Consider the following 56,021-nt stretch of genomic DNA (forward strand, 5'->3'; position numbering starts at 1 on the left):
GGCCGCCGGCGTGGTCGACCACCCGCTGCTGGTGCGCGTCGAGCGTCGGGACCTCGGTGACGACGTGCGGGCGCACGAGGCGGTACGTCGTGGAGGAGGTCATGTCGTTACTCAATCATCCGGCTCCGACAGTTCCGTGAACCTCTGCCATTCACCGGGACCGCGCCGGGTGGTTGAGTTTCCCGCATGACCGACGGACCGCTCTCCGACCTGCTCGTCCTCGACCTGACCCGCGCCCTGGCCGGCCCGCAGGCCGCCATGATGCTCGGCGACATGGGGGCCCGGGTCATCAAGATCGAGTCCCCCGCCGGTGACGACACCCGCGGCTGGGGCCCGCCGTTCATCGGCGACGAGGACGAGCGCGAGTCGACGTACTTCCTCTCCGCCAACCGCAACAAGGAGTCGCTGGTCCTCGACCTCAAGACCGAGGAGGACCGCGACGTGCTGGCCCGGCTCGTCGCGCGGGCGGACGTGCTGATGGAGAACTTCCGGGTCGGTGTGCTGGACCGGCTCGGCTTCCCGGTCTCCCGGCTGCACGAGCTCAACCCGGGCCTGGTGGTGCTGTCGATCACCGGCTTCGGCCACGACGGTCCGGAGGCGACCCGGTCGGGCTACGACCAGATCGCCCAGGGCGAGGGCGGCCTGATGTCGATCACCGGCACCGAGAAGCCCACCAAGGTCGGCGTGCCGATCGCGGACCTGCTGGCCGGCATGAACGGCGCGTTCGGCGTGCTCGCCGCGCTGCACGAGCGCGCCACGACGGGACGCGGCCGGGTGGTCCGGACCTCGCTGCTCGCCGGGATGGTCGGCGTCCACGCCTTCCAGGGCACCCGGTGGACGGTCGCCGGCGAGGTCCCCGGCCTGGCCGGCGACCACCACCCGGCGATCGCGCCGTACGGCCTGTTCGAGACCGGTACGGCGCCCATCCAGATCGCCTGTGGCTCCGAGGGGCTGTGGCGGGCCCTGTGCACCGCCCTCGACCTCGACGTCACCGACGCGCGCTTCGTCAGCAACCCGCTGCGCGTCCAGCACCGCGACGAGCTGATCGCCCTGCTCGAGGCGCACTTCGCCACCGACCCGGCCGAGCACTGGCTGGCCCTGCTCGCCGAGGCGGGCGTCCCGTCGGGCAAGGTGCGGACCCTCGACGACGTCTACGCCTGGGAGCAGACGCGCTCCCAGGGGCTGCTGCTGTCGGTGGAGCACGCCACCCAGGGCTCGCTCAACCTGCCGGGCTCGCCGATCCGCTTCGACGACAACCCGTTCTCCGGCGGGCGCTCGGCCCACCTGGCTCCCCCGACGCTGGGCCAGCACGACGAGTCGATCCGGGAGTGGCTGGACAGCTGAGGGCCGTTGGTCCCTCGGCCGGGGCGGGCCCGCTGCCTATCGTGGGCGGCGGAGGAACCGACATGACCAGTCAGAACGAAGCCGTCATCGTGCTCTCCCGGGCACTCGACCAGACCGGTGACGCCCTGGCCCGCGTACACCCGGACCAGCTGTCGCGGCCCACCCCCTGCAACGACTGGGACGTAGGGCGGCTGATCGCACACATCGTGGTCGCCCCGACCCGCTTCCTGGCCGGGATGCGCGGCGAGGAGCCCGACTGGGCGTCCGAGCCGCCGGCCATCGGGAGCGAGTGGGCCCAGGTCTTCCGCAACGCCGCCGACGACCTGATCCACGCCTGGCACCAGCAGGGCGACAAGGCGGACCCACGCCTGGTCGACTGGCAGACCGCCGAGCTCGCGGTGCACACCTGGGACCTGGCCCGCGCCACCAACCAGTCCGCGCAGCTCGACCCCGAGGTGGCCGAGCGCGCGCTGGCCTTCATGTCCGCCGGCCTGACCGCCGAGAACCGGGGCAACGCCTTCGGGTCCGAGGTGGACGTCGAGGACGATGCCCCGGTCTACCACCGCCTGGCCGCGTTCGCCGGGCGGCAGCTCGACGAGGCGTGGGTCGACGGTGGCGCCTGAGGCCTCAGCCCAGGTACTTCTTCCAGGGGCCCTTGATCGCGAAGACGTGGCCGGGCTCCTGGACGTTCGCGAACAGGATCCGCCCGTCGGGTGAGAAGCAGGGACCGGTCATCTCGCTGTAGACGTCCTGGCCGGTGGAGCTCTGCTCCTGGACGATCAGGTTCCGCGCGATCGCCTGGGCGCCGTGCTGGCGGCTCCAGCTGAGCACGTGGTTGGCGGTGTTGCCGTCCTCGGTGAGCACCAGCGAGCCGTACGGCGACACGTGGCAGCCGTCGGGCCCGTCGAAGGCGAGGTCGAGGCTGTGGCCGAGGCCGGTCATCGGGTCGACGGTCTCGCTGTGCAGCAGCGCGTTGTAGGGGAAGTACGCCACCAGGGTCAGGGTCTGGTCGGCGTAGTCGTAGAACCACAGCTGCCCGTCGTGCGGCGTCGCGTCCGAGGGGATGTCGGCGGCGAAGGCGAAGCTGGCGACGAAGTACATGCCCTTGTCGTTGCCCCACGCGCCCTCGAGCTTCTTGGAGTGGGTGACCTGCCCCGCGTCGAACTGCTTGCGCAGCGAGGTGTCGGTGGCGTGGCGGTCGGGGACCGTCACCCAGCTGGTCCTGAAGGGGCGGCCGATCTGGGCGGCGGTCACGTAGGCCAGGTCGGGCAGCACGCCACCGTCGGGCGCCGTGACGGCGAGGGCCTCGAGCCGGCCGGCGTCCTTGTCCAGGGACTTCGCGATGTGCGACCGGAGCTTGTAGCCGCGCGGCGCGGTCCAGCGGTAGAGCAGGCCGGTCGGCTTGCTGGCGTCCTCGGTCAGGTAGACCCGACGACGGCTGGGCTCGATCACGACGGCCTCGTGCGGGGCGCGGCCCCAGGCCTCGATGGGGAGCGGCGACTGCTTGCCCGGGCCGGCAGGGAAGACCTCGAAGACGTAGCCGTGGTCCTTCTGGTAGCCGTTCGTGCCGGCCTTGTCCTCGGTCTCCTCGCAGGTCAGCCAGGTGCCCCACGGGGTGGGGCCACCGGCGCAGTTGCCGACGGTGCCGGAGAGGCCGACCCACTCCTTGACGCGCTTGCCGGAGCGGTCGACGTCGATCACGGTGCAGCCGCCTCCGTCGGCGGCACCCGGGTCGTAGACGGTGCCCTCGACGGCAGGCACGGCCGGGGTCTCGCCCTCACCGGGGGTGACCTCGTGGTTCTGGATCAGGCGGTAGCCGGTGCTGGTGGCGACGACGAGGGTCCCGTCCGGGCGGATCGGGGTCTTGCCGATGACCTTGCCGGAGCCGTCCTCGAGGTCGGTCTCACCCGAGACGGAGACCACCTCGTAGGAGAAGCCGGGGGGCAGCGCCAGCAGGTCGCCGTCGGAGGACTCCAGCGCCGGGAACAGCGGCCGGTCGTGGTTGTCGGAGCCGGGCCGGCTGCCGGCGGCCTGGGCTGCCGGGGACTGGAGGAGGGCCGCACCGGCGAGGAGTCCGGCGCCCGAGGCCGCGCCGGTGTTGAGGAGCTGTCGTCTGTTGATCGTCATGGGAGCAACCTCGGCGGCCCGTGTGAACACTCGCCGAACTGTCGGGAAAGACAGACGGGACGTCACGCGAAGCGCCGCCACCGGCCACGACCCGCGTGACGTCCCGCGAGGTGGGTGTCAGCCCAGGTCGACGATCGCGGCGACCGGGCCGCCGCCGTCGGGGCCCTGGTGGGCCGCGGAGACCGACACGAAGACCGCCGGGTCACCGGTGACGGCCGCGGTGACGCCACCCACGCAGGCCTTGATCTGGCGGTGCCAGTGCACGTCGGAGTCGTCGAGCATCGCGTTGCGACGACCGCGGACCTCGCCGTCCTGGGACGTCTCGCACTTGAGGAAGACGTTGACCAGCCGGCCGTCGAGGTCGGCGGTGCGGGGCCGCTCGGGCAGGTCGAGCCCGGCGTCCTTGATCGCCGCCCAGATGCCGTCCTGGTCCAGCGCGTCCTTCATCACCGAGTGGCCGATGCGGTAGCGGCCGCCGACGCCGGTCGCGTTTCCGACCACGACCACCTGGGCCTGGTCGAGCTCGACGCCGGAGGAGCAGGAGGCGACGCTCGAGTAGAGCGACCGGTCGTGCATGACGTCCTCGTCGGAGGGCATCTCGATCTCCCCGAGCGCGACGGCGATGCCGAGCGCCGTGCAGCCGTTGGAGAGGTCCATCGACTCGTGGGTGTGCTCGGTCCACACCGTCTTGCCGCGGCTCTTGGCGTCGCGGATCGTGTGGATCGTCAGCAGCGGGGTCTTGGTCTGCACGTAGTGCACGTCGGCCGTGTCGGTGATCCCGGCGCGCTCCATCGCGACCTTCACCGCGTCGGCGACCTTGGAGACCATCGTGGTGCGGCCGATGTCCTCGGGCAGCAGCTGCTCGCTCATCGCGAAGCCCACGGTCAGCCGGGGCTCGTCGGAGGGCTCGGCGTCGGTGGTCGCGAAGATCGTCGCGTGGGGGCTGATCACGCCGTCCGTGCCGCCCGACCACACGATCGGGACCTGCTTGACCTGCTCGGCCGGGGCACCCTTCTCGACGAGGACCTCGCGGAACGCACGGTCGGCGATGATGCGGGTGTAGTCGTTCACCCCACCGTTGCCCTCGGTCTTGCCGATGATCGCGATGACCCGGCTCGCCTCCATCACGCCGTCGTCGATGAGCCTGGCGAGCTCGCTGGCGTCGGCGACCGAGTGGATCGGGACCTTGCGTACTTCGATGGCACTGGGCATCTGTCAGTTCTCTCCTTGGTCGGGTACGACGACGGTCCCGCCGTCGCCGGTGATCGCGTCGACGATGTGGTCGAGCCTGGTGATGACGGCGCGCGTGCCGCCCGCCTCCACGAACCGGCAGGCCGCGTCGACCTTCGGGCCCATGGAGCCGCTGGCGAAGTGGCCCTCGCGGGCGTAGCCCCGCAGGTCACTGACGGTGACCCGGCCGAGCGGCTCGGCTTCGGGGGTGCCGAAGTGGAGCACGGCGTTCGCCACGTCGGTGGCGATCACCAGGACGTCGGCCTCGACGGTGCGCGCGAGCACCGCCGCACCGAGGTCCTTGTCGATGACCGCCTCGACGCCGTGCAGGGTGCCGTCCTCGTCGCGGACCACCGGGATCCCGCCCCCGCCGTTGGCGACGACCACGAAGCCGGCCCCGACCAGCGCGTGCACGGCCGGGGCGTCGACGATCTCCAGCGGCTCCGGCGAGGCGACGACCCGGCGCCAGCCCTTCTCGCCGCGGTCCTCCCACGTCTCGCCGTGCTCGATCAGCACCTGCGCCTCCTCGGCCGGGAGGAACCGGCCGATCGGCTTGGTGGGACGGGTGAAGCCGGGGTCGTCGGCGGCGACGAGCGCCCGGGTGACCAGGGTCGCCGTACGCCGGTCGACGCCGCGCTGCTCGAGCGCCGCGTCGAGGGCGTTCATGAGCACGAAGCCGAGGGTGGCCTGCGTCTGGGCGCCGCACCAGTCCAGCGGGACCGGCGGCACCACGGACGCGGCGACCTCGTTCTTGACGAGCAGGTTGCCGACCTGGGGACCGTTGCCGTGGGTGATGACGACGTCGACGTCGTGCTGCAGCAGGTCGGCCACCGCGGACATGGCGACGTGCGCGGCGTCGATCTGGTCCTCCGGGCGCGCACGGCCGTCGGGGTTGGTCATGGCGTTGCCACCGAGCGCGAGCAGGACCCTCATGCGTCGAACCTAGTGACCCGGCGGCCGCAGGGCACCGTCCCGCGTGACCAACTCCGGGCGGTCGTGATGGCACATGTTGCCAACCGGCCGTGCCTCCGCCGCGACGGTCAGGCGGGCTGCAGCTCCTTGCCGATCGCCTCGGCCCAGTGCTCGATGTCGTCCCAGTCGCGGAAATCCCCGGACGGGAGCATCTTCTTGCCGGCGGGCAGCTTGGTCACCAGCCCCTCGGGACCCTTCAGCGCGTCGGGGTCGAGCTTGCCGAAGAAGGTCCGGTGCCCGCGGGCGTGGACCGCCTCGGTCAGTCCGGCGACGTCCTTCGGCGTCGACGCCTCGCGCACGTCACGCCCCTTGGCGTCCTCGGTCTCGGTGCCGACCGGTCCGCTGCTGAACAGCCAGACCGGGTGGGTGTCGAGCTCGTCGTGGTGGTGCTTGACGAACTTCCGCGCCTCCTTGCGCCAGTGCCCGGCGTACGCCGCGCTGCCGACGACGAACGCGTCGTACCCCGCCGGCTCGGCCTCGGCCACCGGCCGCACGTCGACCTCCAGGCCCGTCCTGCCGAGGGTCTCCCCGATGCGCTCGGCGATGCCCGCCGTGGCGCCGTACTTGGTGGCGTACGCCACGAGTACCCGCATGTCCCTCACCTCCGCCTCCCAGCGTCGGGGACGCCGGGCCGGTCCTCCAGAGGAGGAGGTCCCGGGGCCGGCGTCGGTCAGCGGCCGCCGGCGACCCGCAACGTGGTGCCCGTGACGTACGACGCCTCGGGGCCCATCAACCAGCCGATGGCGTCCGCGACCTCGGCGGGCTCCCCCGGCCGGCCCAGCGGCACCCCGGACGACACCCGCTCGAGGCGCCCGGCGTCCCCCGCGTCCTCGTGGATCCGGGTGCGCACCAGCCCGGGCGCCACGCCCACCACCCGGATGCCTTGGCCGGCCACCTCCTGGGCGAGCCCCACGGTGAGCGCGTCGACGCCGGCCTTGGCCGCGGCGTACTGGACGTACTCCCCCGGCGCCCCGAGCGTCGCCGCACCCGAGCTGACGTTGACGATCACCCCGCCGCGGCCGCCGTACGACGTGCCGAGCGCGCGGACCGCCGCTCGCGCGACCAGGAGCGCGCCCGTCAGGTTGAGCTCGACGGTCCGCTGGACGACCTCGACGGGGGTCTCGGCGAGGCGGCCGATGTGCAGGGTGGCGCCGGCGCTGTTGACGACCCCGGTCAGCCGGCCGTGCTCGGCCGCCCGCGCGAAGAGGTGGTCGACCCCGGCGGGGTCCGCCACGTCGGACCGCACGACCAGGCAACGCGCGCCGGCGTCCTCCACGGCCAGTCGGCACTCCTCGGCCGCCGCGTCGTCGCGGGCGTAGCCCAGCACCAGGTCGTGTCCGTCGGCGGCCAGCCGGAGCGCGGTCGCGGCGCCGATGCCGCGGGTGCCTCCGGTGACCAGCGTCAGTGGTCGCTCCATGGCGGTCAGTCAACCAGCCGCCGTGCGAGGGTGGAGACGACCACGCGCCCTATCGAGGAGGACCCAGTGCTTCGAGACAGCCCGCCGTTCCGCGCCGACCACGTCGGCAGCCTGCTCCGCCCGCGCCACCTGCTGCAGGCCCGCGAGGACCGGGCGGCCGGGAAGATCGACGACGCCGGGCTGCGCGGCATCGAGGACCGGGCGATCGAGGACGTGATCGCGCTCCAGCGGGAGGCCGGGCTACGGTCGGCCACCGACGGGGAGTTCCGCCGCGGCTCGTGGCACATGGACTTCATCTACCGCCTCGACGGGGTCAGCAAGGCCCAGGACAACCTGGCGGTGCACTTCAAGAATGCCTCGGGCGAGCTCGACTTCACCCCGGCCGCGCTCAAGGTCGACGGCAAGCTCGGCCTCTCCGAGACGATCTTCGGCGACGACTTCACCTTCCTCCGCGACCACGTCGCCGACGGCGTCACGCCCAAGCTGACCATGCCGTCGCCGAGCATGGTCCACTACCGCGGCGGCGCCGCGGCGATCGATCCGGACGTCTACACCGACGTCGAGGACTTCTGGGCCGACCTCACCGCCGCCTACCGCGAGCAGGTGCGGCGCGTCCACGACCTCGGCTGCCGCTACCTCCAGCTCGACGACACCTCGCTGGCCTACCTCAACGACCCCGAGCAGCGTCGCGCGATGGCGGACCGGGGCGAGGACTCCGAGCACCTGCACGAGGCCTACATCCGCCACCTCAACGAGGCGCTCGCGGGTCGGCCCGACGGGCTCACCGTGACCACCCACATGTGTCGCGGCAACTTCCGCGACTCGTGGGTCGCCGAGGGCGGCTACGACTTCGTGGCCGAGGCGCTGTTCAACCAGCTCGAGGTCGACGGGTTCTTCCTGGAGTACGACGACGAGCGCTCCGGCACCTTCGAGCCGCTGCGCCACGTGCCCGCGGACAAGCTCGTCGTCCTCGGCATCGTGACGACCAAGCACGGCGAGCTGGAGTCCAAGGACGCCCTCAAGGCCAGGCTCGACGACGCCTCGAAGTACGTCGACCTCGACCAGGTGTGCATCTCGCCGCAGTGCGGCTTCTCCTCGACGTTCGAGGGGAACTCGCTCAGCGTGGACCAGGAGAAGGCCAAGCTGGCGCTGCTCGTCGAGCTCGCGGACGAGGTCTGGGGCTGACGCAGGGACACCCTTCCGGGTTGATCGAACGTTCGATCAACCCGGACGACATGTCCGCGAGGCCATCGCGCCGCCCCGGACGGCTCACCCACCCGGGGTGGTGTCCGGCTGTCGCGTACCCGGCGGCGGGTGGTCCTCGTCGAACCGCGGGTCCGCGAGGAGGTACTGCGTGACCTTGCCCGGCTCCTTGTGCGGCGGCCGCGGCGGCTCCGGCACCATCCGGCCCTCGGCGGCGTCCCAGAACGAGTCGACGGCGTGCATCACCTTGCGCGCCACCAGACCGGGGAAGCCGGTGTGCGGAGCGTAGGGGTGCGGCCGGCTCGGTGCCGCGGTCTCCGAACCGTGCAGCCGGTCGGCGAGCCGCTCGAGCGCGGCCGCGTCGAACCGCGCGGCCAGTGCCTCGGCCAGCGCGAACTCGCGACGCCGCTGGGCCTCCAAGCCCGTCCCCACGTCGGCCCAGACCGAGCTCCACGACCGCGCGGCGTCGAAGACCGAGCCGTACTCCCTCGCCTTGACGTGCGCCAGCGCGAGCTCGAGCTGCTTGGCGGCGTGCAGGTACTCGTGGGCGACCTGGTCGCCGTCGGGCACCACCTTGCGCACCGCGGGCAGCAGCACCGCGTCGACGGCGTTCAGGTGCTTGCTCGCCACCGCCAGGAAGGTGTCGATGTGCTCGTAGCCCTTGCGCGGCTGGCCGGGCGTGTAGAGCATCGCGCTCGCCCGGTCGAACCGGGCGGCGAGGCTCTCGTGCGTGAAGAGGACGGAGCTGCGAAGGGCGTCGAGCGCATCCATGTGTCTCACCTCGAGGGGGCTCCACCCGCGGACGCGGGCGGCGGCCTCCTTCCATTGAACGCCGCCGCTCAGGGCCCCACAAGGGCGCGCGGCGCCCGCCCGAGCAGCACCCGCATCGGGACCGTGCCCACCGGCAGGCCGTGCCGGTCGTAGTAGGCGAACATCGCCAGCAGCCAGTCCCGCACCCGGGGCTCGAGCCCCTTCCCCTCGCCGGCAGCCCAGGCGAGCGGACGGACCTCCGTCACGGTCGACCCGAGCGCACGGGCCAGGTCGCCGACGGTGCTGCGGAACGACGCGAGCTCGTAGCTCGCTCCCTCGTGCCCGTCCTCCAGCAGCACCCGCGCGGCCACCTCCCCGACGTCGTCGAGGTCCGCGAAGCCGAACGGCGCGTCGGCCCGGTAAGGCAGCCGGAGCGTCTGTCCGGGGGCGAAGTTCTGCACGTAGGCGCCGGGCTGCAGGATCGACCACGTCAGGCCGGACCGGCGTACGACGTCCTCGGCCTGGGCCTTGCCGACGTGGTGCGGCATCGCGGGCGCGTACGGCGACGCCACCGAGTGCAGCACCACCCGCGACACCCCGGCCCGGAGCGCGGCGCCGGTCGCCTGCTCGACGTACGCCGCCTCGTCGGGGTGCATGTTCGGCGCGATGACGTACGCCGCGTGGCAGCCGGCGAGGGCACCGGCCAGGTCGATCCACGCGGCCCGGCCCAGCGGCACCGCCTCGGCGCCCCGGGCGGACAACGCCGCTGCCACGGCGCGGCCGGTCTTCCCGGTCCCACCGATGACGGCGACGCGCGTGTTCATCGCGTCCCAGACTCCCAGAACGAGCACCGTTCCAGCCAGAGGTCAGTCACGGGTCCTCGCCACCGTCACGAGCACCACCGCACCGGACCCGGGCGGGGCCTCGTCGGCCGTCGTGGGCTCCCACGCCTCGATGGTGACCGTGCTCGCCTCGTCACGGGCGAGGGCACCGACCAGCGCGGCGCCACCGTGCCGCGCGTAGCCGTTGGCGTGCAGGCGCCAGCTCGCGTCGTACTCGCGCTGGTACCACCCCGCCACCTCCTCGGGCGTCCGGTCGGTCGCGTAGGTCAGGCGGATCGCGGAGGCCCCGGCGATCCCGGCGGCGTCGGAGCCGCCTCCGGGGACCTCCTCGCGGGAGAGCTCGGTGCCGCCCTCAGGCACCGTGACGATCGGGAGCCCGGCCAGCTCGGCCAGCACCTCGCGGTCCTTCGCCTCCTCGCGGCACCCGAGCAGAGCCAGGAGCAGCAGGGCGACGATCACGGGTCGCAGCATCGCGGACACCTCCCTGCGGGCTCGTCGTGGTCAGACCCGGTCCACCTCGGCGACCGGAGCCCCGCCGGAGAGCGTGGCGTAGCCCGGACCGCGGTCGAAGAACGCCTCGGCCGGCGCGGGCCGCGAGGCACGCTCGGACGCGGTCGCCGGGGCGTCGTACCCCAGCGAGTCGGCGTCGAGCGAGCCGGTCAGCACCACACCGTAGTCGGCGAGCGCCGCCTCCGGGGAGACCTTGCGCCAGACGACGTCACGGACCACGAGCTCCGGGTCGCGCTCGAGCGGGTTGCCCCACCCGCCGCCACCGGTGGTGCGGATCCGGACCAGCTCACCCGCCTTGATCGGCTCGGCGTCGGCGAGGGCGTCGACCTCGCGCTCGTCCGGCCCGCCGGGGTCGACGGTGACCTGGAACGGCTTGCCGGCCAGGCCGCCCCGGACGCCCCAGCAGGCCAGGATCGACCGGTCCGCGATCGACATGAAGTGGGCGTCCTTGAGCATCCGGATCTGCTTCTCGTAGCCCAGGCCGCCGCGGAACTGTCCGGCGCCGCCGGAGTCCATCGCGAGGCCGAGCGACTCGACGCGGAACGGGAACCGGGCCTCGGTGAACTCGGTCGGCAGGTTCCGCGAGTCCGGGACGACGTGGATCGTGTCCTCGCCGTCGGCGTAGTAGCGGCCCCCGGAGCCGCCGCCGAGCACCTCGCGCATGAGGTACGGCCGACCCTCGAGGTCCTCGCCGTAGACGCCGGTGTAGCGGATCGTCTCCTGGTCGGCGGGCATCCGGCCGTCGACCGCCTTGGCGACGACGCCGGCGAGCACGCCGAGCAGCCGCAGGATCACGAACGTGCGCGCGTTGGTCGGGGCGGGGAAGACCGGGGTGAGCAGCGTGCCCGGCGGCGGGAACCGCATCTCGATGAGCGGCACGATGCCCTCGTTGACGTCGAGCTCGGCCATCCGCTCGGGGGTGTCGGCGAGGTTGCGCAGGATCGGCGCCAGCCACTTCTTCAGGAAGACGCCGTCGCTGTAGTCGCCGCAGTGGTTGATCGGGCCCTTGGCCTGCGGCGAGGTGCCAGCGAAGTCGAGGACCAGCCGCTCGCCGCCCTCGTCGTCGGCGGAGGTGCGGGTCAGGGTGATCCGCTGCGTGTGGAGCTGCGGCTCGTCCACGCCGTCGTGCTCGGCGTAGTCCTCCCACGTCCAGGTGCCGACCGGGATCTTGGAGAGGATCTCGCGGCGGTACGTCGTCGTGGTGCGGTCGATGATCGCGTCGAAGCACGACTCGACCGTCTCGACGCCGTAGCGGTCGAAGAGCTCCCCGAGCCGGCGGGCGCCCATCAGGCAGGCCGAGCACTCGGCGTCGAGGTCGGCGGCCAGCGACTCCGGCATCCGGGAGTTGCGGGTCATGATCGACAGCGCGGCCCGGTTCGGGACGCCCGCGTCCCACAGCCGGATCGGCGGGACCATCAGGCCCTCCTCGAAGACGCTGGTGGCGTTGGAGGGCATCGAGCCCGGCACAGCGCCGCCGATGTCGTCGTGGTGGCCGAAGGCCTGCACGAACGCCACCACGCGGCGCTCGCCCTCCGGTCCGCTGAACACGGGCACCGTGACGCACAGGTCGGGCAGGTGCCCGATACCGCCCTCGGATCGGTAGACGTCGTTGTGGAAGAAGACGTCACCCTCGCGCATCTCCTCGATCGGGAAGTCCCGGGCGATCGGGTGCACGAGCGCGGAGTAGGACCGGCCGGTGAGCTTGCGCAGCAGCCGGTCGTGGATGCCGGCGCGGAAGTCGTGCGCGTCGCGGATCATCGGGCTGCGGCTGGTGCGCGCGATGGCGGTCTCGACCTCCATCTCGACGCTGGCCAGGGAGCCCTGGACGATCTCCACGAGCACCGGGTCCGCACTGGCGCCGGCGTCGGCGGTCAGGCTGCCGAACGGGAACTGCGTGGGGGCCCGCCGGCTCGCGGAGCCGCTGCGGACGCCGGTGGTGATGTCTGCCGGGATCACTTCTCCCCCTCGCGGGTCACGATGATGTTGAGGTACGCGTCGATGCGGGCGGTGAACCCGGGGTGCAGCGGCACGGTCGAGCCGAACTCCTCGATGATCGCGGGACCGGTCACCACGGTGCCGGGCGCGAGGTCGGGGCGCCACAGCACCGGGGTGTCGACGTACCCGCCGGCCGGGTCGAAGCAGACCTGGCGCCGCCCCTTCTCGGCGGGAGCCGAACCGTCTCCTCCGTTGGTCGAGCCTGTCGAGACCCGCTGGATCTCCGGGCGCTGGATCGGGCCGATGCCCGAGACCCGCAGGTTGACCCACTCGACCTGCTGCGAGGGGTCGCCGGCGAAGTCGTAGCCGTAGAGCGCGGTGTGCCCGGCGTGGAACCGCCGCGCGACCTCCTCCAGCGCGGCCGCGTCGACCGGCCCGTCGGGCACCCCCACGCGCACCTCGAAGGCCTGGCCGAAGTAGCGCAGGTCGGCGGTCCGCGCGAACGAGTGCTGCGCGGCCGGGAAGCCCTCCTTGGTCAGCGCCTCGGCCGCCTGCGCGGTCAGCGTGTCGAGGACCCCGCCGACGGTGGCCGGGTCGAGCGCGTCGGCCAGCGAGACGTGGGTCTGCACGTAGTCGTTCTTGACGTCCACGGTGAGCAGGCCGAAGGCCGACACGTTGCCGGGGTTCGGCGGGACCAGCACCGCGGGCAGGCCGAGCACGTCGACGAGCCGGCACAGCAGCAGCGACCCGGAGCCGCCGAAGGTGGTGAGCGTGAAGTCCCGGACGTCGAGGCCGCGCTTGACCGTGACCTGGCGCAGCGCGTTCGCCTGGTTCCAGGCGGAGATCTCCAGGATGCCGGTGGCGCAGGCCTCCGGGCTCAGGCCGAGCTTGGAGGCGAGCCGCTCGATGCCGTCGCGCGCCGCCTCCACGTCGAGCGGGATCTCCCCGCCGAGCAGGTGCGGCGGGATCCGGCCGAGGAAGACGTGGGCGTCGGTGATCGTGACCTCGGTGCCGCCCTTGGCGTAGCACAGCGGGCCCGGGTCGGCGCCCGCCGACTGCGGTCCGACCTTGAGCGTGCCCTCGGGCGAGAGCCACGCGATCGAGCCGCCGCCCGCGCCGACGGTCACGACGTCGATCATCGGGATCTTGGAGGGGAACGCCCCGACGCTGCCCTCGGTGGTCAGGGTCGGCTCGCCGTCGATGACCACCGAGACGTCGGTCGACGTGCCCCCGCCGTCACTGGTGAGGACCTTGTCGAAGCCGGCGACCTTCGCGATCAGCGCGGCACCGAGGGCGCCGGCGGCCGGGCCGGAGAGCACGGTCGTGATCGGCTGGTGCACCACCTCGTCGGCCGAGAGCACGCCGCCGTTGGACTTCATCACGTAGAAGGGAACCCCCGGTCTGTCGGAGGTCGAGCCTGTCGAGACCCCGGCGTACGCCGCCAGCCGCGACTTGATGTTGTTGACGTACGCCGAGAGCCGCGGCTTGACCGCGGCGTCGACCAGCGTGGTCATCGCGCGTTCGTACTCGCGGTACTCGCGCAGCACCTCGCTGGACAGCGACACGACCGCGTCGGGGTGCTCCTCGGCGAGCACCGCGCGCATCCGCTCCTCGTGCTCGGGGTTGGCGTAGGCGTGCAGGAAGCACACGCCGAGAGTGTTGATGCCCTGGTCGCGGAACCAGCGCGCGGCGGTGCGGGCGCCGTCCTCGTCGAAGGGACGCACCTCGGCACCGGTGAAGTCGAGCCGGCCACCGACCCCCTTGACCAGGTGCCGGGGCACGATCCGGTCGGGCTTCACCCAGAAGTAGGAGTTGCCGTAGCCGTCCGGCACCGACTGGCGAGCGATCTCGAGCATCGCCTCGTAGCCCCCGGTGGTGAGGAACCCGAGGCGGTCCACCTTGCCCTCGAGGAGCTGGTTGGTGGCCACGGTGGTGCCGTGGCTGACGGCGCTGATCGCGTCCCCGTGGCCGGCGGGGAGGCCCATGAGACCGAGCACCTTGTCGATGCCGGCCATGAACCCGTCGGCCGGGTTGCTCGGCGTCGAGGGGGTCTTGGTGGTGACGAGCTCGCCGGAGTCCTCGTCGAAGGCGACGACGTCGGTGAACGTGCCACCGGTGTCGATACCGATCCGGATCCGTCGCGGGGTGGGGGGAGCCATGCCCCGATTCAAGCGGTACGACGGGCCCGCGGACCACGGCACAATCTGCCGACGGACCGACGGTTCGTCGGCAACCTCTGCCAGCCCGTCCGGGTGCGGCTCAGGCCTCGGGGGTCCGCTGCTTCGACACGCTCGCTGCGCTCGCTACTCAGGACGAGCGTTGTAGGCGCCCGCCTCCACCTGGCCCGACAGCCGCTGGATGGCGGTCATGATCTCGTCGGTGACCTCGCGCCGGGCCCGGCCGAGGGGTACGCCGTCGTACCTCCCGGCCACCTGGATCGGCTCGCCGAACCGGACCGTGACCGGCACGACCCGGGGTAGCGAGGACCCGACGGGCTGGAGCTTCTCGGTGCCGCTGAGCCCGACCGGGACGACCGGGACACCGGCGGTGAGGGCGAGGTGGGCGACGCCGGTGCGACCGCGGTAGAGACGGCCGTCGCGCGAGCGGGTGCCCTCGGGGTAGATGCCGAACGCCTCGCCCCGGCCCAGCACCTCCAGCGCGGTGTCGAGGCTGGCGATGGCGGCCTTGCTGTCGTCGCGGTCGACGGGCAGCATGCCGAGGCCCTCGAACCACAACCGCGACAGCGTCCCCTTCACCCCGCTGCCGGTGAAGTAGTCGGACTTGGCGAGGAAGACCACCTTGCGGGGCACCACGCAGGGGATGACGACGGAGTCGGCGAAGCTCAGGTGGTTGCTCGCCAGGATCACCCCGCCGGTCGGAGGCACGTTCTCCAGCCCGATGACGGTGGGCCGCCACACGGTCCTGGCCACCGGCGGGATCACCCGATGCAGCACGCCGTAGATCACGGGGACCATTGTTGCCCACCCCGGGGCCGGACACCGCGAAGGGCCCTTGTGAGTATGAGTCGCAAGGGCCCTTCTGGTGACCGGTTCAGGTGGCGCTCCCGGTCGGTGGTCCTTCCGCTCCTGCCCCGATGACCTCGTCACCCGGTCGTCGCGACGTCTCACCCGTCGAGAGGGCTCTCGCTTCCGGACCATCGCGCTCTTCCCGTGGGAAGTGGCGCACTTCCATGGTGTTCCCGACGCCACAGGCCAGACAGGGACCAACGTCCCGGATCGGGTGAGGTCGATCGCCCCGGGCCCCTGACGAGATCAGGGGACGGGTGCCACGGCCCTGCCTCGGGACCTTTCGCGGTGTCCGCCGCAAACCACCGGTGCGACACTCGGGAGATGACCGAGGACCTGGACATCCAGCACCGCATCCACGCGCTGATCGACGAGGAGCACCGGCTCCGCGAGGCGCTCGCCCGCGGCGAGATCACGCCGGGCGAGGAGCACGAACGGCTGCGCCACGTCGAGGTCGAGCTCGACCAGTGCTGGGACCTGCTGCGGCAGCGCCGCGCCAAGCGGGAGTACGGCCGCGACCCCCACGAGGCGGAGGTGCGCCCCGAGCGCACGGTCGAGGGCTACATCGAGTGACCCCCTGACGGCCCGGTCAGGTGACCGCGATGGCCTCCACCTCGACGAGCTGGTCCTCGTAGCCGAGGAGGGGGACCGCGAGCAGGGTGCTCGGCGGTTCGTGGTCGCCGAACGCCGTGCGCACGATGTCCCACACCGCCAGCAGGTCCTCGCGGCGGCCGGTGGCGACGTAGACGGTGGTCTTGGCGACGTCCTCGAGCAGTGCGTCCGCGGCGGCCAGCGCGGTGACGAGGTTGCGCATGACGTGCTCGGCCTGCCCGAGGTAGTCGCCGACCGGGCCGATCCGCCCCTGCTCGTCGAGCGGGCAGGCGCCGGCGGTGAAGACCAGGCTGCCGCCGGAGACCCGTGCGGCGTAGGCGTACGGCGCGCGGTCGGACAGGGCTGGGCTGTGCACGAGCTCGAGGGGCATGCCCCCGACCGTAGACGCCGCGCGGTCCCGACGGCGCCGGATTTCCCCGCGGGCAGCACGCCGGGCGCCTACCCCAGCGGGCCGACGGCCTCCTCGAATGCCGCCGCCACCTCGAGCAGCCGTCGCTCGGCGCCGTGCGGCGCCACGACCTGGATCCCGACGGGCAGCCCGTCGCGGGTCCTGCCGGCCGGGACGGAGACGGCCGGGCAGCCGGTCACGGTGATGAAGTACGCCGAGCGCATCCAGTCCAGGTAGGTCGCCATCGGCCGGCCGTTGATCGCGGTGGGGAACTCCTGGTCTGCCGGGAACGGCGGCACCTGCGAGACCGGCAGCACCAGCACGTCGTACGACGTGAAGAACTGCCGCATCCGCTCCGACAACGCGGTGCGCTGGGTGTAGGCGCGGGCCACGTCGGCGCCCGTGAGCGACTCCCCCGCGCGGATGTTCTCGGCCAGGGACGGCTTGAACGCGTCGGGGTGCTCGGCCAGCATCCGGCCGAGCTTGGCCTGGAAGTGCCACGCGCGCAGGGTGCGGAACGTGTCGTCGGCCTCGGCCAGGTCAGGGTGGGCCCCCGACACCGACGCACCGGCACCGGAGAGGACCGCCGCCGAGCCGGAGACCACCGCGGCGACCTCGTCGTCCACCTCGAAGGCACCGCCCAGGTCGACCGAGAGCGCGACCCGCAGGCCGGACAGCGAGCCGGACAGCGGCGGCGCGAACACCGAGCCCGGGTCGCCGAGCGCCTGCGGTGCGCGCGGGTCGGGCCCTGCCAGCACCGACAGCAGCAGCGCGAGGTCGCCGACGTTGCGGGCCATCGGGCCACCGACCGACGTGGTCTCCCACTGGTTGTAGAGCGGCCACTCCGGCACCCGGCCCAGCGACGGCCGCAGCCCCACGACGCCGCAGAACGAGGCCGGGTTGCGCAGCGAGCCGCCCATGTCGGAGCCGTCGGCGAGCGGGACCATCCCGGAGGCCAGCGCGCACGCCGCTCCCCCGCTCGAGCCGCCCGCCGAGCGCGACGGGTCGACCGGGTTGAGCGTGGTCCCGAAGACGGTGTTGAAGGTGTGCGACCCGGCCGCGAACTCCGGCACGTTGGTCTTCCCGACCACCACGACACCGGCAGCACGCACCCGTTCGACGATCAGCTCGTCGGCGTCGGGGACGTGCGAGGCGAACAGCGGCGAGCCGTACGTCGTGCGCCACCCGGCCACCGCGTGGGTGTCCTTGAACGCGAACGGCAGCCCGTGCAGCGGGCCCACCTCGGCCCCGGACGCCAACGCGTCGTCGGCGGCCCGGGCGCCGGCCCGGGCCCGCTCCTCGTCGAGCGAGACGATCGCGTTGAGCTCCGGGTTGCGCTCGGCGATCCGGGCCAGGTGCAGGTCCAGCAGCTCGCGGGCCGAGATGCCGCGAGCGCGTACGGCCGCGGCCTGCTCGCGGGCCGTCGACTCGACGGAGAGGTCGGCCATCAGGGGCGCCGGCGGCCGAAGAGCCCGCCGACGATGACGCCGGCCAGCACCAGGCCGGCGCCGACCGCGATCCCCTTGAGGAAGTCGTCCTGGGAGGTGAGCGCTGCCGGCCTGGGCGGCGCGACGAAGACCCCCGGCGCGGCCTCGGCCGACGGCAGCGCGGCCGCGGGCCCGCCGGGGGCGGCCGCGGCCACCGCGGGCGCCGCACCGGTCAGGACGGCCTCGACGTTGCCGAAGAACTCACCGGCCATCCGCCGCGACACCGAGGCGAGCATCCGCTGGCCGACACCGCCGACCATGCCGCCCACGATCGCGTCCGCGTCGTAGGTCACGGTCGTGGTGCCGTCGCCGCCGTCGCGGAAGCCGACGCTCACGTCGGCGCCGATCGTGCCCGGCGCGCCGGCGCCCTGCAGCTTCATCACCAGCGAGGTGTGCGGGTCGAGGTCGGAGAGCTCGCAGGACCCGGCGTAGGTGCCCTTGATCGCCGCGACCCCGGCGGTGACGGTCATCGCGTAGGCGTTGTCGCCGGTCGCCTCGAGGCGCTCGCAGCCGGGGATGGTGCGCACCAGCACCGAGGGGTCGAGCAGCGCCGACCAGACCCGGTCGACGGGGGCGTTGAGGGTGGCGTCTCCGGTGAACTTCATGGGGTGTCCTTACGGGTCTGTCGGAGCTCGAACAGCTCGGAGGGCGAGATCGGCATCGCGGCGATCGGGAGGCCCTCGGCGTCCTCGATGGCGGAGGCGAACACGGCGGCCGACGGGATCACGCCCGCCTCCCCCGCGCCCTTGATGCCCAGCGGGTTCAGCGGCGAGGGGGTCTCGAGGTGGTCGATGTCGATCGACTCCGGCACCTCGGTGACGTAGGGCATCAGGAAGTCCATGAAGGAGGCGTTGAGCAGCTGCCCCGACTCGTCGTACGCCATCCGCTCGTAGAGCGCGCCGCCCACGCCCTGCGCGACGCCGCCGTGGATCTGGCCCTCGACGATCATCGGGTTGATCAGGTGGCCGCAGTCGTGGACGACGGCGTACTTCAGGATCTTGATCTCCGCGGTGAGCGGGTCGGTCTCGACGATCACGGCGTGCATGCCGGAGGCGAACGTCGCGCGCTCGGGCGAGTAGAAGTCCTTGCCCTCCAGGCCGGGCTCCTCGTCCTCGGGGACCGGGGGCTTGCCCGGGTCGCCGACCGAGAACTGGGTCGCGGCCTTGGACGCCTCGTCGAAGGCGTAGCGCAGCGGGTTGGACAGCACCGACACGGTGCCGAGGTCGATCGCGGTGCCGGGCGAGCCCTTCACGGACACGACCCCGTCGACGATCTGCAGGTCCGACGGGTCGGCCTCCAGCGCGTCCGCAGCGATCTTGAGGACCTTCTCCTTGGCCCGCTTCGCCGCCAGGTGGATCGCCGAGCCGCTCATCACGGCCGCGCGGGAGGCGAACGTGCCCACGGCGTACGGCATCCGGCGGGTGTCGCCCGTGACGACCTCGACGTCCTCGAACCTCACCCCGAGCTCGTCGGCGACGAGCTGGGCGAACACCGTGGCGTGCCCCTGCCCCTGGGTGGTCAGGCCGGTCGCGACCTTCACCTTGCCCGAGGTCTCGATGTGCACGTGGGCGCCCTCGTAGGGGCCGACACCGGTGCCCTCGACGTAGCAGGCCAGGCCGATCCCGACCGTGCGGCCCTGGGCAGCCATCGCCTGCTTGAACGCCGGGAAGTCGTCCCAGCCGACCAGCTCCTTGAGCTTCTCCAGCGAGGCCGGGTAGTCGCCGGAGTCGTACTCCAGCTCGCGGCCGTCCTGGAAGATGAGCCCCTGGTCGTAGGGGAACTCGTCGGGCTGGATGAAGTTCACGGCCCGCACCTCGGTGCGGTCCTTGCCGAGGTACGCCGCGATCGCGTCCATCGTCCGCTCCATCGTGTAGCAGCCCTGGGGCCGCCCGGCGCCGCGGTAGGGCGTCACCATCACGGTGTTGGTGTAGAGCGACTCGAAGACGACCCGGTAGCTCTGCGGCTTGTAGGGGCCGAGCAGCTGGGTCGAGGTGATGATCGGGACGATCAGGCCGTACGGCGTGTAGGCGCCGTGGTCGTGCCAGAACTCCACGTCGAGGCCGTGCAGCCGGCCGTCGTCGTCGAACCCGACGGTGACGTGGTGCACCTGGCCGCGCTCGTGGGCCGAGGAGATGAAGTGCTCGCGGCGGTCCTCGATGAACTTCACCGTGCGGCCGAGGGCGCGGGCCGCCATCGGCACCAGCAGCTCCTCGGGCCACGGGTGGTTGATCTTCACGCCGAAGCCGCCGCCGACGTCGGGCGTGATCACGTCGACCTGGCCGAGGTCGAGGCCGAGCTTCACCGCGACGGCCGCGCGGACGCCGGTGGAGGTCTGCGTCGACGTCCACACCTGCATCCGGTTGGTGTCGGCGTCCCAGCGGGCGACGGTGCCGCGGCCCTCCATCGGCATGCAGGCGCTGCGCTCGATGGTCAGGTCGAGCTCGAGGCGGTGCGGGGCCCTCGCGATGGCGGCCGGCGCGTCGCCGACGTTCTGCTCCAGGCGCGCGCCGACGTTGCCGGGCACGTCGTCGTGCACGAGGTGCGTCGCGGCGCGGGCGTTGTCGATGCCGACCACCGGCGGCAGGAAGTCGTAGGAGACCTTGATCCGGCCGACGGCGTCCTCGGCGACGTAGCGGTCGTCGGCCACGACGAAGGCGATCGCCTCGCCGACGTGGTTCACCTCGTCGCGCGCCAGGGCGTACTGGGTGCGGCCGTGGGTGAGCGCCGGGTGCGGGATCAGCAGCGGCAGCGGCTCGCCCATCGGCCCGGTGAGGTCGTCGTAGGTCCAGACCGCGTGCACGCCCTCGAGGTCGAGCACCTCGTCGACGTCGATGTCGACGATGCGGGCGTGGGCGTGCGGCGAGCGCAGCACGGCGGCGTGCAGCACGTCCTTGCCCACGGCGACGTCGTCGACGTACCGTCCTTGGCCCCGCAGGAACCGCTGGTCCTCCACCCGCTGGACGGGGGTGCCCATCAGCTTCGTGGTCATGCTTCGCCCCCGGTGGTCGAGCTTGTCGAGACCAGCTCGGCCGCGCGCTCCACGGCCTTGACGATGTTCTGGTAGCCGGTGCAGCGGCACAGGTTGCCGGCGATCATGTCGCGGCACTCCTCGTGGGTGGGCGTGGGGTTCTCGCGCAGCCCCGCGGTGATCGTGGTGAGGAAGCCGGGCGTGCAGAAACCGCACTGCAGGCCGTGGCACTCCGCGAACGCCTGCTGCACCGGTCCGAGCGAGCCGTCCTCCTCGGTCAGCCCCTCCACGGTGGTGATCTCGGCGTCCACCGCCGAGACCGCGAACATCAGGCACGACCGCATCGGCCGGCCGTCGACGAGCACGGTGCAGGCGCCGCAGACGCCGTGCTCGCAGCCGACGTGGGTGCCGGTCAGCCCCAGGTCGTGGCGCAGCGCGTCCGACAGCAGCCGGCGGGCGGGCACCCGGGCGTCGTGGGCGACGCCGTTCACACTCAGGCGTACGTCGTGCAGCTCTTCGGTCATCAGTCGTCCTCGGTGGTCGAGCTGTCCTCGGTGGTCGAGCTGTCCTCGGTGGTCGAGCTTGTCGAGACCATGTCGTGGGCCGCCCGCACGACCCGTTCGGTCAGCACGCGGACCAGCTGGGCGCGGTACGCCGCGGTCGCGTGGATGTCGTCGGCGGGCTCGAGCTGCTCGAGCGCCGCCGCCCCCGTCTCGGAGATCGGCACGCCGGTCAGGTCGACGACCGTGGGGACGTCGTTCACCGACAGGTAGCCGGCCCGGACGGTGTCACCGTCGACCAGGGCGGCGACGCCGCACAGGGCGTAGTCGCCGTGCCTGCGGGCGATCTCCTCGAACGCCACGCCGGCGCCGGCCGGCAGCGCCGGGAAGTGCGCCGAGACCGCCACCTCGTCGTGGGCCAGCGACGACTCCAGCGGCCCGACGTACAGGTCGTCGGCGTGGATCGTGCGGGTGCCACGCACGGAGGCGACCTCGACCGAGCCGCCGAGCAGCGTCAGGACCACCGGCATCTCGGCCGCGGCGTCGGCGTGCACGATCGAGCCGACCGTGGTGCCGCGGTTGCGGATGGTGGCGTGGGCGACGTTCGCCAGCGCCATCGCCAGCAGCGGCTGGACCCGGCGGGCCTCCGCCGAGGCCAGCACGTCGGCGTGCCGGGCGAGCGCCCCGAGGCGCACGCCCGACGCGTCGGCGTCGATGTCGGCCAGGCCCGGGATCCCGTTGATGTCGACGAGCAGTGACGGCGCCGCCAGCCGCATCGACAGCAACGGGACCAGGCTCTGGCCACCTGCCAGCACCTTGGCGTCCGGTTCGCCGGCCAGTGCCGCCAGCGCTTCGGGCAGCGATCCGGGCCGGAGGTACGCGAACGGTGCGGGCTTCACAGCGCGTGCGTGACCTCGTCGGCACCCCGATGCTGCGGACCCGCGTGGTGACCGCGGTTCACGAGGTGGAAGTACACGATGACGAGGATCGTGCCGAGGGCGATGCCGCTCAGCTCGAAGTTGTCGGAGAACGTGAGGGTCACGCCGCCGATGCCCGCGATGAGGCCGGCCGCGAGGCCCACCATGTTGACGGGGTTGCCGAAGTCCACCCGGTTCTCCACCCAGATCTTGGCGCCGACCAGGCCGATCATGCCGTAGAGCACGACCGTGATGCCGCCCAGGACCCCGCCCGGGGTCGCGCTCACGATCGCCCCGAACTTGGGGCACAGGCCCAGCAGGATAGCGACGGCCGCGGCGACGTAGTAGGCGGCCGTGGAGTAGACCTTGGTGGCACCCATGACACCGATGTTCTCGGCGTACGTCGTGGTCGGCGAGCCGCCGAAGGCGCTCGCGAGCGCGGTGGCGAAGCCGTCGGCGCCGATGGCCCGACCCATGTAGGGGTCGAGGTCCTCGCCGGTCATCTCGGCCACGGCCTTGACGTGGCCGGTGTTCTCCGCGATCAGCGCGATCACACCGGGCAGCACCAGCAGGATGAAGGTGAGCGAGAGGCTCGGCCCGTGGACGACGGAGACGCCGTCGGCCAGCTTGCCGCTCGGGAAGCCGATCCAGTCGGCTGCCTTCACCAGGGACCAGCTCACCCGGTCGTGGTCGACCTCCTTGGTGATGTCGGCACCGGTGATGGAGTGGATCTGGCCGAAGACACCGTCGAAGATCCACGACACCAGGTAGCCGAAGATCAGCGCGAGGAACACCGCGATCCGCGACCAGAAGCCCGGGAACAGCACGGCGGCGCAGACCATGAAGGTCGCCGTCAGCAGGGCCACCCACTGGTCCTGGGGCCAGTAGATCCCGGCCACCACGGGCGCGAGGTTGAAGCCGATCAGCATCACGACCGCGCCGGTGACGGCCGGCGGCAGGATCTTGTGGATCAGCCCGGCGCCGGAGAAGTGGACGAGCACGCCGACGAGGAGCAGCACGATTCCGGCCACCATGATCGCGCCGGTGACGTCGGAGGAGTCACCGCCCTGGCTGCGAATGGCCGCGACGCTGGCCACGAAGGAGGCGCTGGTGCCGAGGTAGCTGGGGACCCGGTTCTGGCAGATCAGCAGGAACAGGATCGTGCAGATGCCGGAGAACATGATCGCGAGGTTGGGGTCGAGCCCCATGACCAGCGGGAAGACGAAGGTGGCACCGAACATGGCAACCACGTGCTGGGCGCCAAGACCGGCGGTCTTGCCCCACGGGAGACGTTGGCGCGGACCAACGGCCTCACCAGGTGCGGGATGGACGACATCCCACTTGAACATCGACATGGACGGACCCTTTCGCTCTGTGACCGGCCCCGAGTAACGACAAACTAGTGATCCACATGACACACCCACGACGGCGACAAATGCCGAAGGAACACCGAATCGGCTGGCACCTGTTGTGGGCGCGGCGACATCGTCGTGGCGCCGTTACCGGGGCGTGATCAGCCCGCGATCTCCAGGACGCGCAGGGCGACGGCGACGTCGAGCCGCAGGTGTGGGTCGGTCGACAGCGGACCGAGGAGACGCTCGAGCTTCGAGACCCGGTAGCGCATGGTGTTGTAGTGGAAGAACTGCAGCCGTGCGGCCTCGGCCACGTTGAAGTTCGTGTCCAGCAGCACCTGCAGCGTCTCCCTCAGGTCGGCCGCCTCCGTGGTGGGCTCGGCCAGCGGCCCGAGCACGTCGCGGGTGAAGGCGCGCAGCTCGCCCGTGTCGGGCACCAGGGCGATCAGCCGGTGCAGGCCGAGCTGGTCGAAGAACGTCGTCGACCCGCCCCCGGACACCCGGCGGCCCACCTCCACCGCCCGCCGCGCCTGGGCGTACGCCTCCGGCAGCTCGTCCAGCGAGTGCGCCACCCGGCTGACCCCCACCGAGAAGGGCCGGCGCCCGCCGCCCTTGTCGCCGGTCACCGCCGTCACCGCCCGGCGTACGACGCCGTGCCCCGCGACCGGCTCCGCATCGCCCTCGGCGAGGGGTAGCAGCGTGATCACCTCGGAGGTGAAGTCGACGCACGGGATGCCCGGATCGATGGTGCGGCTGACCTGGCGCCACGCGGCCGAGAAGCGCTCCTGCCACTGCCGGCGCTGGGCCCGCGAGGGCGGCTGCGCGTCGGGGCCGGCCGGGTCGATCTCGGCGGCCACGACCACGACCGGGCGGCGCAGGTCCCAGCCGAAGGTGTCCGCGTGCTCCGCGACGTACTCCCCGTCGCCGGTGCGGCGCAGCAGCAGGTCACGGAGGAAGTCGCCCTGGTACTTGTTCTCGACGGCGTTGACCGCCTCCTCGCGGGTGATCAGCAGCGCCGCCACGGCCGCGGCCCGCTCCAGCGCGTGCACGTCGTCGGAGGACACCGGGCCGTCGGCGCGCAGGCAGACCAGCCGGGCCAGGTCGGTGCCGCCCGCGGCGACCCGCAGCCCGCGGACCTCGCCCTCGCCGACCGGCGCCGTCTCGCCGATCCGCTCGATGCGCAGCCGCCCGGTGGGGTCCAGCAGTCCGTGCCGCTCGAGGAGCTCGCGGTCGGCGCCCGTGAGCGCGGCGGCCCGCTGCCGTCCGTCGGTCGAGCTGAACAGCACGCCGAGCTCGAGCACCCGGGCCACCTCGGCGGCGATCCCGTCGAGATTGCCGCCCTCCAGCACGATCTGGGTCAGCCCCGTGTGCAGGGCGTCCACCCGGGCCAGCGCGACCGCGGCCCGGTCCTCCGGTCGCTCCACGCCGGTCCCGCTTCCGTGCTCACCGGTTATCAACGTTTGCGCTCCTCTGGCGTGATCGTTGGCACAACCTCACATCGGCAAACCGTAACCGCGGCGACTAGCGTCGGGAAGCGTGATCCCCCGGTCCGTCGCGGTCAGCGCCCCGCCCCGCGTCCGGGATCGTCTGCGCCACGCCCCCGACGGCGGCCGCACGGCGGTCCACCGCGGCCGGCACGCGCTCTACCTCGACCTCGACGGCTGGTGCCTCGGCGTCGTGGGCCGCGCCGCCGCCCAGGTCCCCTGCGCGCTGCGGCTGGCGACCGACGACCTCGCCGACCTCGACGGGGACACGGCGTACGTCCAGGCGGGCACCCTCCACGTCGACGGGACCCCGCTCAGGGTGGGGCGCGTCGTCGACGCCCAGGTGCCCAGGCTGGACCTGCAAGAGCCCCGCCGCGGGACCACCCTCCCGACGCCTCCGGCCACGGTCGCGGGCTTCGCCGAGTCGGCCGGCCTGGTCCGCGACCCGGCCCGGGCCCTCGACCCCGCCGACGTCGCCCGGCTGGTGGGCCGCGGCGACGGGCTGACCCCCCTCGGCGACGACATGCTGTGCGGCTGGCTGGCCCTGCACCGCGCCGCCGGGCGCGCCACCCTCGTCGTCGACGCCGCCGTCCGCTCCCTGCTGTCCCGCACCACCCTGCTGTCCGCCACGCTGCTGGAGTGCGCGCTGCACGGCGAGGTGCTGCCGGAGTTCGCGGCGTACGTCGCGGCGATCGGCACCCCCGACGAACCCGACCGGGCCGCGGCCCTCGCCGCGGTCGGCCACACCTCCGGCGCCGGCCTGCTGTACGGCGCCCTGCTGGCCCGGGCCGAGCTCGACCACACGAACGGAGTCGCTGCATGACCGACCTGACCCACGTCGAGCTCCGGGCCGGCGCCTACGCCGACTCGGTGACGCTGCTCCAGGTGAGCCGCACCGTCCAGGGCATCGAGGGGGTGAGCGCCGCCCAGGTGGCCATGGCCACCGCGCTCAACGTCGAGGTGCTGACCCAGATGGGCTTCGAGGTCCCGTCCGACGTGGACCCCAACGCGATGGTCGTCGCGCTCCGCCTCGACGAAGAGAGTGCGCTCGAGCGCGCGCTCGCCGGCGTCGACCAGGCCCTGCGCGACGCGAGCCGGCGCGACGCCGGCCCGAGCGAGGTGGCCCCGCCGCGGACCACCGCCGCCGCCCTGCGCGGCAGCACCGACGGGATCGCCCTGGTGTCGGTCCCCGGCGCGAGCGCGCTCGTGGAGGCGATGGACGCCCTCGACGCCGGCCGCGACGTGATGGTCTTCAGCGACAACGTGCCGCTCGACCAGGAGCTGGCGCTCAAGCGCACGGCCGCCGAGCGCGGGCTGCTGGTCATGGGCCCCGACTGCGGCACCGCCGTGGTCGGTGGACTGGGCCTCGGCTTCGCGAACACGGTCTCGCCCGGGCCGGTCGGCCTCGTCGCCGCGTCCGGCACCGGCTGCCAGCAGCTGCTGGCGCTCCTCGACCACGCCGGTGTCGGCGTCACCTCCGCGCTCGGCGTCGGTGGTCGCGACCTCTCGGCCGACGTGCGCGGGCTGTCTACGCGGGAGGCGCTGCGGCGCCTGGACGCCGACCCCGCCGTCGAGCTGGTCGTGGTGGTGTCGAAGCCGCCGGCCGACGACGTCGCCGCCGAGATCCGCGAGTACGCCGCCACGCTGGGCACCCCGGTCGAGCTCGCGCTGCTGGGGGGCGGGCAGCCGGACCTGACCGCGGCCGCCGAGGCCGTGCTGCGGCGGCTCGGGAACGACGTACCGACCTGGCCGGTGTGCGGCGAGGCCGCTCCGGCGGAGTCCGGCACCGCGCTGCGGGGGCTGTTCGTGGGCGGCACGCTCTGCGACGAGGCGATGCTGATCGCCACAGAGACGCTGGGCCCGGTGCACAGCAACATCCCGTTCTCCCCCGAGCTCGCGCTCGGGCCGGACCTCGCCGCCCCGGCCGACGGCGCCGGCCACACGATGGTCGACTTCGGCGACGACGCCCTCACCGCGGGCCGCGCGCACCCGATGATCGACCCGACGCTGCGCCTCGAGCACCTCGCCCGCGTGGCCGCCGACGAGCGCACCGCGGTCGTGCTCCTCGACGTGGTGCTGGGCCACGGCTCCGAGCCGGACCCCGCCGCCGCGCTGGCGCCCGCGATCGCCGCGGTCAGCCAGCCGGTGGTCGTCGCGGTCGTCGGCACCGACGCCGACCCGCAGGGCCTCGAGCGCCAGGTGCGTGCCCTGGTGGGCGCCGGCGCCGAGGTGCACCTGTCCAACGCCCGCGCCACCCGCCGCGCGATCGAGATCCTCGACAGCCGAAAGGGCCAGTGATGACCACTCCCACCCACGTGGTGTCCGCCGGCGCGGACCTCTTCGCCGACGCCGTCGCCGAGCAGGCCGTGGCCGTCAGCCGGGTCGACTGGCGCCCGCCGATGGCCGGCACCGAGTCCGACCTCGCCGCGGTGGCGGGCGACCCGCTGCGCCGGGACGCCAACGAGCGCGCCCTGGCCGCGATGCTCGGGGTCACCGCCCACCTGGTCGACGTCGCCCCCGCCTCTGAGGTGCTCGGCCTGGAGGAGGGCCAGTTCCTGCACGCCGGCCCGCCCATCGCCTGGGACCGTGCGTCCGGCCCGCTGCGCGGTGCGCTGATGGGCGGCGCGGCGCTCGAGGGTCTGGTCGAGGATCCCGAGGACGCGGTCGCGCTGTTCGAGCAGGGCACCGCGGTCTCCCTCGAGCCGTGCCACCACCGGCGCGCCGTGGGCCCGATGGCCGGGGTGGTGACGCCGAGCATGTGGATGTTCGTGCTCGAGGACCTCGCGACCGGCGCCCGCACCCACTGCTCGCTCAACGAGGGGCTCGGCAAGGTGCTGCGGTACGGCGCCTACGGCCCCGAGGTGCTCACCCGGCTGCGCTGGATGCGCGAGGTCCTCGGCCCGCTGCTGCAGCGCGCCGTCCGCGCCACCGTCGGCTCCAGTGGACCCGTCGACGTCACCGGCATCCTCACCCAGATGCTGCAGATGGGCGACGAGGCCCACAACCGCAACCGGGCCGGCACCCTGATGCTGCTGCGCGACCTGGCCCCGGCCATGGTCACCAGTGGTGCCGACGCCACGTTCCCCGGCAGCGACGTGGCCGACGCGCTGCGCTTCATCGGCGGCAACGACCACTTCTTCCTCAACCTCGCGATGCCCGCCTGCAAGCTGGCGCTCGACGCGGCCCGGGGCATCGAGGGGTCGACGATGGTGGTCGCGATGGCCCGCAACGGCACCGACTTCGGCATCCAGGTCGCCGGCACCGGCGACGAGTGGTTCACCGGCCCCGCGCAGCTGGCCGACGGCCTCTTCCTCGGCGACTACGGGCCGGACGACGCCAACCCCGACATCGGGGACTCGGCCATCACCGAGACCGCCGGCATCGGCGGCTTCGCGATGGCCACGGCGCCCGCGATCGTCCGGCTCGTCGGCGGCTCGGTCCCCGACGCGCTGGCGACCACGCGGCGGATGCACGAGATCACGCTGGGCGAGAACCCGCGCTGGTCGGTGCCGGTCCTGGAGTTCCAGGGCGTCCCCAGCGGCATCGACGTGAGCCGGGTCTGCCGGACCGGGATCCTGCCCCAGATCAACACCGGCATGGCCGGCAAGCAGGCCGGGGTCGGCCAGGTCGGCGCCGGGCTCGTCACCCCGCCCGCCGAGATCTTCCCGCAGGCGCTGGCCGCGCTGGCCGCGCGGGCCCGGGGCCGCCGCTGAGGAGATCCCGGGAGTGAGCCCGGCTACTCAGGAGCACCTGAGTGGCCGAACACTGCACGCGAGGGCCTTCCATACGCGTGAATGACCCCATGACGCGCTATGCCGATCCCCGGTCGTGCCCCGACTGCGGGGCCACCCTGCCCGCAGACCCCCTCGCCTGTCCCGTCTGCGCCCTCCCGCTCCAGGGCCCGCTGGCGGTCGCCCTGTTCGGGACGCTCAGCCAGGCCAACCGGCTCCTGGAGCAGCTGCGGGCCTCGGCAGCGGCGACCCCGTCCTTCGCCTCCCCGCTGCCCGCCCCGGCTGCCGCCATGCCGGCCCCCGGCGCCCCGGTCGCGGCGGCCGCGCCTCGCCGTACCGGCCTGCGCGGCGCCTCGGTGCCGTCGGTCCTGCTGGGCCTGGGGGCGCTGTGCCTGCTCGTCGCGGCGGTCACCTTCCTCGCCGTGGCCTGGTCGTGGCTCGGGGCAGGCGGCCGGACGGGCGTCCTCGTCGCCCTGACCCTGACGGCGGCCGGCCTCGGGGTCTGGCTGGCCGGCCGGGGCCTGCGCGCGGCGGCGGAGTCGCTCACCCTCGTCTCGCTCGGGCTGCTGGCCCTCGACACCGTGGGCGCCGACAGTGCCGACTGGCTCGGGCAGCTCTCGCCGTCCGGGCTGGTCTGCCTCGTGGGAGGCACGCTCCTGGCCGGATCCCTCGCACTGGCGCTGTTCCCCCACCGGCTCCTCACGCCCCAGGCCGTGGCCGCGCTCGGGTTGTGGATCCTCGCAGCCGGTGCGTCCGGCCTGACCACGCACGAGCAGGCCGTGCGGGTCCTGGCCGTGCTCGCGTTCGCCGGCCTCGCCGCGTTCGGACGCCGCCGCGGGCTCGCGGCGCTCCCCTGGCTCGCGCTGCTCGGGGCGGCGGGCTGGTGGATCGCGGTGGTGATGTTCGCCCTGGCTGACGCGGCCGACCACGCCACGGTGCGCGCCCTGTGGCTCGAGGGCCACGGTCTCGGAATGTTCGCCGCGTCGGCCCTGCTGCTCCTCCCGATCCCGTTCGCGGGCCGGCGGACCCTCGTCCCCCAGGCCTGCGGCGCGGCCGCGGCCGCGCTGCTCACCGTGACGGTGGCGCTGCCGGGGACCGACGAGGGCGCGACCCTGCTCGCCACGGTGTCGCTGGCACTCCTGCTGCTGTGGTCCGGGGCGTCGCTGGTCGTGCCCGGCCGCTGGCGGGCCGTCACGCTCGCGCCGCTTGCCCTCAGCGCAGCGCCGGTGGCCGTGGTGGCCGCCGCACTGCTGCTCCAGGCGAGCGCGAACGCGCTCGCGGTCGGCGAGCCCTTCACCCGCTCGGTCGGGGTGCGGCTGCCCGATGTCAGCGCCTTCGCCGAGCCGGCGCTCCTCGTGCCCTGCGTCGTGGGGCTGCTGCTGGCGGCCGCCACCGTGGATCCTGCCCACGGCCGCGACGCCCTCCCGGCGGCCGCCGCGCTCGCGGGACTGGCCGCCACCGCCACCCTGGCCCTCGGGCCGGGACCCCTGTGGACGGTCGTCGCGGCCTCGTCCCTGGTCGCGGCAGGACTGGTGGCGGACGCGCTGCGCCGTTCCGACCGGACCGGGTCCGTCGAGGCCACGGCCGGCGGCCTGGTCGGGTCGGCGGCTGTCACGATCGCCCTGCCCAGCGCCGTGCTCACCACGCTCACCGCCGCCCTGCTGGTGCTCGGGGCGGCCGTCGTCGCCGCGCGGGGGCGGTTCCCCGGGGCCCGGGTGGCCGCCTGGTCGGTGCTGCCCCTCGCCACGGCCGGCCTGATCTGGTCGGCCGCCGAGGTGGCCGGTGTCGACCCGGCGTACCGGGCGGCCCCGGTCCTGCTCGTCGTCGCGATGCTGGCGATCCTGCGTCCCCGGGACGAGGTCGAGCTCTCGGCCGCCGTCGCCGCCCTGGTCGCCGCCGGCGCGGCCGTGCCGGCCGCCGCCGACCCGACCACGTCGCTCGCGGTCCACCTGACGCTCGCGGGTGCCCTGGTCAGCGCCGGCGCCCTGGTCAACCCGTCGCGCCGTCACCTGGCGTGGCTCGGCGGAGCGCTGCTGGCCGCCGCCACCTGGGTGCGGCTCGCCGAGCTCGGGGTCCACGCACCCGAGGCGTACACCCTGCCGAGCGCCGTCGCCCTGCTCCTGGTCGGCCTCCGCCACCTGCGCCGGCACCCGGCCGCGTCGACCGTGACCGCGCTGGGGCCGGGCCTCGCCCTGGCGACGACGCCGTCGCTGCTGTGGGTGCTCGCGGGTGACCCGGTCTCCGCGCGGGCGCTGCTGCTGGGCCTGGGATGCCTCGCCCTGGTCCTGGTCGGCACCCGGCTGCGCTGGCACGCGCCGCTGGTCGCGGGCACCTCGGCGGGCACGCTGCTGGTGCTCCGCGAGCTGGCGCCGTACGCCGCGGCCACGCCGCAGTGGATCCTGATCGGACTGGCCGGCACGCTGCTGACCGTCGTCGGGGTCACCTGGGAGAGCCGGATGCTCGAGGTCCGCCACGCCGCGGCGTACCTCGGTCGCCTGCGCTAGACGGCCGGCCGCCAGAAGGCGCGCCGGATGTCGACGCTGCCGGTGGGGCGCAGCGGGGTGCCCTCCTCGAGGTAGCGCTGGCGCGCCTCGCCCTGGTGGCTCGGCGGCAGCGACCCGTCGGCGCGGACGACGCGCCACCACGGCACCGGACCGCCGTACGACGCCATGATCGCGCCGACCTGGCGCGGGCCACCGCCCCCGAGCCGGGCACCGACCACCTCGGCAATGGCGCCGTACGTCGTGACCCGGCCTCGGGGCACCTGCTCCACGCAGGTCAGCACCATCTCGGCGTACTCCTCGGGGTCGATGCGTCCCATCAGCGCTCCGCTCCGCGGTTCAGCGCGTAGGAGCCCGCCACGACGGCGACCAGGGCCAGCACGAGGCCGGTCACCCAGACCCCGGGGACCTCGCCGCGGTCGCGGAACGCGGCCGCGACCAGCCAGGCCCCGGGGGCGAGCAGGAACGCCGCCCCGGCCCGCACCAGCCAGCGCCGCAGCGTCGCCGGGTCGACGCCGAGGGCATCGGGCCCGTAGCCCGCCAGCAACGCCGCCACGTGCGAGGCCACCAGCGCCGCCGCGGCCGGGATCGCCCAGGCGTCCGGTCCCTCCCGGAACGCCACCCCCCACCACACGACGACCGCGCCCATCGCGACCGTGCCGACCGGTGACTCCGGCAGGCGCGCATGGGCCAGCGACAGCACGGCCACCAGCACGACCAGCCAGCCCCGCGGCTGCACCCCGGCCGGGGTGGTGGCGAGCAGGGCGAGGACCGGCCCGAGGGCCGCCGTCACTCGCAGGCCCCACTGGCCGCGGGTCCACTCGCGGATCATCGGGTCCGCACCTGGGGCAGCTGGGCCCGGCGCGCCAGCCGGCGCAGCACGTCGTCGAGGGTGCCCGGCCCGCGCCAGGCCACGACGGGGCATCCCAGCGCGGCGAGCCGCGCCAGCACCTCGCGGCGCTCGACGAGACGCATCCGCCAGGCCAGTCCGGCCACCCGGGGGTCGGTGCCCTCGACCACCGCCGGCGTCACCTCGGCCGGCAGCGTGTCGACGACCAGCACCGGCAGCCCCCGCTGCACCAGCGTCGCGGTCATGGTCGCCATCGCCTCCGAGAGCATGGGCGAGAGCACGATGACCACGGTCCCGGCGGTGACGCCGAGCTGGAGCTGGTCGCCGCGGAGGTCGCGCGGCGTCCCGACCTGCATGGTGGCGAGCCGGCCCAGGATGACCTGCAGGTGTCGCGCCCCCGCGCCGTACCGCACCGTCTCACCGCCGCTGCCCACCACGCGCAGCGAGACCCGGTCACCGCGGCGGACGTGGTGCTCGGCGAGGGCCGCCGCGGCACGGGCGGTCACGTCCAGGCTGCTCGCCGCCCCGTCCACTCCCCCGGACCGGCCGTGGTCGGCCAGCGCGTCCACGACGACCAGGACCGCGGTGTCCTCCTCCCCGAGCGTGCTGACGACGTGCAGCGCGTCGGTCCGCAGCGAGACGCGCCAGTGGATGCGTCGCAGCCGGTCCCCGGTGTGGAAGCGCCGGATCGCGGCGAACTCGGTGCCGTCGCCGGGACGGCGGGAGCGGTGCGCCCCGACCAGGCCCAGCGGCTGGGGCGCCTCGGCCCGCGAGTCGAACGCCGCGCGCACCGGCAGCACCTGCAGCCGGCTGCCGTCCAGGCGGGCCGGGCCCCAGCGGTAGCCGGCCCACGGGCTGGTGAACGCGACGTTCTCCTCGCCGAGGTCGCGGCGGCCCCACCGCCGGGGGCTCACCTCCAGCAGCGGAACGTCCTCGTCGCCGCCGACCAGCCGCCCGGTCCGTCCCGCCGCCGGGTGCAGGGCGAGGTACGGGGCCGTGGCGGCGACCCGGGTGACGTGCTCGACGCCGGAGAGGTCGGAGACCACCAGCCGCGACCGGGTGCCCTGCCCCTCGTGCAGCACGACGTGGTCCACGACCGAGCGGGCGACGGGGGTGGAGGTGGGCCGGTGCAGCAGCCCCAGCGCGCCCATCAGCAGGAACGGCGCGGTCAGCACCATCACCGCCGGCTCGCCGAACAGCACGGCGGTGGCGACGCCGAGGGCGCCCAGCGCGGCCGTCCGGCTCAGCGCCGCCGTGGTCCGCCAGCTGCTCATCCGCGCGCCGCGCCCTCGAGGGTGGTGGGGGTGGGCACCGTGCGGAGCACCTCGTCGACGACCCGGCGGCCGCTGGCCTCGGTCATCCACAGCTCGGGACGCACGGTGATCCGGTGCGCCAGGACCGCGCGGGCCACGGCCTTCACGTCCTCGGGGACGACGTAGTCACGCCCGCGCAGGACGGCGAACGCGCGCGCGGTGAGCACCAGTCCCAGCGACCCACGCGGCGAGGAGCCGGTGAGCACGTCGGCGTGCTCGCGGGTCGCCGTGGCGAGCTCGACGCAGTAGCGCCCGACGCTCGGGTCGACCTGGACCGTCTCGGTCGCGGCCTGGATCTCCAGCAGCCCGGCGGCATCGGTGACCCGGTCGAGCACGATCTCCTCGCGTCGGCGGTCGAGGCGCCGCACCAGCACGTCGTACTCCTCGGCGGACGACGGGTAGCCGAAGCTCACCCGCAGCAGGAACCGGTCGAGCTGCGCCTCGGGCAGCGGGTAGGTGCCTTCGTACTCGATCGGGTTGGCGGTCGCCAGCACGTGGAAGGGCTCGAGCAGCGGGAACGTCTCGCCCTCGACGGTGACCTGGTGCTCCTGCATCGCCTCGAGCAGCGCCGACTGGGTCTTGGGCGGCGTGCGGTTGATCTCGTCGGCCAGCAGCAGCCCGGTGAAGATCGGGCCCCGGCGGAACTCGAACTCCCCGCGCCGCTGGTCGTAGAGGTAGGAGCCGGTCAGGTCGGCGGGCAGCAGGTCCGGGGTGAACTGGGCCCGCCGGAAGTCGAGGCCCAGCGCCTGCGCGAAGGAGCGGGCCGCCAGCGTCTTGCCGAGCCCGGGGAAGTCCTCGAGCAGCACGTGGCCCTTGGCGAGGATCGCGGCCAGCACCAGGGTCAGCGCCTCGCGCTTGCCGACCACGGCGCGCTCGACCTCGTCCAGCACCTGCCCCGCCAGCCGGGATGCCTCGGCCACTCTCTCGTTGCTCACCGCTCCTCGATCCTCCTCAGGTAGTCGTCGATCTGGGCCGTGCTCAGCCGCCGGGGTGGGCCGGCGAGGTCGTCGGCCAGCAGGTCGTCGGAGAGCGCCACCAGCCGGTCGCGGAGCCCGCCGTCCGGGTCCCGCGAGGTGAGGTGGTGCTCGATCAGCCGGACGTACGCCGCCAGCCGGGAGTCCGACCCGGGCGGGACGAGCGACTGCACCGGCTGGACGGTCCAGGCCGGTCCGGAGTCGCCCAGGCTGTCGTGCACGAGGCCGACCGCCGCCACGCACACGCCGACGAGCAGCGCGAGTCGCAGCGCGTCGGGGGCGAAGTCGACGACCGTGAACACGATCTCGAGCACGGCGTACAGCAGGAGCCCGCCCAGGGCGCGCCACCACCAGCGCGCCCGAGGTGCGGCCGGGCGGGCGACGCGCGGGATCGGCTTCACGGACGTGCCTCCATCCGCCCCGCCAGCCGGGCGTGGATGGCATCGAGGGCGGCGAGGGCCTCGGCCCGTTCCGCCTCCCCGAGCGGATGGTCGGAGAACCGCGCCTCGCGGTAGAGCGCTCCCAGCCGCGCCACCAGTACCGAGTCGGCGCCGACCAGGTCGAGCACCCGGAGCGTGAACTCCGCGGAGGTCTCCCAGTCCCGCCGGACGAGACCCGCCGCGGCGGCCTGCGTCTCGAAGCGGTGCCAGCAAAGCACGATCCCGTTGCGGGGGGCGCCCTCCAGGAGCAGGGCGCGTTGCCCGTCGGCGTCCCGGGCGATCTCCTCGGCCACGCGGCGGGGCGTCTCGAGGACGTCGAACTCGACCAGCTCCGGCGGGGGCGGCGCACGATCGCGGTCCACCCAGCGCTCCCACAGCCGCCGCGCCAGCAGCACCAGGCCCGCGACCACCGCGAGACCGAGGGCCGTCGCCAGCACCGCGAGGACCGCACGGACCACGGCGTTGTCGCCACCGCGGGCACCCGGCTCGGGTTCGGGCCTCGGGGTCCGGGTCGCCGTGGCCGAGCCCGAGGGGGTCGGGCTCCTGGACGGCGACGGGGACACGCGGTGGGTGGCCGGCCCGTCCCCGGTGAGCACGCCGCCGGGGCCGATCGACGCCGCCCAGGTGACCATCAGGACCATGACGAGGACGGACCCGACGACCGCGGCGACCGCCACCGCCGACGCCCTTGCTGCCCCCATGGGCAGGAACCTACTCGGAACCGGGCCTCCGACGAGCGACTGCCCCGTCCGGCACGCGGACGGGGCAGTCGTGCTGCAGTCAGAGGCTGAACCCGAGAGACCTGTGACTTGCTCCCTCGCTGGTCGGGGCCGGTGGCTGGTCCGGCTCAGAGCACGGGCGAGAACGGCTCGGTGCCGTTGACCAGCTGCAGGCCTGAGATGCCGGAGCTCTGCTGCGCGAAGGCGAGCTCGTTGGCGAGGTCACCGACCCCGTTGGAGCCGGCCAGCGGCGCCAGCGCCACCGTGGAGAGCACGCCGAGCGCCTTCCCGTCGGCGCTCATGAACCCCGAGCCCGAGTCGCCGGGGATGCCCGGCGTGACCGTGTAGACCGGGTGCGACCAGCCACCGTCGGCCGGGTCGTCGCCCAGGCTGACGCCCTGGTGCGGCGAGAGCTCGGCGACGCCGCCGCGCAGGCTGGAGTTCCCGTAGGTGTAGACGTCGTCACCGGCCGCGGTGCCGTCGGTGTCGATCCCGGTCGGACCGCCCCAGAAGGGCACCGAGGGGTTGACCTTGCCGACGTCGGCAGCGTCGACCTTGACCAGGGCCAGGTCGTTGTAGGCGCAGGTGTTCGGGTCGCTGGTGCCGAGCTTCTTCTCGGTCAGCCACGACGAGTACACCAAGGTGCCCGAGCCCACCTGGGTGCCCTCGTCGACCACGCTGCCGCCCTCGTTGAAGGTCACCTTGGTGCCCAGCGGCAGCGAGTCGGTCTGGCAGCCATCCGTGTCCGTGGACGAGCCGGTGCCCGCGCAGTGCGCGGCGTACCCGACGTACACGTTGGCCGAGGAATCGGTGTAGACGAAGTTTGCCGTGCACTGCGCACCTTCGGTGTACATCATCGTGCCGGGGTGGATCTCGGCGGTGTCGGCCGGCGCCCACGCGGTGGCGCTGACGGCGGCCGCGGGAGCGGCAGTGGCGAGCGCGGTGCCGAGCACGGCGCTGCTGACCGCGGCCAGCGCACCGGTGGCCCAGCGGGCAGACGTCGACGGGGCAAGCTTCATCGGGTGGTTCCCTCCCTGCGTCACGTGCCGGCGCGCTGCCGGCATCCGTGACGGACAACGAGGCACCACCCGACCGCGTTACGGGCGTCCAGTCAATTGGAACTAGTCCATTTGGGCTAGACGCCCGCGTCGCGACCGGTCAGTACGACGGCTGGCTGGGGTCGATCTGGTTGACCCAGGCCACGACCCCGCCGCCGACGTGCACCGCGTCGGCGTAGCCCGCGCCCTTGAGCACGGCCAGCGCCTCGGCCGAGCGGACCCCGCTCTTGCAGTGGAGGACGATCGGCTTGTCGGACGGGAGCTCGCCCAGCGCGTTGCCGTTGAGGAACTCACCCTTGGGGATCAGCACCGAGCCGGGGATCTGGTTGATCTCGTACTCGTTGGGCTCGCGGACGTCGACCAGCACGAAGTCGCGCTCGCCGTTCTCGCGCTCCTTGAGCATGTGCTCGAGCTGGGTCACCGAGATCGTCGACCCGGCGGCGGCGTCGGCGGCGTCCGCAGAGATCGCGCCGCAGAAGGTCTCGTAGTCGATCAGCCCGGTGACGGTCGGGTTGTCGCCGCACAGCGCGCAGTTCGGGTCCTTGCGCACCTTGAGCTTGCGGTACTCCATCTCGAGGGCGTCATAGATCATCAGCTTGCCGACCAGCGGGTCGCCGATGCCGGTCAGCAGCTTGATCGCCTCGTTGACCTGGATCGAGCCGATGCTGGCGCACAGCACGCCCAGCACGCCGCCCTCGGCGCACGAGGGGACCATGCCCGGCGGCGGGGGCTCGGGGTAGAGGCAGCGGTAGCAGGGCGCGTCGTCCGCGATCGTCGGCGCGAACACCGACGCCTGCCCGTCGAAGCGGTAGATCGAGCCCCAGACGTACGGGATGCCCAGGAAGTACGCCGCGTCGTTGACCATGTAGCGGGTCGCGAAGTTGTCGGTGCCGTCCACGATCAGGTCGTAGCCGCGGAAGACGTCCATGACGTTGTCGTTGTCGAGGCGCTCCTCGTGCAGCACCACCTCGACGTACGGGTTGGCCTCGGCGATCGACTCCTTGGCCGACTGCGCCTTCGACTTCCCGATGTCGGACTGGCCGTGGATGATCTGGCGCTGGAGGTTCGACTCGTCGACCTCGTCGAACTCCGCGATGCCGATCGTGCCCACGCCGGCCGCGGCCAGGTAGAGCAGCGCCGGGCTGCCCAGACCGCCGGCACCGATCACCAGCACCTTGGCGTTCTTCAGCCGCTTCTGACCGGTCATGCCCACGTCGGGGATGATCAGGTGCCGGCTGTAGCGGCGCACCTCGTCGATGGTCAGCTCGGCGGCCGGCTCCACGAGCGGGGAAAAGGACACGGGTACTCCTCGACTGACGATGTTTCGGTGACGGGTGGTCAACACCCGTCGGCCCCTCCATGTTCCCCCGGGGGCCGGCCGCGGCGAGGCCGGTCCGGCATCCGGACCGGCACCCCGGCCGGAGGAATTCCGGTCCGGACCCTTGCCTCCCGGAGGATTCGTGGGGTGGAGTACGTCCCTGTGGCCCATCTCGGGCGCATGACCGTAGTCAACGGAGGTCACCCACGTGAAGAAGCTGACACCCGGCATCCTCGCCGGGACGGCTGCCCTGGCCCTGAGCGTCACCGCGCTCCAGCCGGCCACGGCGAACCCGTCGAAGCACGACGCGAACGACACCCAGGTCGCGACCAGGCCGGACAACCGTCCGGGCCCCCTGACCAGGCACCAGGACAAGCTGCGTGAGAAGGCCCTGGCGATGCTCGGCAACGGCACCGCTCGCCTCGACCGCCGCCAGGGCGGCGGTGCGACGGTGAAGATGGCCAAGGGACCGAAGGGTGGCGACGCCACCTACTACGAGTTCCCCGTGAACAAGACCGACGAGGTCTTCACCGTCCTCTCCCAGTTCGGCGGCACCGGCCCGGCGCACAACCAGATCGCCGAGCCCGACCGGGCCGAGGACAACTCCACCTACTGGGTCCCGGACTTCGACCAGGCCCACTACGACGCGATGTTCAACGGGGACGGCGAGTCGTTCCGGGACTTCTACCGGCAGCTCTCCAGCGGTCGCTACGCCCCGGGCGTGACCACCGAGGACTGGGTCACGGTCCCCGGCGACGCCGCGACGTACGGCGCCAACAGCGTCGAGGACGACGGCGGCGCCTGGGCGTTCATCAGCGACACCGCCGATGCCTGGTACGCCGCGCAGAAGGCGGCCGGGAAGACCGACGCCGACATCGCGGCGTACCTCGCGCAGTTCGACCAGTGGGACCGCTACGACCACGACGGGGACGGCGACTTCAACGAGCCCGACGGCTACATCGACCACTTCCAGGCGATCCACGCCGGCGAGGGCGAGGAGGCCGGCGGCGGCGCCCAGGGCGCGGACGCGATCTGGTCGCACCGCTGGTACGTCAACCCCGGCGACTACGGCCAGACCGGCCCGTCGGAGGCCCAGTACGGCGGCACCCAGATCGGCAGCACCGGCCTCTGGATCGGCGACTACACCGTCGAGCCCGAGAACGGCGGCCTCGGCGTGTTCGCGCACGAGTTCGGCCACGACCTCGGCCTGCCGGACTACTACGACACCAACGGCGGCGAGAACAGCACCGCGTTCTGGACGCTGATGTCCTCCGGCTCGTGGCTGGGCCACGGCGAGGAGGCCGGCGACGGCATCGGGACCGTCCCCGGCCTGATGGGCCCGGAGGAGAAGTACGAGCTGGGCTGGCTCGACTACTCCGAGGTGGACCCCGGCCAGAGCGCCACCGTCAACCTCGGTCCGGCCCAGCACACCTACGACGACCCGTCCACGGCCGGGAACGAGGCGGACCAGGCCGTCAAGGTGAACCTGCCCGACAAGACCACGACCACCGACTACACGACCCCGCCCGAGGGCACCCACGCATGGTGGTCGGGCCGCGCGGACAACCTGAACAACACCCTGACGCGACCGGTGGCCGCGGCAGGTTCGGTGACCGTGACGGCGCAGTCGTGGTACTCGATCGAGCAGGGCTACGACTACCTCTACGCGGAGTACTCCACCGACGGCGGCACGAGCTGGACCACCGTGGGTAAGCCGCTCACCGGCTCCTCCAACGGCCGCTGGGCCGGGCTGCGCTACCGCTACTCGGCGAACGGGCAGCCCTCGCTGTTCCGCCTCCGGTACGCCACCGACGGCGGCGTGAACGAGGCGGGCGCGTTCCTCGACTCGATCACGGTCAAGGCCGACCGCGCGTCGTTCACCGACGGCGCCGAGGACGGTGCCAACGGCTGGACCGCGGACGGCTGGACGATCTCCTCCGGTAGCGACACCCGCACCACCGAGCAGTACTACCTGATGGAGAACCGCCAGTACGTCGGCTACGACGACACCCTGCGCACCGGGCCGTACCAGTTCGACGAGGCCTACACCCGCCCGGACTGGGTCGAGTTCTTCAAGTTCCGGCCCGGCATGCTGGTCTGGTACGTCGACCTGGCCTACGCCGACAACAACACCTCGGGCACGCCGGGTCACGGCGCGGCACTCCCGGTCGACGCCCGGCCGACGCCGTTCACCTACCCCGACGGCAGCATGCCGAGCAACCGGCGCCAGCCGTTCGACGCGGCGTTCGGCCTCACCCCGGTGCCGGAGACCTGCCTCCACAAGCAGGTCCTGGTCGGCAAGGGCAAGAACCAGTCGGTGCAGACGGTGGCCGCCTGCGCGCCCGCCAGCGCCGCGATCCCGACGTTCGACGACTCCGACCCGGACGCCTACTACGACGCGTCGAACCCGTGGGGCTCGACGAAGGTGGCCGGCGCCGGCGTCACCGCGACCGTGACCGGCCAGGACGGCCAGTTCCTGAGCGTCGACGTCACCAACCCCGCCGGGTAGCCCCGGTCGACCGGAGGGGCCCCGCGGCGCGGGGCCCCTCCTCCATTTCCGGGCCGGGCGAGCACGACCCCCGCCGGGTGCGCGGGACGGTGGTGACCTGCGGGTAGGCTGCGACACCGCGGGGTACGGACCCCGCACGGATCCGAGGCCGAGGAGCAAGAGTTGAGCGCTGGTCAGTACGACACGGCCGCCTCCCGTCCGCGGGGTGGCCGGATGCCACGCCGCGAGCGCCGCGCCCAGCTGCTGGAGTCCGCGCTCGAGGTGTTCGTGGCGCAGGGCTACCACGCCGCCGCCATGGACGACATCGCCGACCGCGCCGGGGTCTCCAAGCCGGTGCTCTACCAGCACTTCCCGGGCAAGCTGGACCTCTACCTGGCGCTGCTCGACTCGTCGTGCGACACGATCATCGACAACTGCCGCCAGGCGCTGGACTCCACCCAGGACAACAAGCTGCGGGTGGCGGCCACGATGGACGCGTTCTTCGAGTACGTCGCCGGCGACACCGGGGCCTTCCGCCTCGTCTTCGAGTCCGACCTGACCAACGAGCCGGCCGTGCGCGAGCAGGTCGACCGGGTCACCAGCGAGTGCGCGGCCATGATCGCCCACGTCATCCACGACGACACGGGGCTGCCGGACACCGCGTCGCGGCTGCTGGCGGTCTCGTTGGTGGGAATGGCCCAGGTCAGCGCCCGGTTCTGGCTCTCGGAGGCCGGCGGCATCACCAAGGCCGACGCCGCGGCCCTGGTCGCGGGGCTCGCCTGGCGCGGCATCCGCGGCTACCCGCTCACCGACGAGCACTGAACAACCCCCGAACCCGAATCCTGAGGAGGACCCGTGGAGGTCAAGATCGGCGTCCAGCACGCCCCCCGAGAGCTCGTCGTCGACACCGACGAGAGCACGGAGAGCGTCGAGAAGACCGTCGCCGAGGCGGTGGCCTCCGGTGGCGTCCTCACTCTCACCGACAGCAAGCACCGCAAGGTGATGGTGCCCGCGTCGAAGCTGGCGTACGTCGAGATCGGCGGCGGCGTTGTGGGCCAGGTCGGCTTCCGCAGCTGACCCGATCCGAGGAGGATGGCCGGATGGACGTCTCGACCATCCTCTTCTACCTGATCGTCGGCACCGTCGTGGGCCTGCTCGGCAAGTTCTTCGCGCCCGGCGACAAGGACAACATCCCGCTCTGGCTGACCATCGTCTGCGGCATCGGCGGCATGGTGATCGGCGACGTGATCTACCGCGCCTTCGGCGGCAACGGCTCCGCCGGCCTCGACTGGACCCAGGGCATCGTGACCGTGCTGACCGCGATGGTCCTGGTCATGGTGGCCTCGGGGATCACCGGACGCAGCCGGGCCTGACCGCCCGCGGCTGGTGCCCTAGGAGTCGAGGCCGAGCTCGGCCATCCGCTCGGCGTGGCGCTCGGTCAGCCGGGTGAACATCCGGCTGATCGCGGCCAGGTCGAGACCCGGGCGGTCGACGCCGCCGGCCAGCAGCGCCGAGAGCGCGTCCCGCTCGGCCGCGACCCGCTGCGCCTGGGTCAGGGCCTCCCCCATCAGCCGCCGGCCCCACAGGGCCAGCCGGCCACCCAGCCGCGGGTCCGCCGCGATCGCCGAGCGGACCCGGTCGATGACGAACCGCGAGTGCCCGCTGTCCTCCAGCGAGGCCAGGATCAGGTCGCGGGTGCCGGTGTCGAGGTACGCCGCGATCTCGCGGTAGAAGTCGTTGGCGAGGCCGTCGCCGACGAAGGCCTTGATCAGTCCCTCGTACCAGTCCGAGGGCGCCGTGTGCTCGTGGAACAGGTCGATCGCCGAGCGGAACGGCGCCATCGCGGCGTACGGGTCCGCGCCGAGCTCCGACATCCGGTCGAGCAGCGGCCCGACGTGGGCGAACTCCGCGGTCGCCATCGAGCCGATCGCGACCTTGTCCTCCAGCGTGGGCGCGAGCCGGCCGTCCTCGGAGAGGCGCTCGAACGCCGAGATCTCGCCGTACGCGATGGCGCCCAGCAGGTCGACCACGGCCTCCCGGTAGGCCGGGTCCTGGAAGGCCAGCGGGCCGTCGATCCCGGCCCCCGGTGCGGCACCGGCCCCGGACTCGGCCGTGGTCGTGTCGCCGGGCGATTCAGTCATGGCCGCACCCTACCGATACAGTGAGAGTGATCGAGTGCCGCGCCCGCCCCGTGCGGACGCGGCCCGCGACCGGCGAGACGGACCCGCTCCGACGCCCGATTCGATGTCAGACCCGATGACACGGCGCCGATGAGGATGGCCGCGAGTGGCCGCCCCGCCTGCATGTGCGCGGCTGACGCCAGTCGAGACTGCTCCCGCAAGTCCGATGAGTCCGCCGCACCCGACCGACTCCATCGGCTCCTCCGGGGCTGACTCACGAAAGCGACAGACCACTGACCACGTTCCGAGAGCTCGGGGTGCTCCCCGAGATTTGTGACGCGCTCGAGCGCGCCGGCATCACCACTCCCTTCGCCATCCAGGAGATGACCCTGTCGGTCGCCCTGCTGGGCACCGACCTGATCGGCCAGGCCCGCACCGGCACCGGCAAGACCCTGGCCTTCGGCATCCCCGTCCTGCAGCGCAGCGTCGCTCCCAAGGACCCCGACTACGCCGAGCTGCCGCAGGGCAAGCCGCAGGCCCTGATCGTCGCCCCGACCCGTGAGCTCGCGCTCCAGGTCTCCAGCGACCTGGCCCTGGCCAGCAAGGACCGCGGGCTGCGCGTCCTCACGGTGTACGGCGGCGTCGGCTACGACACCCAGCTCGACGCGCTCCAGGCCGGCGTCGACATCGTCGTCGGCACGCCCGGCCGACTGATCGACCTGGCCAACCGCAAGGCGCTGGACATCTCCCACGTGCACGCGCTGGTCCTCGACGAGGCCGACGAGATGCTGGACCTGGGCTTCTTGCCCGACGTCGAGCGGATCCTGAAGATGACCCCCGAGACCCGGCAGACGATGCTGTTCTCGGCGACCATGCCCTCGGCCATCGTCGCGCTGGCCCGCACCCACATGCGGCACCCGATGAACATCCGCGCCGAGTCGTCGTACGACACCACGATGGTCCCGGCCACCGCACAGTTCATCTACCAGGCCCACGACCTCGACAAGCCCGAGATCATCGGCCGCGTCCTGCAGGCCGAGGACGCCGGCAAGATCATCGTCTTCACCCGCACCAAGCGCCAGTCGCAGCGGGTGGCCGACGACCTCGCCGAGCGCGGCTTCTCCGCGAGCCCGCTCCACGGCGACATGGCCCAGGTGGCCCGCGAGAAGGCGCTGACGAAGTTCCGTGAGGACAAGATCCGCGTCCTCGTCGCGACCGACGTCGCGGCCCGCGGCATCGACGTCGCCGGGGTCTCGCACGTCATCAACTACACCTGCCCCGAGGACGACAAGACCTACGTCCACCGGATCGGTCGCACCGGCCGCGCCGGCGCGACCGGCACCGCGATCACCTTCGTGGACTGGGCGGACCTGCACCGCTGGAAGATGATCAACAAGACGCTGGACCTGCCGTTCGACGAGCCGCAGGAGACCTACTCGACCTCCGAGCACCTCTACCACGACCAGGGCATCGCCCCGGGCACAAAGGGCCGCATCGTCGACCCGGCCCCGGTCGAGCGCAAGCCCCGCGAGGACCGTGGCGGGGAGCGTGGCGGGGAGCGTGGCGGCGGGGGCGACCGTCCCTCGCGGAACCGCAACCGGAGCCGCACCCGCAGCCGCGGCGGCGAGCCGGTCGCCCAGGACTCGGCCCAGGGCTCGGCCCAGAGCTCGGGAGAAGGCTCGACCCCGGCCGCCGGCGACTCCGCGGGCGAGCGCTCCGGCGCCGGCCGCAACCGCCGCCGTCGTCGCCGCTCCTCCGGCTCCGGTCAGGCGCCCGCAGCCTCCGAGTAGGACGCCGGCCCGTCGCTCGTTGACGACAGAGAACGCCGACCCGTCGTGAGCTCACGACGGGTCGGTGTCATTTCGCGCGGTCACACGACGACGACGGTGGTGCCCAGCGGGGCGAAGCGCCACAGCGCGATCGCGTCGGTACGCCGCTGGCGGATGCAGCCGTGGGACTGGGGCATGCCCAGCTGCGAGACCGACTGCACGAGCCGGCCGTCGTCGATCGGGATGTCGTGGAACCCGATCGCGGCGTTCTCGCCGTGGGCGAAGCGGACGAAGTACTTCATCGTGCCGGAGTCGTCGATGCCGTACGCCTGCTCGGAGCGGGAGAAGACCTCGTAGGTGCCCTGCTGGAGGTTGTCGAAGACGCTGCCCGAGACGAGGTAGCTGCGCTTGACCTTGTCGCCGGCGCCCACCAGCCACACCCGCTGGCGACCCTCGCTGAAGACGACCCGGCGGCCCTCGCCGGACCGCAGCGGGAGGGCGGTGTCCAGGGTGGCGCGGTCGCGGAGCTCGAGGGCGTCGGCGCTGCCGAGGCCGGGCACCGGCGTGGCGTCGCGTCGGTCGGCGGACCGGTCGGGGCGCTGCGCCTCCGGCGGCGGCTCGTGGACCGCGACCTGCTCCATCGCGGCGGGCCGCTTCGGGGCGTGGGACGTGGCGGCCGACGGCAGCACGCCGGTGCCGCCCAGCACCGCGACGGCGGTGATGGTGACCGACGACCCCAGTGCGGCGATGCGCCCGTAGCGGGGGCGAACACTCTGCTCGAGGTGTCGGGTCACGGCTCAGCCCTTCTTCGACTTCGGGGACGCGGTCTTCCGGGACGGCCTGGACCGGGGTCTCTGCGAGCGGGTCACCAGGTTGGCGGCGACCTCGCGGTAGGCCTGCGCGCCCTTGTTGGCCCTGTTGGTGGCGAGGATCGAGCGGCCGGCTGCGGGCGCCTCGGCGAACTTGATGGTCTTGGGGATCGGCGGCTCGACGACCTCGAGGTCGTAGGTGTCCGAGATCGTCTCCAGCACGGTCCGCGCGTGGTTGGTGCGGCCGTCGTACAACGTCGGCAGCACGCCCCAGACCTCGAGCTTGCGGTTGGTGAAGCGGCGCACGTCGTGGACGGTGTCGAGCAGCTGGCCGACGCCGCGGTGCGAGAGCGTCTCGCACTGGAGCGGGACGAGGACGCCGGTGGCCGCGGTCAGCGCGGCGACCGTCAGCACGCCGAGCGAGGGCGGGCAGTCGAGGAGCACCCAGTCGTAGCCCTCGTCACCGAGATCCTCCTCGAGCGCCTCGAGCGCGGACTTGATGACGTGCTCGCGGCCGGTGCGGGTCAGCAGGTCGGCCTCGGCACGCGCCAGCTCGATGGTCGCCGGCAACAGGTCGACGCCGTCGTCGGTCTCGATCACGACCTCGGTCGGGTCCAGCCCCTTGGTCAGCACGTGGTGGACCGACAGCTCGAGGTCCTCGGGGTCGATGCCCAGCGAGAACGTCAGGCATGCCTGGGGGTCGAGGTCCACGAGGAGCACCCGGTGCCCGAGCTCGGCGAGGGCCGCACCCAACGAGGCGACCGTGGTCGTCTTGGCGACGCCCCCCTTCTGGTTGGCGATCGCGAGTGTGGTGGTCATCGGTCCATATCATGCCCGACCCGGTTGCCGAGATCGCGACGACACCGGTTTGCTTGAGACATGTCTGAGATCAGCACCACCACCGGCACCGCCCTCGTCACGGGCGCCACGGCCGGAATCGGCCACTCGTTCGCCGTCCAGCTGGCCGCCCGCGGCCACGACCTGGTGCTGGTCGCCCGCGACGAGGAGCGGTTGGAGAAGGTCGCCGCCGAGCTCCGCGCGTCGTACGGCGTGCAGGTCGAGGTGCTGCCCGCCGACCTCACCGACCGGGCCTCGCTGGCCCGGGTCGAGGCACGGGTGGGCGACACCGGGCGACCGGTCGACCTGCTGGTCAACAACGCCGGGTTCGGGCTCAAGAAGCGCTTCCTCGACAACTCCGTGGACGCCGAGAACGCGATGCTCGACGTGCTGGTGACCGCGGTGCTCCGGCTGAGCCACGCCGCCCTGGGCGCGATGACGCAGCGCGGCCGCGGCGGGATCATCAACGTCTCCAGCGTGGCGGCGTTCCTCCCCCGCGGCAGCTACAGCGCCGCCAAGGCGTGGGTGAACAGCTTCAGCGAGTGGGCCGCCGCGGAGTACCGCCCGCAGGGCGTCACGGTGATGGCGCTGTGCCCGGGGTTCACGAAGACCGAGTTCCACGAGCGGATGGACGTCGCCCGCGACTCGGCGCCGTCGTTCCTGTGGCTGGACGTCGACGACCTCGTGTCCCAGGCCCTGTCGGACTTCGACAAGCGCCGGGTCTACTCGATCCCGAGCGCCCGCTACAAGGCGATCGCCACCGCCGCGCGCCTGGTCCCGCACGGCGTGCTGCAGCGGTTCCAGTCGCTGGGCCGGAAGTGATCGTGGCCCGGCGTCAGGTGGACGAGGCCGCGTAGATGCCGGCGATGGAGGCGTCCAGGGCCGCGTCGAACTCCTCGTCGCCCATCTGGGCGGTCAGCCCCTCGGTGAGCGCCCGCGAGAAGCTCGCGATGACGCCCGGGTTCCGTGCCAGCCGGGCGTCGGCCTCCTCCCGGGTGTAGCCGCCGGAGAGCGCGGCCACCCGCAGGACGCGCGGGTGCTCGAGCAGCTCGCGGTGGTAGCCGTCCTCCTCGGGGAGCGTCAGCTTGAGCATGACGTCCTGCCCCTCGGCCAGTGAGTCGAGGTGGGAGAGGAGGACGTCCTTGAGCAGCTTCTCCGTCTCGGCCTTCTCCGGGCTGTGGATGTCGATCTCGGGCTCGACGATCGGCACCAGGCCGGCGGCCAGGATCCGGCGCGCGACGTCGAGCTGCTGGGCGACCACGGCACCGACCCCGGTCTCGTCGGCGGTGAGCACCACCGAGCGCATCTTGGTGCCGAAGACGCCGTGCCTCGTGGCCCGCTCCAGCAGGGCGTCGAGGTCGGGGATCGGCTTCATCATCCGGACGCCGTCTGCCTCGGGCTCGAGGCCCTTGTCCACCTTGACGAACGGGACGACGTGCTTCTGCGTCCAGAGGTACTCCGCCGAGCCGACTGCCCCGATCTGCCGGTCCATGGTCTGCTCGAACAGGATCGCCGCCAGGATCCGCTCGCCGCCGAAGACCGGACTGCTGATGATGCGGGTCCGCATCTCGTGGATCAGGTCGAACATCGCTGCGTCGTCGGAGTAGGCCGACTCGTCCACCCCGTACAGGCGCAACGCCTTCGGCGTGCTGCCTCCGCTCTGGTCCAGGGCAGCGATGAATCCCGTTCCGGTCCTGATCCTGTCGAGCATGGCGGCGTCCACGCCTCCAGCATCCCCCGCGGCGATGCCGAGCTGGAGGGACGTTCGTCCCCTCCTCCCCGGCCACCCGACGGCTCAGCGGTGACCGGTGAACTGCACCACCTGCTGGAAGGTGGGCCGGTTCTGCCAGTCGATCCGGCGTACGCCGACCACGCCGCCCGCGACCGAGACGATGTCGTCGCGCGACTTGTCGTAGGTCAGGTCGCGCACCGCCGAGACGTCCTGGGTCTCCAGCGCCGCCTGCACCGCCTCGTGCAGCGACCGGCGCAGCGTCGCCCGGCAGTGCGTCAGCGACCCGCAGTAGCGGCGCGAGTAGGCGCCGCGGACCGGCTTCCCGAGGACGGTCCGCAGGTCCTTGTTCAGGTAGCCGTACCAGGAGATCCCGTTGAACGCCGAGCCGATGTGCTCGCGCGGGTGGTCGTCCAGCGGCTCGGGCAGCAGGTCCACCGCGTCGCCGAGCCCGTGCCGCAGCGCGTCCTTCGGCAGCGCGAAGCCGCAGTCCGGTGCGCACGAGGCACCGATGTCCTCGGGGTCCCACCAGGTGTCGAGGACCGTGATGGCCGCCTGGTGGTCGTAGGAGCCGGTCCGTCGGCGGTCCACCCGGTGCGCTCCGTCGGCGACCCACCGGCGCAGCAGCCGGACGGCCGCCGCGTCCTGCGGGTCGTCGGGGACGCCGACCACCTTCAGCACCCACGGCAGCACGTAGGCGCCGCGCAGGTCCACGGTCGCGGCGTCGATCATCGCGCCCACCAGGTCGGAGCGGTGCACCCGGCGTCCGCTCGCGAGCAGCGCCTTGACCCGGTCCTCGATCGTGAGGCTGCGGTAGACCGGTCCATCCCCCCACACCTGCGAGGAGGACGCGAAACCGGGCGCGAGCTTGTTGTTCCAGTTGGCGAGGTAGCCCTGCTCGGGGTTCAGGACGTGCGGGTGGGCGGCGAAGGGCTCGAAGCCGTTCCAGTCGTAGGCCCTGCTCCCCCACCGCGGCAGGTCCAGGTCGGTGCCCCTCGCTCGCCGGGGCAGCCGGGCCGAGCTGTAGTAGGCGATGTCCCGGTCGTCGACGTAGTACCAGTTGAACGCGTACTGGATGCCGGACGCCGCCCGCATGAAGTCGTGGGCGTCGCGCACCCGGGACGGGTCGTTGAGGTGGACGAAGCCGAGCACCGAGTCGGCCTCGTGCATGTACGTCGACCGCTGCCGCACCACCGCGACCGGCCGCCCGTGCACGGTGGTCCGCAGCCGCACGATGCCGTGGTCGGTGCGTAGCACCAGGAGCTTGATCTCCGCGGGGGTGTCCTGCGCGGCCAGCGTCGGGAAGCCGGTCTCGGTGTGCTCGTAGCGCACCATCGGCGTGCACCGGCCGCCGGCGGCGACGTACGCCGTGGAGTCCACGGTCGGCGGGCTGCCGTCGGTGTTGCACAGCGGCTGGACGACGGTGTCGGTGATGTCGGTGTACGGCGAGGTGGCCGACCAGGCGTAGTCCACGCCGCGGCCGAGCTCGACCACGAAGTTGGTGCCGGCGAACGAGACGCCGCGGGCCGCGGTGTGGGGCCCGCGCAGCTCCTCCTCCATGAGCAGCTGGGGCGCGTAGTAGCCGGTCTGCGGGCCGAAGACCGCGGTCGGGTGGCCGTGCGCCGAGTGCTTCGCGTCGACGATGAGCGCGTTGCTCATGCCGACCAGCTCGCCCTGCAGCGCCCGCTGCAGGCTGCCCTGGACCTGGTGCGCCTCGAGCACCGGGTCGACGCCGTAGCGGGCGGCGGTCGCGCTCGCCTGCGCGCCGGTGGACCCGTCGCCCTTCGGGTCGGTGGTGCTGGCATTGCCCTGGTTGCCGGCGGCCCCCTGCGGCGGCGGCGAGAGCGAGCCGTCGGGGTTCACGATCGCGCCGGTGCCGAGCTGGGTCGCGATCGGGTGCAGGTCGGGCATCGCCACGCCCGGACGCCCCGGGTGCACCCGGTTGCCGGCGCCGCCGTACGGCGCCCGGACCGGCGAGGTGACCGGCGCCTCCGGGTCGTTCTTCTCCCGCAGGTCCTGGTACATCCGCCTGCCGGCGCGCTTCCCGAAGTCCTCCTGGAGCTGCTGGAGCCAGATCGCGTTGGTGTACTGCCCGCCTCCGCCGGTGCCGAAGATGCCGCCGACCAGCGAGGCGATCGAGACGATGTCTGCGCGGATGTAGGGCTCCGGCGGCCGCTGCAGGGCGGCGTACTCCACCGGGCAGTGCTCGCCGTACCCGAGCCCCAGCGACCCGGGCAGCGGCACGGTGGCCGTGCTCGCGGGGCACAGGACGTCCTGCTCGTCGTTGATGCCGGCGATGTAGGCGTCGAAGGCCCCCACCAGCCGTCGGGCCTCGGGCGAGCGCTCCGCGAGGGCGTCGATCTGGCGGTCGAGCTGCGCCGGGGTGTACGCCGCCACCTGGAGCTGCGCGGCGTCCTGGGCGACGTCGGCGTCGGTCGGGCCCACGAACTCGGCCATCGTGGCCGCGCCGGTGTGCCGCAGCACGTCGGTGAGGAACATCCGGGTCTCCATGACCGCGACGCCCGCGCCGTAGGCCACGTCGGCGTCGGTCCGGCCCGTGATGTGCGGGACGCCGTCGGTGTCCCACCGGATCGTCACACCGGGCCGCGGCCGCTCGGTGCGCACCACGTCCTCGGGGTCGACCCCGAGCGAGGCGTCCTTGAAGTAGCGCGGCAGCCGGCCCGCGGTCAGCGCGGCGGGGTCGGCGGTGTTGAGCGCGTCGTACTTCTCGAGCTGGTCGGCGAAGTCGGCGGGCTGCTCGGGCGTCGCGGTCGTGAAGTAGGACTGTGGCCCGGCCAACCCGGACAGCAGCGACGACGGGTCGTCGGTGGCTTTGCCGGGGCCCAGCGCCGCCAGCATCGCCGCGTCCACGTTGCCCGCGGCACCGGGCGGGAGGATGTTGAGCACCGACCCGTAGCGGTGCGCGCGGGAAGGCTCCGCGGCGGTGCCCGGTGTGGTCGCCGAGGTCGGCGCGACCAGTGAGACGGAGACGAGGGCGGAACACAGGAGGGCCCAGCAGACGGTCCAGAACCAGCGCATGGTCTCTGCTTCGCCGTCGGGGGCGACTTTCCTCCTCCGCCCGGGAGGAAAGTCGGCGGCGGCGGCGAAGCACCCTGCATGGCAGCTCACCGAACCCGGCGCCGGGCCCTCTCCGCGGCACACCTCGGGGTGGCAGCGCTGGCCGCGCTCGCCCTGACCGTCCCGACCACCGGTACGGCGGTCTCCGCCGAGCCGGAGGGCGGCGCGCCCGCCGTGCCGATCCCGCAGGACCCGGGGTCCACCAGCGTCAAGCCCTACCTCGGCGCGCCGCGCCGCGCACACCCCTTCCGCGACGTGCGGTTCGCGCCGCGGCACCCTTTCATGGCCGTCAACGGGCGGAGCAACCTCCACGACGACGCCTACCAGTCCGATGCCGGCAGGACGCCCGGCCCGCTGGGCCACTCCCCCGAGATCACCTCGACGCTGTTCGCCCAGGAGTGCGCGTCGGTGACGTTCGACTCGGAGGGTCGGCTGCTGACCGTGTGCGTCGGGCTGGCCACGGTCGACCTCCGGCTGCTCGACCCGCGCACCCTGGACGTGCTCGCGGAGCACCCCCTGCCGCCCCGTCCGGCGTCGTCGGCGTCGAGCCCCTTCACGGCGTTCGGCGGCGGAGGCTACTTCTACCTCGACCAGCGGGACCGGGTCGTGGTGCCCACCTCGGACGGCCACATCCAGGTGATCGCCGAGACCGGCACCGCGGACGCGCCGACGCTGACGCTGCGCCGGGACTACGACGTGTCGGCCGACGTCGGAAGCTCGGTGATCCTCTCGGCGCTGCCGGACTGGGACGGGCGCATCTGGTTCGTCACCGGCTCCGGAGTCGTGGGCACGGTCGACCGCCACACCGGCAGGTCCCGGTCCCGGCAGCTGCCGCACGGCGAGGGCATCGGCAACTCGATGGCGGTCGACGAGACGGGTGGTGTCTTCGTCGTCTCCGACCGGGCGCTCTACCGCTTCGACGCCATCGGGTCCGGCGCGCCCGCGGCGACCTGGCGGCGTACCTATGATGCGGGCACCCGGCAGAAGCCGGGCCAGAGCCAGACGGGGTCCGGCACCACGCCGACGATCGTGCGCCGCCAGGGCCACCGCTTCGTGGCCATCACCGACAACGCCGACCCGCGCATGCACGTGCTGGTGTTCCGCGCCGGCCGCCGCGGGCCCGGCGCGCGTCCGGTGTGCCGGATCCCGGTCTTCCCGCGTGGCCGGGGCGCCACCGACAACTCGCTGGTCGCCGTCGGGCGCGCGCTGATCGTCGAGAACAACTACGGCTACACCGGACCGGAGCAGAGCCCGCCCTCGGGCAATCCTCAGCGCAACACCCCGACCACGGTTCCCGGGGTCACCCGCATCGACGTCGACTACGCCCACGGCGGCTGCCGGCGCGTGTGGACGAACCGGTTGGTCCGCGTGCCCACCAGCGTCAGCAAGGTGTCGGCGGCCACCGGCCTGCTCTACGTCTACGAGCACCCGGCCGCCGACGAGGTGCGCTACACCTCCGGCGAGCCCGCCACCGGGCCGGAGGACCCGTGGTACCTCACCGCGATCGACGCGCGGACCGGCCGACGGGCCTGGTCGGCCCTGACCGGGGTGGGGCTGGGCTACAACAACAACTACGCGCCGATCACCTTCGGGCCGGACGGCACGGCGTACGTCGGGGTCCTCGGCGGGCTGCTCGCGATGCGGGACACCCCCAGAACCTGACTCCTCGTCACCTTTGGTGGTAGCGGTCGTTGCACCCGACGTGCCCACGACCGACGCTGCACCCGCCGCCGGGGAGGCCTCCGACGAGGAGCTCGTCGGGCGCGCCAGGTCCGGTGACGAGGCCGCTCTGGAGGAGCTGCTGCTCCGTCACCGGGTCCTGGTCCGGGCCCGGACGCGGGCCCACTTCCTGGTCGGCGCCGACCGGGACGACCTCGCCCAGGAGGCGATGATCGGCCTCTACCTGGCGGTGCGCGCCTTCGACCCGGACTGCGGCTCGAGCTTCCGGGCGTTCGCGGACGTGTGCGTCTCCCGGCAGGTGGTGAGCGCGATCAGGACCGCGACCCGCCGCAAGCACGGTCCGCTCAACGACTACGTCTCCCTCCAGGGCCCGGCACCGGCCGCCGGCGAGGGCGAGCGCACCCTCGCGGACGTGCTGCCCGCGCCCGCGGCGGCCGACCCCGCCGAGCAGCTCGTCTGCGCCGAGGCGGTCGACGCGCTGCGCGGCCACGTGGACCGGTCGCTCTCCGACCTCGAGGTGGAGGTGCTGCGCCTGCACGTGGACGGGGTCGGCTACCGCGAGATCGCGCAACGGCTGCACCGCGGGGCGAGGTCGATCGACAACGCGCTCCAGCGCGTCCGGCGCAAGGTGGCCGACCACCTCGTCGAGCGGGAGCTCGAGCTCGCGTAGCCGGGTCAGCCCTCGCCTGCGATGAACGCGCGGACGGCGTCGGCGACGAGCTGCACCGCGATCGCGGAGAGCAGCAGGCCGGCGATCCGGGTGACCAGCAGCACGCCGCTCTCCCGGATCAGCCGGAGGATCGGCAGCGAGTAGCGCATCGCGCCCCACAGGCAGACGTGCACCAGCACCACGCCCAGCGCGACCGCCGCGAAGTCCGGGACGTCGTGGACCTCCCGGGAGAACAGCATCGTGGCCACGATCGCGCCCGGCCCGGCGAGCAGCGGCGTACCGAGCGGGACCAGCGCGACGTTCGTCCCGACCGCGGCCGTGGGCTCCTGCTCGTTGCCGGTCAGCAGCTCCAGGGCGACCAGCAGGAGCAGCAGGCCGCCCGCGCACTGGAGCGCGGGCAGCGAGATGTGCAGGTACTCCAGGATCTGCTGGCCGAAGAACGCGAAGATCGCGATCACCAGGAACGACACCGCGACCGCCTGCCAGGCGGCCTTGCGGGCGGTGCTCGCCGACCGGCCCGCGGTCAACGACAGGAAGATCGGGACCGTGCCGACCGGGTCCATGATCACGAACAGCGTCACGAAGACCTCGGTGAGCAGCACCCCGTTGACGAGCGCACTCACAGGCCGACCACCCCGGGGGTACGACGTCCCGAGCGGACCGCGGCCTCGCGCGCCAGCGCGACCAGCCGGTGGAACTCGTCGGGCTCGGTGGTGTTGCAGCCGAGCTCGTGGTCGACCTTGCCGGTGCCGTGGTGGTCGCTGGAGCCGGTGGCGACGAGGTCGAGGTTCCGGGCGATCCCCCGGAGCCGGTCGCGGGTCGGGCGGTCGTGGTCCTGGTGGTCGACCTCGATGCCGGAGAGTCCCGCCTCGACCAGCGTCGCGAGTGTCGCCTCGCCCGGCTCCTCCCGGCCGTGCCGCCCCCACGGGTGCGCGATCACGCTGACGCCCCCGGCCTCGGCGACGAGGCCCAGCATCGTCTCCAGCGGCGCGGCGTACCGGTTGGCGTACGCCGGGCGGCCGGGGCTGAGGTAGCGCCGGAACGCCTCGGTGCGGTCGCCGACGACACCGAGCTCGACCAGCGCGTCGGCGACGTGCGGGCGCCCGGTGGAGACCGCGTCACCCGCCACCCGGCCCACGTCCTCGGCGGTGATGTCGATGCCGAGCTCGCGCAGCCGCGCGAGCATCGCCGGCAGCCGCGAGCTGCGCCCGTCGAGGATCCGGTCCAGCTCCGCGACGAGCCCCGGGTGGCTGCGGTCGGGCAGGTAGGCCAGCAGGTGCACCCCGTGACCGTCGTGCCGGGTGCTGATCTCCATGCCCCGGACCAGCGCGATGCCGGTCTCCCGGGCCGTCGCCTCGGCCTCGTCCCAGCCCTCGGCGGTGTCGTGGTCGGTGAGGGCGACCACGTCGAGGCCCGCGGCCGCGGCCGCCCGCACCAGCTCCTCCGGGCTCTGCGTCCCATCGCTGGCCCGCGAGTGGGTGTGGAGGTCGATGCGCACCGGAAAACTCTAGGCCGAGCGAGGGACACCCCGATAAACGGCGTGGTGCCAGACTCGCAGCATGACGGCCGGATGGGGCCGGGTCGAGCGACCCGACGCGGAGATCTGGTACTACGACACCGCCGAGGACAAGCCGATCGTCGTGCTCCTGCACGGGCTGGCCGGCTACGCGCGCGAGTGGGGCGCCACGATCGAGGCCCTCCGCGAGGAGTGGTGCGTGATCTCCGTCGAGCAGCGTGGCCACGGCAGCAGCACCCGGCGCCCCGCCGACGTCTCCCGCCGTGCGTACGTCGACGACGTGCGGGCCGTCCTCGACGACCTCGGCGTCGACCAGGTGCCCGTGGTCGGCCAGTCGATGGGCGCCCACACGGCGATGCTGCTCGCCGCGTGGGCACCCGACCGGGTGGACCGCCTGGTCATGGTCGAGGGCGGCCTCGGCGGGGACTCCCCCACGATGACCCGCACGATCGCCGACTGGCTGGCCTCGTGGCCGGCACCGTTCGCGGACCGGGAGGAGTTCCTGGCCTTCTTCGGCACCGGCCGGATGGTGGCGGAGACCTGGGCGGACGGGCTGGAGGAGCGGGCCGACGGACTGTGGCCGCAGTGGGACGCCGCCACCCTGGCCCGGGCCGTGGGCCACGTGCACGAGCGGGAGTTCCTCGAGGAGTGGTCCCGGGTGAGCGCCCCGACGCTGCTGGTGCGCGGCGAGCACGGCTCGGTCCCCGACCGCCAGGTCGAGAGCATGTGCGCGCTGCGCCCGGACATCGAGGTCGCGACCGTCGCCGGCACCGGGCACGACGTGCACCTCGAGGCGCCGGAGGCCTGGCTGAGGCTGCTGACCCGCTTCCTCACCCACGCCCGCTGAGGCGGCGGCTCACCACAGCGGGGTCGGCCCGCCGTACGGGATCTCCAGCAGCGGTGCGCCCAGGCTCGACACGTCGCGCAGCATCCAGTCGTCCCGCAGCAGCAGGATCGCCGAGGCGGGGCGGAGCACGATCCACAGCCAGCGCCCCTGCGCCTCGCCGGCGATCACCGACCGGTCCAGCTCGCCACCGAGCCCGCTGGTCGACACCGGCCAGAGCGGCACGTCCTGGCTCTCGACGCGGACCTTCACCGACGGCGGGCCGATGCCCACCTCGTCCCCGGGGTCGTCGTGCAGGGTGCCCGCACAGCGTGCCCCCAGGCCGACGCCGGTCTCCTCGGCCACCACGATCACGTCCACCGGCCCGTCGAGCTCGCTGGTGCCCGAGCAGCAGGTCAGGGTGGCGCGGGTCCGCCCCGGCTCGTCCCCCACGGCGGCGAAGTCGGTGACGCTCCAGCCGGGACTCATCGGCCAGGGCAGGTAGGTCGGGAAGCCGGACGAGCCCACCAGGTG

Annotated in this window: 53 protein-coding genes (2 of these 53 running past the window's edge); 17 read left to right on the top strand and 36 right to left on the bottom strand. The window is 73.1% G+C overall.

From position 1 onward, the window contains the following. Positions 1–103, bottom strand: partial view of an ATP-dependent helicase gene (locus tag ABD268_RS10500; RefSeq protein ID WP_344151165.1) — the 5' end (the start) only. The gene continues 3,083 nt to the left of window position 1, outside the view; only the first 103 of its 3,186 coding nucleotides appear in the window; its start codon is at positions 101–103; the stop codon falls past the left edge of the window. 83 nt (positions 104–186) lie between these two features. Between ABD268_RS10500 and ABD268_RS10505 the strand changes: the two genes are divergently transcribed. Beyond that, positions 187–1,344, top strand: coding sequence for a CaiB/BaiF CoA transferase family protein (locus ABD268_RS10505; RefSeq protein ID WP_344151168.1), 1,158 nt, complete (start codon positions 187–189; stop codon positions 1,342–1,344). A 62-nt stretch (positions 1,345–1,406) separates the two neighbouring features. Then, positions 1,407–1,967 carry a TIGR03086 family metal-binding protein gene (locus tag ABD268_RS10510; RefSeq protein WP_344151171.1) on the top strand — a complete coding sequence of 187 codons (561 nt, stop codon included), beginning with the start codon at positions 1,407–1,409 and terminating at the stop codon, positions 1,965–1,967. 4 nt (positions 1,968–1,971) lie between these two features. Here the strand turns inward: ABD268_RS10510 and ABD268_RS10515 are convergent, their stop codons facing one another. The 5 genes from ABD268_RS10515 to ABD268_RS10535 all read right to left on the bottom strand — a co-directional run bounded on the left by ABD268_RS10515 (position 1,972) and on the right by ABD268_RS10535 (position 7,090). Beyond that, the gene (locus ABD268_RS10515) at positions 1,972–3,471 is read right to left on the bottom strand and encodes an alkaline phosphatase PhoX (protein ID WP_344151174.1); all 1,500 of its coding nucleotides are present in this window, start codon (positions 3,469–3,471) and stop codon (positions 1,972–1,974) included. Between the two features lie 117 nt (positions 3,472–3,588). After that, complete coding sequence (bar, locus tag ABD268_RS10520; RefSeq protein WP_344151177.1) at positions 3,589–4,683, bottom strand: barbiturase; 1,095 nt, start codon at positions 4,681–4,683, stop codon at positions 3,589–3,591. A 3-nt stretch (positions 4,684–4,686) separates the two neighbouring features. Further along, a complete protein-coding gene (locus tag ABD268_RS10525) occupies positions 4,687–5,634 on the bottom strand; it encodes a carbamate kinase (RefSeq protein ID WP_344151180.1) in 948 nt (315 codons plus the stop codon). Between the two features lie 107 nt (positions 5,635–5,741). Further along, entirely contained in the window at positions 5,742–6,266 is a 525-nt protein-coding gene (locus ABD268_RS10530) for a flavodoxin domain-containing protein (RefSeq protein ID WP_344151183.1), read from the bottom strand. A 77-nt stretch (positions 6,267–6,343) separates the two neighbouring features. Further along, positions 6,344–7,090 carry an SDR family oxidoreductase gene (locus tag ABD268_RS10535; protein ID WP_344151186.1) on the bottom strand — a complete coding sequence of 249 codons (747 nt, stop codon included), beginning with the start codon at positions 7,088–7,090 and terminating at the stop codon, positions 6,344–6,346. 66 nt (positions 7,091–7,156) lie between these two features. Between ABD268_RS10535 and ABD268_RS10540 the strand changes: the two genes are divergently transcribed. Next, positions 7,157–8,275, top strand: a complete 1,119-nt coding sequence (locus tag ABD268_RS10540; protein WP_344151189.1) for a 5-methyltetrahydropteroyltriglutamate--homocysteine S-methyltransferase — start codon at positions 7,157–7,159, stop codon at positions 8,273–8,275. An 84-nt stretch (positions 8,276–8,359) separates the two neighbouring features. Here the strand turns inward: ABD268_RS10540 and ABD268_RS10545 are convergent, their stop codons facing one another. The 6 genes from ABD268_RS10545 to ABD268_RS10570 all read right to left on the bottom strand — a co-directional run bounded on the left by ABD268_RS10545 (position 8,360) and on the right by ABD268_RS10570 (position 15,296). Then, on the bottom strand, positions 8,360–9,064 hold the full coding sequence (locus ABD268_RS10545) for a hypothetical protein (RefSeq protein WP_344151192.1): 705 nt from the start codon (positions 9,062–9,064) through the stop codon (positions 8,360–8,362). A 68-nt stretch (positions 9,065–9,132) separates the two neighbouring features. Beyond that, a complete protein-coding gene (locus ABD268_RS10550) occupies positions 9,133–9,867 on the bottom strand; it encodes an NmrA family NAD(P)-binding protein (protein WP_344151195.1) in 735 nt (244 codons plus the stop codon). Positions 9,868–9,909: 42 nt separating this feature from the next. Beyond that, positions 9,910–10,356, bottom strand: coding sequence for a hypothetical protein (locus ABD268_RS10555; protein WP_344151198.1), 447 nt, complete (start codon positions 10,354–10,356; stop codon positions 9,910–9,912). A 30-nt stretch (positions 10,357–10,386) separates the two neighbouring features. After that, entirely contained in the window at positions 10,387–12,351 is a 1,965-nt protein-coding gene (locus tag ABD268_RS10560) for a hydantoinase B/oxoprolinase family protein (protein ID WP_344151201.1), read from the bottom strand. Beyond that, complete coding sequence (locus ABD268_RS10565) at positions 12,348–14,489, bottom strand: hydantoinase/oxoprolinase family protein (protein WP_344151204.1); 2,142 nt, start codon at positions 14,487–14,489, stop codon at positions 12,348–12,350. Before ABD268_RS10565 ends, ABD268_RS10560 begins: the two co-directional genes overlap by 4 nt. Before the next feature lie 144 nt (positions 14,490–14,633). Continuing rightward, entirely contained in the window at positions 14,634–15,296 is a 663-nt protein-coding gene (locus ABD268_RS10570) for a lysophospholipid acyltransferase family protein (RefSeq protein WP_344151207.1), read from the bottom strand. A gap of 384 nt (positions 15,297–15,680) precedes the next feature. Here ABD268_RS10570 and ABD268_RS10575 point away from each other — a divergent pair, with 384 nt between their 5' ends. Beyond that, a complete protein-coding gene (locus ABD268_RS10575; protein ID WP_344151210.1) occupies positions 15,681–15,929 on the top strand; it encodes a DUF2630 family protein in 249 nt (82 codons plus the stop codon). Positions 15,930–15,945: 16 nt separating this feature from the next. Here the strand turns inward: ABD268_RS10575 and ABD268_RS10580 are convergent, their stop codons facing one another. From ABD268_RS10580 to ABD268_RS10615, 8 genes are all read right to left on the bottom strand, one after another. Beyond that, a complete protein-coding gene (locus tag ABD268_RS10580; protein WP_344151213.1) occupies positions 15,946–16,338 on the bottom strand; it encodes a RidA family protein in 393 nt (130 codons plus the stop codon). A 68-nt stretch (positions 16,339–16,406) separates the two neighbouring features. After that, positions 16,407–17,804 carry an amidase gene (locus ABD268_RS10585; protein WP_344151216.1) on the bottom strand — a complete coding sequence of 466 codons (1,398 nt, stop codon included), beginning with the start codon at positions 17,802–17,804 and terminating at the stop codon, positions 16,407–16,409. Then, a complete protein-coding gene (locus ABD268_RS10590) occupies positions 17,804–18,448 on the bottom strand; it encodes an SRPBCC family protein (protein WP_344151219.1) in 645 nt (214 codons plus the stop codon). The genes ABD268_RS10585 and ABD268_RS10590 overlap by 1 nt, the downstream gene beginning before the upstream one ends. Then, complete coding sequence (gene cutA / locus ABD268_RS10595) at positions 18,445–20,832, bottom strand: aerobic carbon-monoxide dehydrogenase large subunit (RefSeq protein ID WP_344151222.1); 2,388 nt, start codon at positions 20,830–20,832, stop codon at positions 18,445–18,447. The genes ABD268_RS10590 and cutA overlap by 4 nt, the downstream gene beginning before the upstream one ends. Next, complete coding sequence (locus ABD268_RS10600) at positions 20,829–21,335, bottom strand: (2Fe-2S)-binding protein (RefSeq protein WP_344151225.1); 507 nt, start codon at positions 21,333–21,335, stop codon at positions 20,829–20,831. The genes cutA and ABD268_RS10600 overlap by 4 nt, the downstream gene beginning before the upstream one ends. Beyond that, complete coding sequence (locus ABD268_RS10605; protein ID WP_344151228.1) at positions 21,335–22,210, bottom strand: FAD binding domain-containing protein; 876 nt, start codon at positions 22,208–22,210, stop codon at positions 21,335–21,337. Before ABD268_RS10605 ends, ABD268_RS10600 begins: the two co-directional genes overlap by 1 nt. Then, positions 22,207–23,583, bottom strand: a complete 1,377-nt coding sequence (locus ABD268_RS10610; RefSeq protein ID WP_344151231.1) for a uracil-xanthine permease family protein — start codon at positions 23,581–23,583, stop codon at positions 22,207–22,209. The genes ABD268_RS10605 and ABD268_RS10610 overlap by 4 nt, the downstream gene beginning before the upstream one ends. Before the next feature lie 158 nt (positions 23,584–23,741). Continuing rightward, positions 23,742–25,004, bottom strand: coding sequence for a PucR family transcriptional regulator (locus ABD268_RS10615; RefSeq protein WP_344151234.1), 1,263 nt, complete (start codon positions 25,002–25,004; stop codon positions 23,742–23,744). A gap of 112 nt (positions 25,005–25,116) precedes the next feature. On the opposite strand from ABD268_RS10615, the gene ABD268_RS10620 reads away from it, so the two are divergent. From ABD268_RS10620 to ABD268_RS10635, 4 genes are all read left to right on the top strand, one after another. Continuing rightward, positions 25,117–25,887 carry an oxamate carbamoyltransferase subunit AllH family protein gene (locus ABD268_RS10620; protein WP_344151237.1) on the top strand — a complete coding sequence of 257 codons (771 nt, stop codon included), beginning with the start codon at positions 25,117–25,119 and terminating at the stop codon, positions 25,885–25,887. Next, complete coding sequence (locus tag ABD268_RS10625) at positions 25,884–27,362, top strand: AllF/FdrA family protein (RefSeq protein WP_344151239.1); 1,479 nt, start codon at positions 25,884–25,886, stop codon at positions 27,360–27,362. Before ABD268_RS10620 ends, ABD268_RS10625 begins: the two co-directional genes overlap by 4 nt. Beyond that, the gene (locus tag ABD268_RS10630) at positions 27,362–28,777 is read left to right on the top strand and encodes a YlbE family protein (protein WP_344151241.1); all 1,416 of its coding nucleotides are present in this window, start codon (positions 27,362–27,364) and stop codon (positions 28,775–28,777) included. Before ABD268_RS10625 ends, ABD268_RS10630 begins: the two co-directional genes overlap by 1 nt. 89 nt (positions 28,778–28,866) lie before the next feature. Beyond that, positions 28,867–31,299: an SCO7613 C-terminal domain-containing membrane protein gene (locus ABD268_RS10635; protein WP_344151243.1), complete on the top strand. Its 2,433-nt coding sequence runs from the start codon at positions 28,867–28,869 to the stop codon at positions 31,297–31,299. Here the strand turns inward: ABD268_RS10635 and ABD268_RS10640 are convergent. The 8 genes from ABD268_RS10640 to moeZ form a co-directional block, all read right to left on the bottom strand. After that, positions 31,296–31,616: an MGMT family protein gene (locus tag ABD268_RS10640; protein ID WP_344151245.1), complete on the bottom strand. Its 321-nt coding sequence runs from the start codon at positions 31,614–31,616 to the stop codon at positions 31,296–31,298. The two genes, ABD268_RS10635 and ABD268_RS10640, sit on opposite strands and share 4 nt — an antisense overlap. Then, positions 31,616–32,128 carry a hypothetical protein gene (locus tag ABD268_RS10645; RefSeq protein WP_344151248.1) on the bottom strand — a complete coding sequence of 171 codons (513 nt, stop codon included), beginning with the start codon at positions 32,126–32,128 and terminating at the stop codon, positions 31,616–31,618. The genes ABD268_RS10640 and ABD268_RS10645 overlap by 1 nt, the downstream gene beginning before the upstream one ends. Next, positions 32,125–33,420, bottom strand: coding sequence for a DUF58 domain-containing protein (locus ABD268_RS10650; protein ID WP_344151251.1), 1,296 nt, complete (start codon positions 33,418–33,420; stop codon positions 32,125–32,127). The genes ABD268_RS10645 and ABD268_RS10650 overlap by 4 nt, the downstream gene beginning before the upstream one ends. Next, positions 33,417–34,394 (bottom strand): AAA family ATPase, encoded by a 978-nt coding sequence (locus tag ABD268_RS10655; RefSeq protein WP_344151254.1) that lies wholly within the window; start codon positions 34,392–34,394, stop codon positions 33,417–33,419. Before ABD268_RS10655 ends, ABD268_RS10650 begins: the two co-directional genes overlap by 4 nt. Further along, positions 34,391–34,834, bottom strand: coding sequence for a hypothetical protein (locus ABD268_RS10660; protein ID WP_344151257.1), 444 nt, complete (start codon positions 34,832–34,834; stop codon positions 34,391–34,393). The genes ABD268_RS10655 and ABD268_RS10660 overlap by 4 nt, the downstream gene beginning before the upstream one ends. After that, a complete protein-coding gene (locus ABD268_RS10665) occupies positions 34,831–35,574 on the bottom strand; it encodes a DUF4129 domain-containing protein (protein ID WP_344151260.1) in 744 nt (247 codons plus the stop codon). Before ABD268_RS10665 ends, ABD268_RS10660 begins: the two co-directional genes overlap by 4 nt. A 146-nt stretch (positions 35,575–35,720) precedes the next feature. After that, the gene (locus tag ABD268_RS10670; RefSeq protein ID WP_344151263.1) at positions 35,721–36,611 is read right to left on the bottom strand and encodes a hypothetical protein; all 891 of its coding nucleotides are present in this window, start codon (positions 36,609–36,611) and stop codon (positions 35,721–35,723) included. 139 nt (positions 36,612–36,750) lie between these two features. Next, positions 36,751–37,950 (bottom strand): adenylyltransferase/sulfurtransferase MoeZ, encoded by a 1,200-nt coding sequence (gene moeZ / locus ABD268_RS10675; protein ID WP_344151266.1) that lies wholly within the window; start codon positions 37,948–37,950, stop codon positions 36,751–36,753. A 226-nt stretch (positions 37,951–38,176) separates the two neighbouring features. Here moeZ and ABD268_RS10680 point away from each other — a divergent pair, with 226 nt between their 5' ends. From ABD268_RS10680 to ABD268_RS10695, 4 genes are all read left to right on the top strand, one after another. Continuing rightward, complete coding sequence (locus ABD268_RS10680) at positions 38,177–40,477, top strand: immune inhibitor A domain-containing protein (protein ID WP_344151269.1); 2,301 nt, start codon at positions 38,177–38,179, stop codon at positions 40,475–40,477. A gap of 213 nt (positions 40,478–40,690) precedes the next feature. Further along, the gene (locus ABD268_RS10685) at positions 40,691–41,278 is read left to right on the top strand and encodes a TetR/AcrR family transcriptional regulator (RefSeq protein ID WP_344151438.1); all 588 of its coding nucleotides are present in this window, start codon (positions 40,691–40,693) and stop codon (positions 41,276–41,278) included. A 33-nt stretch (positions 41,279–41,311) separates the two neighbouring features. Then, the gene (locus ABD268_RS10690) at positions 41,312–41,533 is read left to right on the top strand and encodes a DUF3107 domain-containing protein (protein ID WP_344151272.1); all 222 of its coding nucleotides are present in this window, start codon (positions 41,312–41,314) and stop codon (positions 41,531–41,533) included. 23 nt (positions 41,534–41,556) lie between these two features. Further along, positions 41,557–41,829, top strand: a complete 273-nt coding sequence (locus ABD268_RS10695) for a GlsB/YeaQ/YmgE family stress response membrane protein (protein WP_344151275.1) — start codon at positions 41,557–41,559, stop codon at positions 41,827–41,829. 18 nt (positions 41,830–41,847) lie between these two features. Here the strand turns inward: ABD268_RS10695 and ABD268_RS10700 are convergent, their stop codons facing one another. Continuing rightward, on the bottom strand, positions 41,848–42,597 hold the full coding sequence (locus ABD268_RS10700) for a ferritin-like fold-containing protein (RefSeq protein WP_344151278.1): 750 nt from the start codon (positions 42,595–42,597) through the stop codon (positions 41,848–41,850). A gap of 362 nt (positions 42,598–42,959) precedes the next feature. Here ABD268_RS10700 and ABD268_RS10705 point away from each other — a divergent pair, with 362 nt between their 5' ends. Beyond that, positions 42,960–44,366 (top strand): DEAD/DEAH box helicase, encoded by a 1,407-nt coding sequence (locus ABD268_RS10705; protein ID WP_344151441.1) that lies wholly within the window; start codon positions 42,960–42,962, stop codon positions 44,364–44,366. A gap of 80 nt (positions 44,367–44,446) precedes the next feature. Here the strand turns inward: ABD268_RS10705 and ABD268_RS10710 are convergent, their stop codons facing one another. Together ABD268_RS10710 and ABD268_RS10715 are read right to left on the bottom strand one after the other, a co-directional pair. Next, on the bottom strand, positions 44,447–45,139 hold the full coding sequence (locus ABD268_RS10710; RefSeq protein ID WP_344151281.1) for a L,D-transpeptidase: 693 nt from the start codon (positions 45,137–45,139) through the stop codon (positions 44,447–44,449). A 3-nt stretch (positions 45,140–45,142) separates the two neighbouring features. Continuing rightward, positions 45,143–45,973 carry a ParA family protein gene (locus ABD268_RS10715; RefSeq protein WP_344151284.1) on the bottom strand — a complete coding sequence of 277 codons (831 nt, stop codon included), beginning with the start codon at positions 45,971–45,973 and terminating at the stop codon, positions 45,143–45,145. A gap of 60 nt (positions 45,974–46,033) precedes the next feature. Here ABD268_RS10715 and ABD268_RS10720 point away from each other — a divergent pair, with 60 nt between their 5' ends. Beyond that, positions 46,034–46,813, top strand: coding sequence for an SDR family NAD(P)-dependent oxidoreductase (locus tag ABD268_RS10720; protein WP_344151287.1), 780 nt, complete (start codon positions 46,034–46,036; stop codon positions 46,811–46,813). Positions 46,814–46,826: 13 nt separating this feature from the next. Here the strand turns inward: ABD268_RS10720 and ABD268_RS10725 are convergent, their stop codons facing one another. Further along, the gene (locus ABD268_RS10725) at positions 46,827–47,702 is read right to left on the bottom strand and encodes a fructose bisphosphate aldolase (RefSeq protein WP_344151444.1); all 876 of its coding nucleotides are present in this window, start codon (positions 47,700–47,702) and stop codon (positions 46,827–46,829) included. Positions 47,703–47,786: 84 nt separating this feature from the next. Beyond that, positions 47,787–50,759 carry a penicillin acylase family protein gene (locus ABD268_RS10730; protein WP_344151289.1) on the bottom strand — a complete coding sequence of 991 codons (2,973 nt, stop codon included), beginning with the start codon at positions 50,757–50,759 and terminating at the stop codon, positions 47,787–47,789. 78 nt (positions 50,760–50,837) lie between these two features. On the opposite strand from ABD268_RS10730, the gene ABD268_RS10735 reads away from it, so the two are divergent. Then, positions 50,838–52,460, top strand: coding sequence for a hypothetical protein (locus ABD268_RS10735; protein WP_344151291.1), 1,623 nt, complete (start codon positions 50,838–50,840; stop codon positions 52,458–52,460). A 40-nt stretch (positions 52,461–52,500) separates the two neighbouring features. Then, positions 52,501–53,148, top strand: coding sequence for an RNA polymerase sporulation sigma factor SigH (sigH, locus tag ABD268_RS10740; RefSeq protein WP_344151294.1), 648 nt, complete (start codon positions 52,501–52,503; stop codon positions 53,146–53,148). 5 nt (positions 53,149–53,153) lie between these two features. Here sigH and ABD268_RS10745 read toward each other — a convergent pair whose 3' ends face one another. Together ABD268_RS10745 and ABD268_RS10750 are read right to left on the bottom strand one after the other, a co-directional pair. Then, positions 53,154–53,771, bottom strand: coding sequence for a MarC family protein (locus ABD268_RS10745; protein WP_344151297.1), 618 nt, complete (start codon positions 53,769–53,771; stop codon positions 53,154–53,156). Next, on the bottom strand, positions 53,768–54,646 hold the full coding sequence (locus ABD268_RS10750) for a PHP domain-containing protein (RefSeq protein WP_344151299.1): 879 nt from the start codon (positions 54,644–54,646) through the stop codon (positions 53,768–53,770). Before ABD268_RS10750 ends, ABD268_RS10745 begins: the two co-directional genes overlap by 4 nt. Positions 54,647–54,707: 61 nt before the next feature. On the opposite strand from ABD268_RS10750, the gene ABD268_RS10755 reads away from it, so the two are divergent. After that, the gene (locus ABD268_RS10755; RefSeq protein WP_344151302.1) at positions 54,708–55,511 is read left to right on the top strand and encodes an alpha/beta fold hydrolase; all 804 of its coding nucleotides are present in this window, start codon (positions 54,708–54,710) and stop codon (positions 55,509–55,511) included. 9 nt (positions 55,512–55,520) lie between these two features. Here the strand turns inward: ABD268_RS10755 and ABD268_RS10760 are convergent, their stop codons facing one another. Continuing rightward, positions 55,521–56,021, bottom strand: partial view of a DUF6758 family protein gene (locus tag ABD268_RS10760; RefSeq protein ID WP_344151305.1) — the 3' portion only. Its footprint extends 141 nt past the window's final position; 501 of the gene's 642 nt are visible here — the last part of the coding sequence; the start codon falls outside the window, past its right edge — the gene reads right to left on this strand; it ends in the stop codon at positions 55,521–55,523.

Origin of the sequence: Nocardioides koreensis, assembly GCF_039531775.1 — a bacterium.
GTDB classification, from domain to species: Bacteria; Actinomycetota; Actinomycetes; order Propionibacteriales; family Nocardioidaceae; genus Nocardioides; species Nocardioides koreensis.

Excerpts from the sequence above, each read along its gene's own strand:
- ABD268_RS10525 (WP_344151180.1), bottom strand. The coding sequence starts at position 5,634 with ATGAGGGTCCTGCTCGCGCTCGGTGGCAACGCCATGACCAACCCCGAC.
- ABD268_RS10585 (WP_344151216.1), bottom strand. The coding sequence starts at position 17,804 with ATGGCCGACCTCTCCGTCGAGTCGACGGCCCGCGAGCAGGCCGCGGCC.
- ABD268_RS10580 (WP_344151213.1), bottom strand. The coding sequence starts at position 16,338 with ATGCCCCTCGAGCTCGTGCACAGCCCAGCCCTGTCCGACCGCGCGCCG.
- ABD268_RS10545 (WP_344151192.1), bottom strand. The coding sequence starts at position 9,064 with ATGGATGCGCTCGACGCCCTTCGCAGCTCCGTCCTCTTCACGCACGAG.
- ABD268_RS10695 (WP_344151275.1), top strand. The coding sequence starts at position 41,557 with ATGGACGTCTCGACCATCCTCTTCTACCTGATCGTCGGCACCGTCGTG.
- ABD268_RS10600 (WP_344151225.1), bottom strand. The coding sequence starts at position 21,335 with ATGACCGAAGAGCTGCACGACGTACGCCTGAGTGTGAACGGCGTCGCC.
- ABD268_RS10670 (WP_344151263.1), bottom strand. The coding sequence starts at position 36,611 with ATGAAGCTTGCCCCGTCGACGTCTGCCCGCTGGGCCACCGGTGCGCTG.
- ABD268_RS10555 (WP_344151198.1), bottom strand. The coding sequence starts at position 10,356 with ATGCTGCGACCCGTGATCGTCGCCCTGCTGCTCCTGGCTCTGCTCGGG.
- ABD268_RS10635 (WP_344151243.1), top strand. The coding sequence starts at position 28,867 with ATGACGCGCTATGCCGATCCCCGGTCGTGCCCCGACTGCGGGGCCACC.
- ABD268_RS10715 (WP_344151284.1), bottom strand. The coding sequence starts at position 45,973 with ATGACCACCACACTCGCGATCGCCAACCAGAAGGGGGGCGTCGCCAAG.
- ABD268_RS10755 (WP_344151302.1), top strand. The coding sequence starts at position 54,708 with ATGACGGCCGGATGGGGCCGGGTCGAGCGACCCGACGCGGAGATCTGG.
- ABD268_RS10565 (WP_344151204.1), bottom strand. The coding sequence starts at position 14,489 with ATGGCTCCCCCCACCCCGCGACGGATCCGGATCGGTATCGACACCGGT.
- ABD268_RS10590 (WP_344151219.1), bottom strand. The coding sequence starts at position 18,448 with ATGAAGTTCACCGGAGACGCCACCCTCAACGCCCCCGTCGACCGGGTC.
- ABD268_RS10640 (WP_344151245.1), bottom strand. The coding sequence starts at position 31,616 with ATGGGACGCATCGACCCCGAGGAGTACGCCGAGATGGTGCTGACCTGC.
- ABD268_RS10515 (WP_344151174.1), bottom strand. The coding sequence starts at position 3,471 with ATGACGATCAACAGACGACAGCTCCTCAACACCGGCGCGGCCTCGGGC.
- cutA (WP_344151222.1), bottom strand. The coding sequence starts at position 20,832 with ATGACCACGAAGCTGATGGGCACCCCCGTCCAGCGGGTGGAGGACCAG.
- ABD268_RS10705 (WP_344151441.1), top strand. The coding sequence starts at position 42,960 with ATGACCCTGTCGGTCGCCCTGCTGGGCACCGACCTGATCGGCCAGGCC.
- ABD268_RS10625 (WP_344151239.1), top strand. The coding sequence starts at position 25,884 with ATGACCGACCTGACCCACGTCGAGCTCCGGGCCGGCGCCTACGCCGAC.
- ABD268_RS10730 (WP_344151289.1), bottom strand. The coding sequence starts at position 50,759 with ATGCGCTGGTTCTGGACCGTCTGCTGGGCCCTCCTGTGTTCCGCCCTC.
- ABD268_RS10685 (WP_344151438.1), top strand. The coding sequence starts at position 40,691 with ATGCCACGCCGCGAGCGCCGCGCCCAGCTGCTGGAGTCCGCGCTCGAG.
- ABD268_RS10550 (WP_344151195.1), bottom strand. The coding sequence starts at position 9,867 with ATGAACACGCGCGTCGCCGTCATCGGTGGGACCGGGAAGACCGGCCGC.
- ABD268_RS10630 (WP_344151241.1), top strand. The coding sequence starts at position 27,362 with ATGACCACTCCCACCCACGTGGTGTCCGCCGGCGCGGACCTCTTCGCC.
- ABD268_RS10650 (WP_344151251.1), bottom strand. The coding sequence starts at position 33,420 with ATGAGCAGCTGGCGGACCACGGCGGCGCTGAGCCGGACGGCCGCGCTG.
- ABD268_RS10720 (WP_344151287.1), top strand. The coding sequence starts at position 46,034 with ATGTCTGAGATCAGCACCACCACCGGCACCGCCCTCGTCACGGGCGCC.
- ABD268_RS10530 (WP_344151183.1), bottom strand. The coding sequence starts at position 6,266 with ATGCGGGTACTCGTGGCGTACGCCACCAAGTACGGCGCCACGGCGGGC.
- ABD268_RS10645 (WP_344151248.1), bottom strand. The coding sequence starts at position 32,128 with ATGATCCGCGAGTGGACCCGCGGCCAGTGGGGCCTGCGAGTGACGGCG.
- ABD268_RS10735 (WP_344151291.1), top strand. The coding sequence starts at position 50,838 with ATGGCAGCTCACCGAACCCGGCGCCGGGCCCTCTCCGCGGCACACCTC.
- ABD268_RS10505 (WP_344151168.1), top strand. The coding sequence starts at position 187 with ATGACCGACGGACCGCTCTCCGACCTGCTCGTCCTCGACCTGACCCGC.
- ABD268_RS10700 (WP_344151278.1), bottom strand. The coding sequence starts at position 42,597 with ATGACTGAATCGCCCGGCGACACGACCACGGCCGAGTCCGGGGCCGGT.
- ABD268_RS10610 (WP_344151231.1), bottom strand. The coding sequence starts at position 23,583 with ATGTCGATGTTCAAGTGGGATGTCGTCCATCCCGCACCTGGTGAGGCC.
- ABD268_RS10575 (WP_344151210.1), top strand. The coding sequence starts at position 15,681 with ATGACCGAGGACCTGGACATCCAGCACCGCATCCACGCGCTGATCGAC.
- bar (WP_344151177.1), bottom strand. The coding sequence starts at position 4,683 with ATGCCCAGTGCCATCGAAGTACGCAAGGTCCCGATCCACTCGGTCGCC.
- ABD268_RS10665 (WP_344151260.1), bottom strand. The coding sequence starts at position 35,574 with ATGGGGGCAGCAAGGGCGTCGGCGGTGGCGGTCGCCGCGGTCGTCGGG.
- ABD268_RS10535 (WP_344151186.1), bottom strand. The coding sequence starts at position 7,090 with ATGGAGCGACCACTGACGCTGGTCACCGGAGGCACCCGCGGCATCGGC.
- ABD268_RS10725 (WP_344151444.1), bottom strand. The coding sequence starts at position 47,702 with ATGCTCGACAGGATCAGGACCGGAACGGGATTCATCGCTGCCCTGGAC.
- ABD268_RS10510 (WP_344151171.1), top strand. The coding sequence starts at position 1,407 with ATGACCAGTCAGAACGAAGCCGTCATCGTGCTCTCCCGGGCACTCGAC.